The sequence below is a fragment of the Aquimarina rhabdastrellae genome, from assembly GCA_947387485.1.
GTDB lineage: Bacteria > Bacteroidota > Bacteroidia > Flavobacteriales > Flavobacteriaceae > Aquimarina.
The window spans coordinates 173,015-226,675 of sequence record CANDNT010000007.1; the positions used below are offsets into that span (position 1 = coordinate 173,015).

Below are 53,661 nucleotides of genomic sequence, written 5' to 3' on the forward strand. Positions count from 1 at the left end.
GTTAACATCCGGAGCAACAGGAGCTAAACCTACCAATCGGTATTTTAATTCTCCTTGTCTCTTATCAAAATACCAGTAACCTCTGATATGATATTCTGAGATATCAGCTGCTTCAAGATCACGACGGTTGATATACTGTGGATCCACAGGTTCTCCAGCATTATATTGCTCATAACCTAAATCTGTAGTATCGATTCTAGTTAATGTTGATTGTAAATCATCTAGTGTACGTGTCTCAGTAAAATATGAATCTGAGTAAATGCTCTTTATGTTTCCATTTTTTATATTTGATAATAAAACATGATATAAAGAACGACGATTTGATCCAATATTCACAGTATCAATAGGGTAATATAGCGGGAAATTATTACGCTCATCTAAGTCCACTATTTCCCAAGTAGTCTTAGCCCACAATACATCTCGCTCATCAACATATCCATATTCTAATGGATGATCGTTATCATATTTAATTTGCTCTTCAGTTTTCTTACCTATTTCTTCTGGAGTGGTAGCATTTAATAAGTTTGCTTGTCCATAAGAAATGATGCTAAGCATAAAACCAAAAAGGGTTAACACAAAATTTCTCAAATTCATAATACGTTTTTATTAGTTTGTTAACTCTACAATTACAGGAGAAATTTTCTTTAATCTATATCCTGCATTTGAAGCTAACCTTGCTTTTATATCTATAATTTGAACAGAAGAACCTCTCTTAGCTTTCTTCAATGCAGATTTAGCTTTGCTATTTAATCTGTTTCCTTGAACGCTAACTGTAGGTTGACCTTCTACTTTAAATTTAAAGCCTGTAACTTTTAATTTAATATCGAAATCAAAATCTGGTAAAATTGCTCCAATAGAAGAAATTGAAAGTGCATTCTTAGCCATTTTGATCGCTCCGTCTTCTCCACGAACTGTACCTACTGGTCTTGGAATATCTTTAATTCTAAATTTCTTGCTATCTGATACTGAAGTACCGTTAGGTAATTTTCCAGATACTTTAATGTTTACTTCACGTCCTTTAACTGAAGTTACATTCATTACATATTTTCCTGACTTTCCAGCTGGTCTTAATCCAGGTGCTTTAGCACTAACTGAAGGTACTCCAGGAATAGAAATAGTCATTGGGTTGTTAACTCCACGGTAAACCACATTCATTTTATCTGCAGAAATTACAGCTGAATTTGGCTTAGGAATTACAGCATAAGAACTCTTGATAGGAATCTTAACGATAGAATCTCCTTCTTTGAATTCAAATTCTCCTAATACATCTCTTTCTCCTACGTTTCCAGCAGGGAAATCAAGTATAACCTGACCGTTTTCAATTTTAGTTTGCTCTTTTCCATTAACAGTAACTTTAGTTGGCTTAAGTGTACCGTCAAAACGACCTAATACAATCTTACCTTTAAAGCTCTCACCACTAAAGAATGCTGTTTTTTCTGGAACTACGATTGCTTCATAGTTATTGAATGATAATTCTGAAGCTTGTTGTCCAGCTAACATAGTAGATAATACTTCACTCTCTGCAGATTTAATATCTGCTTGTAATTGAGTTAACTTAGTTAAAGATGCTACCATTGGGAATCCCTTGTAATGGTAACTTAACCAATCAACAGAAATACCATCTCTATTTTTAACATCATCAGTATTGAAAGCAACATCAACAGCCTTAGTAACTTCTGGGAAATCACTTCCTAAAGTTTCTTTGATACCGTTTTTGAATCCGTTGATTTTATCTAAGAATTCTTGTCCTTCTTTACTAGGTCCTTTTGGAGAGAAGAATCTTACATCTAAGAAATCTCCTTTATCCATTACTTCATAATCTGATGGATCATCAACTGTAGCTGTCATTTCTGATTTTAAGTTCTCTAAATAAGAGTTTAAATCATTAGCCATAGTACTGATTTTATCAGCTTTTTCTTTTAATGGTCCATATTTCTCAGCTTGTTCGCTTGCTTTCTCAGCTAATCCAGCGATAAACGCTTGGTTTCTTTCAGTTGCACTTGCATTAGACTTAACCAACTTTTCGTTCATTAAACCAAATGCAGATAGTACTTCTTTTGACATATTCAATGCTAACATCGCAATGAAGATCAAATACATCAAGTTAATCATCTTCTGCCTTGCAGATAATTTTCCTCCTGCCATTCTTTACTAGGTTTTGGTAGTTATTATTTAGTTTTTAAAAAATACTAATTACTTAGCATTCATTGCACTTAACATACCACCATAAACTCCGTTAAGAGATGATAAGTTACTAGCTAAGCTTTCCATTTGCTCTTTAAGCTTTCCAGCATTATCAGCTACAGCTTGGTTAATTTCAGCTTGACGGCTAGTTGATTCTAATTGAATTTTGTATAAACTGTTAAGAGATTCCATTTGCTCTGCAGCTAAAGTAAGTTCGTTAGCATATTTCTTTTGTCCAGCAATTGCATCTACAGTTGGAGAAATATTTTTTGCAGCTCCTTCGAAGTTACGGATACTATCTCCTAAGCTAGACATTAAACCTGCATCGATACGAGCATCTTTAAGCATAGCATCTAATTTTTGAGAAAGCATTCCTTCAGCATCTTTTGGTTGCTCTTTTTTCTTGTCTTTTGCTTGACCTCCAGCTAATTCAGGGTATACTAAAGACCAATCTAAATCGTCGTCTACTGGTTCAAATGCTGAGATAGCGAAAATAAGTGCCTCAGTAACAAGACCAATAGTAAGCATTACATTACCATTGATAGGTCCAAACTCAATGTGTGTAATTTTAAATAATGCTCCAATAATAACGACTGCAGCTCCAAGCCCATAGGCCATGTTCATTAATCTTTTTCCTGCTTTTGAATTTGCCATAATAAATGTGTTTTTTAATTAAGTTAAAAAAGGTTAGTTAAATAATTAAGTCTGATAGAATTTAATTTCGGGGATTATCTTGTCGTGTAACATCTGTTCCCATGTAATCTTGAACAGTTCTGAAACCAATGTAACTTCTTGCAGAGTCAGCGTATTCGTAATCTCTAGTACTTACTTGTAGGAAGTAAGCTACGTCTTTCCAAGATCCACCACGCACAACTTTACGTTTGTTACGATCGTCACTTACATTAGGGTTCATTGATGATACATATTCATATGATGCAGGGTCGTAAGAAGACTGTACCCATTCTGATACATTTCCTGCCATATTGTATAAATTATAGTCATTGGGCTCAAATGACTTAGCCTCAACAGTATATAGATAATTATCTGCTGCGTAATTTCCTCTTAAAGGTTTAAAGTTTGCTAAGAAACATCCTCTGTCGTTATGTGCATAAGGACCACCCCAAGGGTAAGTTGCAGATTCTAAACCTCCTCTAGCTGCATATTCCCATTCTGCTTCTGTAGGTAATCTGAAACTACTTACGAAATCTCTGTCTCTTTCTTTTTGTGATGCATTCTTATATAATGTTCTCCATCTACAAAAAGCTTTAGCTTGTTCCCATGAAACACCAACTACTGGATAATCACCATAAGCATTATGCCAAAAGTAGTCATTGTGCATTGGCTCATTATATGAGTAGTTAAAATCTTTAATCCATACTGTAGTATCTGGATATATCTTGATTACCTCTTCTTTTATGAAATCTTTTCTTCTTCCTTTCTTAGATCTAGCTGCTGCCTGAATATCCATCCATGTAGAACGGAACTCATATTTACTTACATCTGTAGAACGAATCCCATTATATGATTCTTCAATAGGAATATACATTGAATCCATTACCTCTGTATAGAATTCATCTGGATAATTATCAACATCCCACTCGATATCAATATCTTTATTCAATTTTCTTCCCTCATATCCAGTAGTTCCTGTACCACTATAGTTATCATAACGATACTTTTCATAGACAGTCATATCTTCTTCATTTGCATCAAGAAAAGCGTATTCTCCGATTCCGTCGTCTCCTGGCTTCTTACCTAAATCATCTGCCATGATCGCTAATCGCATACGTACTATAGAGTCACGTACCCAATACACAAATTGTCTATATTCACTATTGGTAATTTCTGTTTCGTCCATGTAGAAAGAACGTACAGTAACCGTTTTGGTTGGTGCATTGTTTAATGCTGGTCTATCATCGTCTGATTTACCCATTATAAATGAACCTCCGGGGATAAGACTCATTCCATAAGGTTTTTCAGGATGCCATTTTTTACCTTTTACTCCTACAAGTTCTCCGCGGTTACCACCTCCACAACTAGAGAGTAATGCTAAAATAGCAAAGAGTGCTATGATTTTTTTCATAATGTGTTTTAGGTTAAGATCATCTAGATTTAAGGGGATAAACCTATCTATTTATTTTTAGAAAAACAATTTTTTCATAAAAAAAACCCTAAAATCTCTTAATTATAAATGTTAAACTTCGTTTTTCTGTTTTGCTTTATACCATCGTTCAGGCATTTCTTGATTGCATGCTCCTTCATAATCTTTGTAGGTGCAAGGTAATAACGTGTGTCTTTTCAATTTATTATTACCTGATGCAATAAAAGGTATTTCTATCCACCATCTTCCTGTTCTACTACTTTTATAAAATGACAATATTTCATCATCTATAGGCACTTTATAATGTAATGTAGTAGGTTGGTTTTTGATGTTGATCTCATTTGATCGATAATTTACGCCTTCTACAAAATACCAAATCATTTGTGCCATTAACGCGGCTGCAGTTTCTTCTCCTTCATAATTACTAAACTCATAAATTCCAAAGCTACTTACTTTGTCACTTATTCCTGCATACCGTGCAATTGCACATATCTCTCTACCATTGAATCCATTAGGTGAACTAGTATTAGAACTCAATACATTAGAATTTATTGCACTTAGGTCTATAGAAACTATATCTGCATCACGCATTACAGGCTCTACAACACTTATATCTGCAATAATTTCACCCAATCTCACGGCGTCAAAATACAGTTTTTCTATTAAATTTATCTCTTCTTGAGCGTTAAAATATGTCTGATATCCAAGATTACTATAATTAAACAAGTTATATGGCTGATCTACAATGATTTTACTCACAAAGGATTTATTAGTCATTTCTTGTGAAGAATCTCCTAAATCAAATCTAGCATCAACATTTACTAGATTTACCATCTTTTCCATTACATCATACGCTCTATATTGAGCATAAGTAAGGTCTTGACTACCTCCTAATATTATTGGAATAATGTCTTTGCGAAGTAATGTCCCTAAGATTTCTTTTATTACATAATATGTATCTGCAACCTCATCACCTGGTAGAATATCTCCTAAATCAGCAATGGGCGTACTCCAGTTACCTTGATATAATTCATATATAGCTTTTCTTACACTAGTGAACTCGATATCCCCTAATTGAAAATTAGTCCCATTACGGTTTTCTGAGATCCCTATAATAACAATTTTTATTCCTTCTAAATTAGGAATACCTTGTTCTTGTGTATGAATTTTAATTTGACTCCCTATCGTTTGTTCTGGTAATGATGAAGCATGGATTAATACCTCCTCATTTACTGGGGTAAGAAATTCAAAAGACATAGATTATATTACTTCTTTTTGGCTGTTACTTTCTTTTTTGTCGCCCTTTTCTTGGTCGTTGTTTTCTTCTTAGGTGCATTTTTTTCTATTATCCCTTGAACTTCTTCTAGGGTTAACTTTGTTGCATCTACTGTTTTAGGAAGTTCTATCTTTACTTTTCCTTGTATGATGTTACTTCTTCCCCATCTAGCTTTTTCAACACGTATACCTTCTTCCTCCCAATTATGTATAATCTTGTCAATTTCTTTTTGTTTTTTCTCTTCTATTAATGTAACGATGTCTTCGTCGGAAAGATTATCGAAATCATACTTTTTATTTACATTAATAAACATATTATTCCATTTTATATAAGGACCAAATCTTCCTGTACCCTTTTGAACAGGTAAATCCTCATACATATATATAGGAGCATCTGCTTTTTCTTTGGCTATAATCAGCTCTATAGCACGATCCATTGTTACATTCATCGGATCTTCTCCTTTATCCAAAGAAATAAACTTTTTTCCAAACTTTACATATGGACCAAATCTTCCATTATTAACAACAATAGTTTCTTCTTTATATTCGCCTAATTCTTTTGGTAATTGAAATAAATCCATGGCTTCTTCAAACGTAATACTACTTAACGTTTGTCCAGGACCTAAACTAGCAAATCTAGGCTTCTCTTCGTCATCTACTGTACCTATTTGAACCATAGGTCCAAATTTTCCTAAACGTACACTTACTACTTTACCTGTTTCTGGATCTTCTCCTAATATACGTTCTCCTACTTCTCTTTCTGCATTTTTCTCTACATCCTTTACGACTAGATGAAACTCTTTATAGAAATCTTTCATCATTTCTGTCCAATCTTCATTTCCTGCTGCAATAGCATCAAAATCTTCTTCTACCTTGGCTGTAAAGTTATAATCTAATATTGAAGCAAAGTGCGCTACCAAAAAATCGTTAACAACCATCCCTACATCTGTAGGAATAAGTTTCCCTTTATCACTACCAACTTTTTCTGTTAATTTCTTTTCAGAAAAAGCATCTCCTTCTAAGAGCATTTGGATATAATTTCTCTCTTCTCCTTCTTTGGCTCCTTTTTCTATATACTTTCTATTCTGAATTGTAGAGATCGTAGGAGCATATGTTGACGGACGCCCTATACCTAGTTCTTCTAATTTCTTAACCAAAGAAGCTTCACTAAATCTACTTGGCGGTCTAGTAAATCTTTCTGTAGCTGTAATATAATGTTTAAGCAATGTTTCTCCTACACGCATTGCAGGAAGGATTCCACTTTGCTCTTCTTCTTCTTCGTCTTTTCCTTCTAAATAAACTTTTAAGAAACCTTCAAACTTTATTACCTCTCCGTTTGCAGAGAATTGTTCTTTATGCTTATTGGCGGCTATCTTAACATTTGTACGCTCTAATTGCGCGTCGCTCATTTGTGAAGCAATTGCTCTTTTCCAGATCAATTCATATAGACGTTGTTGATCATAATCAACATTTACTGTATGTCTAGAAAAATCTGTTGGTCTTATTGCTTCGTGAGCTTCTTGAGCTCCTTTTGCTTTTCCTTTATATTGTCTAGGTTTACTATATTGTTCTCCATAAGCAGAAACAATTTCGGTTTGAGCTCCCTGTTGTGCTTCATCAGATAGATTCACACTATCGGTACGCATATAGGTTATCAATCCAGCTTCATATAAGCGTTGCGCCATAGTCATGGTTTTACTTACCGAAAAATATAATTTTCTAGATGCTTCCTGTTGTAACGTAGACGTAGTAAATGGTGGAGCCGGAGATTTTTTGGCAGGTTTTGTTGTTAAATCTGCTACTTGAAAATCTGCTCCTATGTTTTGCTTTAAAAAACTTTCTGCTTCTTCTCTAGTTGCAAAACTCTTAGGTAATTTTGCTTTAAACGACTTCCCATTTTCGTTAGCAAACTCTGCATCTATTCTATAAGATGCTTCAGGATTAAAATTGATAATATCTCGTTCGCGCTCTACAATCAATCGTACCGATACAGATTGTACTCTTCCTGCAGATAAACCTCCTTTAACCTTTCTCCATAACACAGGAGATAATTCATATCCTACTAATCGGTCTAATACTCTTCTTGCTTGTTGAGCATTAACCAAATTATAATTGATTTGACGTGGGTTATCTATTGCTTTAAGAATTGCTTTCTTTGTAATCTCATGAAAAACAATTCTTTTTGTTTTATCCTCTTCTAATTTTAACTCTTCGGCTAGATGCCATGCAATTGCCTCTCCTTCTCGATCCTCATCACTTGCTAACCAAACCATCTCGGCTTTATTAGAAAGTGTTTTTAGTTTTTTAACTACTTCTTTTTTATCTGAAGATACTATATATTTAGGTTTAAAATCGCCTTCTACATCTACCCCTAATTCTTTGGCAGGCAAATCTGATATATGCCCAAAACTAGAAGCCACAGTATAGTCTTTTCCTAGAAACTTTTCTATGGTCTTTGCCTTGGCAGGGGACTCCACAATCACTAAATTCTTAGCCATAATATTGCTTTTTTGAAAGCACAAAAGTATATCAATTTTTTTTACTGCTTGTACTTATTCATCAAAACTAATCGTTTTTTCTCCCTAAATAGCTGTATAAAATTAACATATTCTAATGAAAACCTACCAATTATACACTTTTATAGCCCTCTTATATATTTTATACCTATGTATATATGGTGTTTTACACTACGTGCCTCTCTACTGTTCATATTTGCATATATTTCAAACATATTCTTCTCCCGTCTCCATTGCATTCCTAATTTTCCTATAAACATATGATGTAATGCCCTTTTAACTAATGCTGGTTTATCGTAAATTAAGCTTCCTTCTAATAAGGTATTATGCGCTATATATCGATATCCTATTCCTAATGTAAAAAGTGTTTCTCGTGCTTTAGTAATTGTTTTACTTCTAATGGATTCAGAAAAATTAAATGCTCGTTTATTAAGTGTTCCTAAAATCCATTGTTCTCCATAAATATCTTTAGTACCTATAACTGTTGCTGTTTGAGATTGTATTGCAAATCTACTTTTGTGAAATAGTTCTTGAGCATATTCTAATCTTATATTACCTAATATTTCAAAAGGTATCTCATAAGCATAACTAGGTATATCTACACTTAAAAGTTTGTGATACCATTGATGTATATCTTTGGCTAATGATGGATTTCCTGTAACACCTATATCAACTCCTACAGAAAATCGAGAATTGCGTTTTATTTTATCTAAAGACAAACGGGTATATAACCATCCTGCAAATGGACGATCCAGTTCTTCTTTTTCAAATGAATCCAATTCTTCTGGAGCATAAATCTCATGTCCTAATCTCAATCCTAATTTTAATTGCTGTCCTTCTTTCTTCTCTAAGAAGAAAGATTCTGATAGCATTTTTTCATATTCCAGAAAAATACCACTCGTATAATTTCGATCAGAAAATACTAACAAATCATTTTCTACTGTAAGAGATAATTGTTGCGCATATCCTAAAGTACTTATCCATACCAAGCACCAAATACATAGCTTTCTCATCTAGGGGGATTTTCTTGTAAAAATACGTCGCTTCTTCTTCAAAAAAATAACAAAAACCTTTTTTCTTTATAAAATAACCTCTGTCATTTTGACATATATTCTTTTTACACCTATCTTTGCATACTATTTGAGTTAAGCGTTTAAGCTAAATATAATTATGGAGAAGACTATAGACGAAAGCAAACAAGGACAAGCGCTTCAGCTTGAGCAAAAACAAGGTAATACCCGTAAACTTTTTATCGAAAGTTATGGGTGTCAAATGAATTTTAGCGATAGCGAAATTGTTGCTTCCATCTTAACCAAAGAAGGTTTTAATACGACTCAAAACCTAGAAGATGCTGATTTGGTTTTGGTTAATACTTGTTCAATTAGAGAAAAAGCTGAGCAAACAGTTCGTAAACGCCTTGAAAAATATAATGCCGTAAAAAAGATTAATCCAGGAATGAAAGTAGGAGTTCTTGGTTGTATGGCAGAACGTTTAAAGAGTAAATTCTTAGAAGAAGAAAAAATTGTAGATCTAGTTGTAGGACCAGATGCTTATAAAGATCTACCTAACCTTATAGAAGAAGTTGACGCTGGTAGAAATGCTGTAAATGTAATTCTATCTAAAGAAGAAACTTATGGAGATATTTCTCCTGTACGTTTACAAAGCAATGGTGTTTCTGCCTTTGTATCTATTACCAGAGGATGTGATAACATGTGTACATTTTGTGTTGTTCCTTTTACTCGTGGTAGAGAACGTAGTCGTGATCCTCAAAGTATTTTAGAAGAAATCGACGATCTAGTAGCTAAAAACTTTAAAGAAGTTACTTTACTAGGTCAAAATGTGGATAGTTACCTATGGTACGGCGGTGGTCTGAAAAAAGATTTTGAAAAAGCTAGCGATTTCCAAAAAGCAACTGCTACTAATTTTGCTAAGCTTCTGGATATGGTGGCAGAAAAGTACCCTAAACTACGTCTTCGTTTTACAACATCTAATCCTCAAGATATGACAATGGATGTTATCGAGACTATGGCTAAGCACGATAATATCTGTAAGTATATTCACTTACCTATTCAAAGTGGTAGTGATCGTATACTAAAAGAGATGAATAGATTACATACTCGTCAAGAATATTTTGAATTAATCGATAACATTAAGCGTTTGATTCCTGATTGTGCTATATCTCAAGATATTATCACTGGTTTCCCTACAGAAACCGAAGAAGATCATCAAGATACACTTTCTCTAATGAAATATGTAAAATATGATTATGGATTTATGTTTGCTTATTCTGAGAGACCAGGAACTCTTGCCGCTAGAAAAATGGAAGATGATGTTCCTCAAGATGTAAAGAAAAGAAGATTAGCCGAAATTATTGAATTGCAACGTAACCATAGTGAACATAGACATCAAGCTTTTGTAGGACAAACTATAGAGGTTTTAATCGAAAAAGAGTCTAAAAAATCTGATGCACACTGGAGTGGTCGTACAACTCAAAATACTGTTGCTGTTTTTCCTAAAGAAAATTATAAGATTGGAGATTTTGTAATGGTACGTATCGATGAGTGTACTAGTGCTACGCTTATAGGTGAGCCTATCGCATATTCTAAAAACAATTAATAGTTATCATCTTTTTATCAATCAAGAATCAATGCTTCTTATAAAGCATATTATTTATAAATGAATTAATATATGGAATCAGTTCAAGCCACAAAACAACGTTTCGGTATTATAGGAAATGACCCAAAGCTTAATCGAGGAATCGAAAAAGCCATTCAAGTTGCTCCTACCGATATTTCTGTATTAGTTACAGGAGAAAGTGGTGTGGGTAAAGAAAGTATTCCTAAAATCATACACTCATTATCTCATAGAAAACACGGTAAATACATAGCTGTAAACTGTGGAGCAATACCCGAAGGAACTATTGACAGTGAGCTTTTTGGACATGAAAAAGGTGCCTTTACTGGTGCTACTCAAACGCGTAGCGGTTATTTTGAAGTTGCAGATGGCGGTACTATTTTTCTAGATGAAGTAGGTGAACTTCCATTAACAACACAAGTTCGTTTATTGCGTGTATTAGAAAATGGTGAATTTATCAAAGTTGGTTCTTCAAAGGTTCAAAAAACCAATGTTCGTATCGTAGCTGCTACCAATGTGAACATGTTTGAAGCTATCAAAAAAGAAAAATTTAGAGAGGATTTATATTACCGTCTAAGTACTATTGAAATTCTTTTACCTCCATTAAGAGAGCGTAAAGGCGATATTCATTTACTGTTTAGGAAATTTGCTTCAGACTTTGCTCTTAAATACAAAATGCCAACTATTCGCCTTAGTGATGAAGCTGTACTACTATTAGAAAAATATCATTGGAGCGGAAATATTAGACAATTACGCAATATTGCAGAGCAAGTTTCTGTTTTAGAACAAAACAGATTGATTTCGCCACAAGTATTACAAGGTTATCTTCCTAATATAGGTTCTAATCTTCCTGCTGTGGTTTCTTCTAATAAAAGTGATAGTGATTTTAGTAATGAGCGCGAAATCTTATATAAGGTTTTGTTTGATATGAAGAGTGATCTCAATGATCTTAAAAAGCTTACCATGGAATTGATGCAAAGCGGAAATTCTCAACAAGTTCAAAAAGATAATGAGAGTTTGATACAGAAGATATACGGAGATCCTGTAGAAGTTGATAAGGTGACTTATGAAGAACCTGTAAACCACACTCCAGAAATTTTACAAATTCCTTCTTCTCAAGAATATACTATAAAGAAAGAAGACGACAAATATCACTTTGCAGAAGAGATTCAAGAAGAAGAAACACTTTCTTTACAGGATAAAGAACTGGAATTAATCAAAAAGTCACTTGAACGCCATAAAGGTAAACGCAAAGCTGCTGCCGAAGAATTAGGAATTAGTGAACGTACGCTATACAGAAAAATAAAACAGTATAATTTATAAAACCTGAAAACACCGAATGAAAAAAATCCTATATATCACTCTTGTTTTAATCACTAGCATTCTACTACAAGGATGTGGAGCTTATTCTTTTACAGGAACTAATTTTAATCCTGCTATAGAGACTTTTCAGGTAAACAACTTTCAAAACCAAGCAGCTATTGTAGAACCTGGTATTGATCGTACTTTTACTAATGATTTGCAAGATTTGATCCAAAATCAAACAAATCTTAGCCTTGTAACTTCTGGAGGTCATTTAATTTATGAAGGAGAGATTGTACAATATTATATTTCTCCTAATACTGCTACCTCTAGTAATACGGCTGCTCAAAACCGTCTAACTGTTGCTGTTAATGTTCGTTTTTATGATACTTTAGATAGTAATAATGATTTTGAGCAACGCTTCTCTTTCTTTTATGATTATCCTGCAAACTCACAGCTTGTAGGTGCTTTAAGGGATGAAGCTTTGGAGGTGATTTATGAGCGTTTAACACAAGATATTTTTAATGCTTCTTTAGCAAAATGGTAATACTTTTTATGTTTTGAATATAAACGATCTTACATATATATTACAAAACCCTACTTTGGTCAAGAAGGAACACGCAGATGGACTAGAACAGCTTATCCGTGAGTTTCCTTATTTCCAACCCTCAAGAGCATTATTACTTAAGCATTATAAAGATCAAGAAAGTTTTAAATACAATCTAGCATTAAAAACTACTGCTGCTTATACTACAGACCGTAGTATTTTATTTGATTTTATCACTTCGCTTTCTGCTACTCCTGTTACCATAGAAAATACTTCAAAAAAGGACAATCTCCCGAGCATGCCTTTTGATGAAGCTATCAAAATGAAAATGGAAGAAGCTGAATCTGTTTTGAGCCCTTCTCTATTCTATGTAAAAGAAGAAGAAATCACAGAAAAGCCTATTGAAGAAACTCCTCAAGAAAAATTATCTTCTCAAGATGCTATTCTTTCTGTAAATACGACACCTAATTCTGAAGAAACAGCTATAGAAAAAACTAGCTCAGAAGAAGATAGTCTTACTACAACTACAGCTATTGATACTTCAATAATTGACAAAGGTTCTTCTACTACAGTTGATTCATCAGAATTAAAAGAAGAGAATACTATTGCAGAAGAAAAAAGTGTAAAACCTACAACAACTTTTAAGCATAGTACGATACATGATGTTTTAGCAGATAAAGAAAAAGAAGTTAAACGTCTTGAAGAAAAATTAGAGATTCATAAGCCTCTTTCTTTTAATAAAAGTGAGGTACATTCTTTTAAGGAATGGTTACGTCTTACGACTTTAAAACCTATTGAAAGAGAAGATGAGGAAATCAATACTGTAACAACAGTTTCTAAAGTTGATGAACCTACTGTTCAAAATACGACTTCGACTCCTGAAGCTTCAACAGAAGAGGTTTCTGAAACAAAACCTACTAAAGAGATTTCAGATAAAAACACAACTGAAAAGAAGAGTAAGTTTGATATCATCGATCAATTTATAGCATCAAACCCTAAAATTCCACCAGTAGCAAAACGTAGTGGACCCACAAAAAATCTAGCGAGTGAGCATATCATTCCTACTGATAGTTTGATGACAGAGACATTGGCAAAGGTTTACCTTGCTCAAAACAATTATAAGAAGGCAATTCAGGCCTATAAAATATTAATTTTGAAAAATCCCGAAAAAAGTGGTTTCTTTGCAGACCAGATTCGGGCAATCAATAAATTACAAGAAAATAAATAACAATATATATGAGTACTTTTTCGATATTTTTAGCATTAATCGTTTTTGTAGCATTCTTGCTAGTAGTAGTGATTATGGTTCAAAACCCTAAAGGAGGAGGATTATCGTCTTCTTTCGGTGGTGGCGGTGGATCGCAACTAGGTGGGGTTCAAAAAACGACAGACTTTTTAGATAAAAGTACTTGGGCTTTGGCTACCATTTTATTAGTATTAATCTTATTATCTAATGTTACTATCATTGGTAGTGGTGGTGCTCAAGAATCTAAAGCTTATGATGAGAATGCTCCTGTAGAAGTACCTGTTACTCCAGCAGCACAAGAAGACACTACTAAGTAGTGATACTTTTTCTCTAGAAAATATAAATGCCGACTTGTCAGATAGTCGGCATTTTTTATTTCAATTTGTCAGTATCTTCGTGATGGCATAATTTCTGAATAACAAGACACAGAACATTTAAATAAATTAAACAACATAAAATTAATAATAATGGGAGTTAGTATTAAACCTCTTTCAGATCGCGTTTTAATAGAGCCAGTTGCTGCAGAAACTAAAACTGCTTCTGGTATATATATTCCTGAAACTGCAAAAGAAAAGCCTCAAAAAGGTAAAGTAGTTGCAGTAGGTAACGGTAAAAAAGATCATGAAATGACTGTTAAAGTTGGTGACACTGTACTTTACGGAAAATATAGCGGAACTGAACTTAAATTAGACGGTACTGATTATTTAATGATGCGCGAAGATGACATCTTAGCAATCATCTAATATTACTTCCGAGATTTTTTTCGGAGTTCAAAATTTTAATCCAGAAATTAAATTCTAAACTCAAACCAGATTATAACTCTTCTTTTGATATAATCTGGACACTCAAAAAAACAAAACATGGCAAAAGATATAAAATTTGACATCGAAGCACGTGACGGTATTAAGCGCGGTGTTGATGCGTTAGCAAATGCAGTAAAAGTAACTTTAGGACCTAAAGGGCGTAATGTAATCATTAGCAAATCTTTTGGTGGACCTACTGTTACTAAGGATGGTGTTTCTGTAGCTAAAGAAATCGAATTAGAAGATGCTTTAGAAAACATGGGAGCACAAATGGTTAAAGAAGTTGCTTCTAAGACTAACGATCTTGCTGGAGATGGTACTACTACTGCTACTGTTCTTGCTCAAGCTATCGTAAAAGAAGGTTTAAAAAACGTTGCTGCTGGAGCAAATCCTATGGATCTTAAACGTGGTATCGACAAAGCTGTTGAGGCGATCACTGCAGATCTTGCCGAGCAATCTAAAGAAGTAGGTAGTTCTTCTGAAAAAATTAAGCAAGTAGCTTCTATTTCTGCTAATAATGACGAAGTTATTGGTGATCTTATCGCTCAAGCTTTTGGTAAAGTTGGTAAAGAAGGTGTTATCACTGTAGAAGAAGCTAAAGGAACTGATACTTATGTTGATGTTGTAGAAGGAATGCAGTTTGATAGAGGATACCTTTCTCCATATTTCGTTACTGATAGCGAAAAAATGACTGCTGATTTAGAGAACCCTTATATTTTATTATACGATAAGAAGATTTCTTCTATGAAAGATCTTCTTCCTGTTTTAGAGCCTGTTGCTCAAACTGGAAAACCATTATTAATTATTGCTGAAGATGTTGATGGAGAAGCTTTGGCTACATTAGTAGTAAACAAATTACGTGGTGCTTTAAAAATTGCAGCTGTAAAAGCTCCTGGATTTGGTGACAGACGTAAAGCTATGCTTGAAGATATCGCTATCTTAACTGGTGGTACTGTAATTTCTGAAGAAAGAGGATTCACTTTAGAAAATGCTTCTATTGAGCAATTAGGAACTGCAGAAAAAGTTGCTATCGATAAAGATAACACTACTGTTGTTAACGGTGCTGGAGATGAAGAATTAATCAAGAATAGAGTAAACCAAATTAAAGCTCAAATTGAGACTACTACTTCTGATTATGACAAAGAAAAGCTTCAAGAGCGTTTGGCTAAATTAGCTGGTGGTGTAGCTGTATTATATGTAGGTGCTGCTTCTGAAGTAGAAATGAAAGAAAAGAAAGATCGTGTTGACGATGCTTTACATGCAACTAGAGCTGCTGTAGAAGAAGGTATTGTTGCTGGTGGAGGAGTTGCTTTAGTTCGTGCTAAAACTACTCTTGCAGGAATCGAAGCTGCTAACAATGATGAAGCTACAGGAATCCAAATCGTAAACCGCGCTATTGAAGCTCCTCTAAGAACTATCGTAGAGAATGCTGGTGGTGAAGGTTCTGTTGTTATTTCTAAAGTAATTGAAGGAACTGATAAAGATTTTGGTTACAACGCAAAAACTGAAGCTTATGTAAACATGCTTGAAGCTGGAATTATCGATCCTAAAAAAGTAACTCGTGTTGCTTTAGAGAACGCTGCTTCTGTTTCTGGTATGATTCTTACTACAGAGTGCGCTTTAATCGACATTAAAGAAGATGCTCCTGCTGGAGGTGGTATGCCACCAATGGGCGGAGGCATGCCTGGAATGATGTAAGATCTTTTACATTAAAAATAAAACCAAGCTCGTTATGTTGATCATAACGAGCTTTTTTTATGCCATCTTTTTTATTTTCATATAGATAAACTTGATTTAATATTGACTAAAATTGAACACTTCGTCAAATTTTACTTTTGTAACATTCAATAAATCAAATCGTTTCTTTAGAGAATTTAAATCAAACTTTATGGCTACTCAAAAAACTACTACAGAAACAAACACCTCTTGGAGTTTTATAAAAAAATTCGGATTTCGTTTTTTCTTTACATTCTTCCCTTCGTATTTAATTATTGAGCTTGTTATTAGAATCATTAAAAATGCAAATGGACCTGACAGTGCTATCACCCAAGCTTTAAATAGTATTGTTATTTGGGTTGCAGAAAATATATTTTACATTCAGCATGAGCTTACTTTTGGTCCTAATGGTAGCGGTGATACTACTGCAAATTATATTAATCTGTTCTTATATTTAAATATATCCTTCTTAATCGCCATCATATGGTCTATACTTGATCATAAACGTCCTCATTATAATAAGATGAATCTATATCTTAGAACTTTTATACGATATTATCTAGCTTCTCTTATGTTCTCTTATGGGTTTTCCAAAGTCTTTACCCTACAGTTTCATCAATTAAGTCTATTTGATTTGATAAAAACTTATGGTAATTCTTCTCCTATGGGATTGATGTGGAATTTTATGGAATATAGCGATCTTTATACTCGTTTTTCTGGTTATGCCGAAGTTTTTGCTGGTCTTTTATTACTTTTTAGAAGAACTACACTATTTGGAGCTATCGCCATTATAGGTGTTATGGGAAATGTTTTTATGATGAACCTTAGTTATGATATTCCTGTAAAAATACTTAGTGGATTACTTACTTTTATGGGATTCTTCTTACTGTATCCAGATCTTCAACGTCTTCTTAATTTTTTAATTCTGAATAAAGCTACAACTCAAAAAGAATTTCTTGAGTATACTCAAAAACCTATTTTAAAAAAGGTATTCTTAGGTTTTAAAGTTCTTATTATCTTTTTCTTTTTATTTAATAATGCTTATGGTTCTTATACTATGTTACAACATAGACATAATCAGGCAAAAACTGCAGCACATTACGGTATTTATGAGATTATTGATTTTGTAAAGAATCAAGATACCATACCTCCACTAACTACAGATTCAAAACGTTGGAAACGTATCATTATGGATAATACTTATGGTGGTATCCAGAAAATGAATGAAAAAATTGTGTATTGTAAAGTCGAAAAAGATTCTAGCTCTTCTGCTATTACCCTAAAATCGCATCAAGATACCTTTTCGTACACCTTAAAACAACATCAAAAAGATAGTTTATATCATTTTGAAACTATTTTGGATACTGGTGATACTTTAAAAATTTCAGCCAAAAAGAAAACCCCAAAAGATTTTTTAATAATCAATCGAGGTTTTCATTGGATAAACGAATATCCTTTTAACCGTTAGTTATCTGTTTTATAACTCGTCAACAACGCTTCCACAAGTTAACATGGCTTCTCCAAAATAAGGGTTTTGGATGTTTTTTTCTAAACTTATCCAATTAGCTCCTTTATTTTGATTAGCCATGGGACAATGTTGTATATATATTGTTTCGTTCATACTTCCAGCTGCATTAAGTATATGTATCATGTTTTTTGATAACATTCTAAAATGCTCTCGTTGCTCTTCTAGATTAATATCTACATTATTTATAGCTGATATAGTATTAAATAGTATTTGATATTGCTCAACTAACTTTTGATTTTCTTCTAATTGGTTTTTAAATTCTTTGGCAAGCATTGTTGCTGTTTCTGAATCACTTTCAACCAATGCATCTTTAATAGCTATATACGACTTTATAAGTTTAGGCAACACCGTTTTCATTTCTTTAGTCACAACTATTTCACCCATATCAGATTCTATCATTTCTTCTTCTTGATGCATCATTGATTTTTTTCCTTGCAATTGCGCTGCGGCATCAACAGTAAAAGTTCCTTGACTTACTATTTCTTCTCCTTGTTTGAGCCCTTTAATAATTTCGTATTTATCCCCCATTGCTCGTCCTAGAGTCACTTCTCTCATTTCAAAAACAGCCTCTTCACTACTTACTTTCACATATATTACAGATCGTTTACCTGTCCATAATACAGCACTTTTAGGAATTGTAATTTCATCTACTTTATCATTCTTTTTATTCTCTTCTAAATCAGCAGTAATAAACATTCCTGGCTTTAATAATTCTTTTGGATTTTGAAGCACAACTCTTGCTTTTGCTATGCGTGTCTGCGTATTGACCATTGGGTCTATAAAACTTATTGCACTTTCAAACTCCTTATCTGTATATGCATTGGTTTTTATTAAAGCTTTTTGACCTATTTTTATTTCACTAAGTCGTTGCTCATATACATCCAATTCTGCCCATACTGTTTTTAAATCTGTTATTTTAAACAATGGCATTCCGCGTTTAATATGTCCTCCATCTTCAACTGGTATAGCTGTTACTATTCCTGAAATATTTGCATATATAGGTAAACTTTCTATGGTAATTTCTGAAGCTTCAATTTTATCAATTTGACTATCTGAAAGCTTCCAATTTTTCAATTTATTTCTAACGGCCTTATACAATTCTGGTTGGGTTTTCTTAAAAGTTTTGGCACTAAAAAGTTCTTGTTGTGCAGCAACTAACTCTGGGGCATAAACTTTGGCCAGCAATTGTCCTTTACGAACTACCTCTCCCTCAACTTTCACAAACAGTTGTTCTATCCTTCCGTCGTAATGTGCCGTTTGTATTTGATTTGCATTTTCATTGGCAACTATTTTTCCTGATAGTTGTAGTTTATTATTTTCTGATGTATTAGCACCTACAGTAATGGTTTCTATATTTGCCAATGCGATGGCATTCTTGGTCATTTTAAATTGCTCTGGAGCTAATCCATCTGCAGTAGCAGAAGCTGGTATTAAATCCATTCCACAAATAGGACAATCACCTTCTTCTGGTTGCATAATTTGTGGATGCATAGAACATGTCCACATGGTATTGTCTTCATTATTTTCTGCCACTTGATGCTCATGTTCATGAGATGCACCTTCATTTCTTCCGAAAAAGAAATATCCTAAGATCACCCCTATGATCAAAATAATACCGTATTTACTATATGTTTTCACTGTTGTGTTATTTTTTCTTCTTTAATTTTCTAATATTAGGAGAGCTTACAAACCATAATACAAATCCACTACACACAGTTATTAATCCTAAAAATGAAAATACTCTAAGTGTGATTGTATTAAAGTCATCTCTTCCTTCATAATCCATAGTATGCGTCATCCATAAAAAATCAAACCATCTCCATGAACGATGTCGTACACGTTGAAATTTCCCTTCTTTAATAGACACATATGCAGTAACATTATCTGGATGCTCATATGCTATTTGATATGCTGGTAAAGGCCTTCCTCGATATTCGTGATGCTTATCTACTGTTGTTATCTTCTTTACAGCTTTTACCTTAAGCTCTTCTATCATATATTGAGAAGCTATAGCTAGTGCTTCCTCTTGTGATATCTCTTCTTTTACGATTCCAGTTCTTGCATGAATCAATCTCGTGTCATTTACCCAATAATAAGGTTCTCCAGCAATTGCACGTAACTCTAGCCTCTTTATATCTTCTTGAATTGGAACTACATTTAATTGTTTAAAAGCTGTAGGTTTCACCTCTTTTTTAAAATGATCTCCATGTATATCATCAATATTGGTCCAACTAAAATAAAGTCCGCTTATCGTCCAAAATAAAAACTGAACTCCTAAGAATAATCCTAAATATCGATGTGCTTTACGTATTGCTATTGCTGTCTTTCTTTTTACCATGTCATTGTTTTTGTTCCATACAAGTATACATCATTCTTAGGAGTCCATTTTAGTCATTAGTTATTTTTAATCTACTAGATTTCAAACACCTAATTAATTGTTGTTTTTACTGATCCACATTTTAGCATTTGACTTCCGTAATATGGATTACGTACTTCTTTTGAATCTGATAACCAGTAGCCTCCTTTTCCTTCAAATGCCATAGGACAAAACTGTTTATAAACCTCTCCCGAAGTTATATCTGCCGTAGCTATTATTTTTTCTGTTTCAGCAGTAAGCGTTACAAAAAAGTCTCTTTGTTTCTTGATGTCTTTTGTTAATGCTATCAACTTTGCTGTAGCTTTTAACTCATTAAACCCTCCTTCTTTTTCTAGCATATCGTCTAGTTTTTTTGCTTCTTTTTGCACGTCATTACTCGCTGTATTTACTAATGCTGCTTTAACCGATAAATATTGATTATATACATCATTTATCTTATCATCTGTAAAAACCACAGTACTTTTACTTGCTGTTTTGTTTAAATCATCTTTAACTTCTTTTTTTGTTTCCGTATTAGGTACAGCTTTTACTGGTTTCTTTGCTTTTTCTTCTTTTCCACAAGAAATCATTACACTTATCATTCCTAATACGATTGCTGTTCTTTTTATTGTTTTCATATCTTTCTTTTTAATTCAAATAGTTTATAATTGCTGTTTGTATAAAATAGTTTTGTATTATTTCTACTTTCTTTTTTTCAAATTTTAATCGCATTTGCTGCAATTCCAAAATCTCTTCAAATGCTATTTTCTCTGCCTGATATGCTCCTATAGCAATCTTCTCGGCTTCTTCAATTTGTTGTATATTTTTTTGTTGTGTATCATAATTAATACGTGTAGTAATACGATCATTAATTGCTTTTTCTAATATTTGTCTCAATTTATTTTGAGTAGACGTTCTCTCATAATCAACACGTTCTTGAGCAATCGCTAGAGTCTTATTTTTGGTATTATACTTTTTATTAAAGATTGGTATCGACATAGAAATTTTTGGCATCCAGATATCTTTTCCGTTATCATTAAATACTTGATTAGGGCGTTCTTCTACTACCACATAATCCAATCCAACTCCTATACTAGGTAAGCTTTCTTTTTTGTTTACTCTTTGTTGTTGATTTACTACCTCGTGTATCAAATCATACTTTAGTAATTCTGGATGGTATTCAACTTCTCCTATTGTTAATGTAGGTTCTTCTTCTGGAATTATTAAATTATTAGGTATAACTAGTTGTTCAAATCCATCTCTATTTAATAAAGCGTTAAACTGCAATTCTTCATTAAGAATTGCTCCTTTAAGTTTTTCTATTTCATCTTTTATTTCATTCTCTGTGATATTTATCTTTAGCACATCTATAGCTGTTGCTTTATTATTTTCTAAAGCAGCCAAAACAACTTCTCTTGTTTGCTTTAATATCGTTTTTTGCTGTTCGAGTATATTTTCTTTAGCTTTTAATGCATAAAGTTTATAGTAGCTTTTCTTTATAGCCAAAGTAATTTTACGCTTTGTCACTTCTACTTGGTTTTTCTCCACCTCGCTTATAGCTTTTGCTTCAGAAGCTTTTGCTTGTAATGTTCCAAACCAAGGAAGTTTTTGCTCTGCAGATACTCTTGCTTTTTGTGCCCCAGTACGTGTCTCGGGTTCGCTTACAAAGTATCCTATACCCACCGTAGTATTAGGTAGACTATATGCTGCATCGATAGCTTTTTCTTTTTCTTGATACGTACTTTCTATTGCTTTTAATTCTGGATTATTCTCCATTGCTTCGGCAATATATTCATGCAATGTTTGTGCTTTTGCAATAGTCATTACATTAAATATCAGCAACACAGTAAAAGTGAAACTTCTTCTCATTTTTAGTTCTTTCTTTTAATTTGTATTTCTTCTTTCCAACTAAATAACACAGGAACTACAAATAATGTTATCAATGCCACTAACATTCCTCCAAAACTAGGTATCGCCATAGGAATCATGATATCACTACCTCGCCCTGTTGATGTTAAGATAGGAATAAGAGCCAGAATAGTCGTTGCTGTAGTCATTAAACACGGACGGATTCTTCTCTCTCCCGCTTCTAATACTGCTGCTCTTATTTCTTGAATAGTTTGTGGCTTATTTTTATCAAAATTTTGTTTTAAATACGTTCCCATTACAACTCCATCGTCTGTTGCTATACCAAATAACGCTATAAATCCTACCCAAACGGCTACACTCAAATTGAGATTTTGTATCTGGAATAATTCTCTAAGATTTACACTACCTATAGTGACATCCATAAACCATTCTTGATTATATAATCCTATCATAATAAATCCTCCTGCAAAGGCTACAGCTATTCCTACAAAAATTAGTAATGCTGTAAGTACTGATCTAAACTGCATATAGAGTATTAAGAAAATAATTACCAAAACCAATGGAACCACAAATGATAATGTTTTTTCTGCTCTCACTTGGTTTTCATAAGTTCCTGTAAATTGATAATTGATCCCGTTAGGAATTACTAGCTCATCTGCTTCTATTTTTTGTTTTAAAAATGCAACTGCATTTTCTACCACATCCACTTCTGCATATCCTTCTTGTTTATCAAACAAAACATAACCTACGAGAAAAGCATCTTCACTTTTTATCATTTGCGGTCCTTGCTCATATGATATGGTCACGACTTCGCTTAGCGGAATACTAGTTCCATTAGACAACGGCACATAAATTAAAGCTAAATCTTCTGGATGTGCTCTCAATTCTCTAGGATAACGTACTCTAACTCCATATCGTTCTCTTCCTTCTACAGTTTGAGTTAACATTTTCCCTCCTACTGCAATATCTATTACATCTTGTATTTGCTGAATAGATAGCCCATATCGTGCACTTTTTTCTCGATCAATATCAATTAACACATAAGGTTTTCCTATAATACGATCTGCAAAAACCGCTTCTTTCTTAACTCCATCTACTTGTTTAAGGTACGTTTCTAAGGCTAATCCAAAAGTTTCAATTTCTTTAAGCGATCTTCCTTTTATTTTTATTCCCATAGGAGCACGCATACCTGTTTGTAACATGACCAATCGCGTTTGGATTGGTTGTAATTTTGGCGCTGATGTGATTCCTGGTAATTTTGTACGCTTTACAATTTCATTCCAGATATCATTTGGCGTTTTGATATCCGATCGCCACTGTCTAAAATAAGCTCCTTGATCATCTTTTATCAAATCCGTCATTTTTATATCCTTATACGCTTCGTATGAAGTAGCTTGAGCTATAGGCTTCAATGTATTTCCATTTTTTAATATAAAATTACCTTGATCGTCAATTTTAAATCGTTGCTGTTCTCCTTCTTCATTCAGCATATATTCTGATTTATAATTGATGATATTTTCATACATCGATAATGGTGCTGGATCTAATGCCGAGTTAATTCGTCCTGCTTTACCTACTACAGTTTCAATTTCTGGAATAGTAGCTACAGCCATATCTAGTTGTTGTAAAACTCTCTTGTTCTCTGCAATTCCTGCATGTGGTAGCGATGTAGGCATCAATAAAAAAGATCCTTCGTCTAGCGCTGGCATAAACTCTTTTCCTGTTTGTTTCCAAATCATTATCCCTAATACAATTAAAGTTGCTGGTACACTTAAAAACAGTAATTTATATTGTAACGCCCATCTTAAAATACGGCTATAATAATGTTTAAATCCTAAAAAACCTCCTAATAACCCTAAACATAGAACACTCACAAACAGCACATTCCAAATCATATTTACACCTGCTCCTAATGGTTTCCAGTATATTGCTAGTGTAACGATTATTGTTATTACTGTAATCATTACAATGCCTCGATTTGCTTGAACAGCAGTTATTTTCTGAAGGTTTTTTATCAAGTTAATACCACTCAACCCTATCAATACTATCCCTAAGTAATAGCCCTTACTTATTGCAAAAACTCCGATTAACAATATCACAATTTGTATGCTATTATTAAGTCTACCTTTTATACTTCTCTTTTTGAAAATTACTGCTGCAAATGGCGGAATTAAAAATAAGGTCACTATTACAGATGCTATTAGCGCAAATGTCTTAGTGTATGCCAAAGGTGTAAATAACTTACCTTCTGCTCCTGTAAGTACGAATACTGGAATAAAACTTATGATAGTTGTTAACACCGCTGTTATTATAGCTCCTGAAACTTCTGTAGTAGCTTCATATACTATAGTATTAATGGGTACTTCTTCTTTCCTTTCCTGAAGGTGTTTGATAATATTCTCACACAAAATAACCCCTACATCAACCATTGTTCCTATAGCAATTGCAATTCCTGAAAGGGCAACTATATTGGCATCAATATGTAGCAATTTCATTGCGATAAAAACCATTAATATTGCTATAGGTAGCACTCCTGATATTAATATAGACGCTCTTAAATTATATACCATAAAGACAATAACCAATATAGTTATTAAAACTTCTAATGTAAGTGCTTCTTTTAAAGTCCCTAATGTTTCTTTTATTAATTGGGTACGATCATAAAACGGTACTATTGTAACTTGAGATATGCTACCATCTTTTAGCTCTTTACTTGGTAATCCTCCTGCTATTTTTGCTATTTCTTTCTTAACATTATTAATTACTTCTAGAGGATTTGCTCCATATCTTGCTATGATTACTCCTCCTGCAACTTCGGCTCCTTCTTTGTCTAATATTCCTCTTCGTGTTGCTGGTCCCAAAGTAACTTTGGCGATATCTTTTACTTTTATTGGTGTAAACTCTTTTGACTCAATTACTGTATTCTCTATATCTGCAATGGATTGAATATACCCTAATCCTCTAACATAATATTCTGCCTTGTTTATTTCAAGTGTTTGAGCTCCCGTATCTTTATTACTCTCTTTAATTGCTTTCACCAATGTTCCTAGAGCTATACCATATTGTCGCATTTTCTCTGGATCAACATCGATTTGATATTCTTTTACATATCCTCCTATAGAAGCTACTTCTGAGACTCCACTTGCTGTGGCAAGTGCATATTTAACATCATAATCTTGAATACTACGCAATTCTTCCAGATTCCAACCACCAGTAACATTACCTTGTTTGTCTCTTCCTTCTAGTGTATACCAAAAAATTTGTCCTAAGCCTGTTGCATCTGGTCCTATAGCAGGAGATACTCCTTGAGGTAATAAACCTGTGGGTAATGAATTTAATTTCTCGATGATCCTACTTCTACTCCAGTAAAATTCGACATCTTCTTCAAATATGACATAGATACTAGAAAAACCAAACATAGAAGAACTCCTTATGGTTTTTACACCAGAAATTCCCATCAATGCTGTAGTAAGAGGGTATGTAATTTGGTCTTCTATATCTTGTGGAGATCTACCATCCCATTTTGTAAATACAATTTGTTGATTTTCTCCAATATCTGGAATAGCATCAACTGCTACAGGATTATTCGGTAATATTCCTTTATTCCAATCAAAAGGTGCATGAATTATTCCCCACACCAATATCAATATTGCTATAACTATAGCTATAAGTTTATTTTCGATTAAAAATCGTATACTTTTATTTAACATATCTCATTAAAATATCATGAATATATAATCACACGACCCTATGGTATTTGATCATGTATGTTCACAGAATATTAATGGTAAATCAAATTAAATATACCTCGTCAAGCACTTGTATATCTTTGACGAGTAAAGGTGGTAAGTATAAATTGTATTGTGGTTTGTCTTGTACTTGTGTTGTAAAAAGCGAAAAATAACTATATACAAAACTCTCAAGAAATAATTGTTGTTCTAATTCAAGAGAATCAAAAGTTGGTTTTAATTCATCTTGACCTTCAACAATTATAGTCTCATTTTCACAACATGTTTCTTTCTTAAACTCAAAAGAATTAGAAGTACTATCTTTTGAAGCTATATCCATCCCACAACTTTTTGCTTTGGTCAGAATAGATACATCAACTAGACGTTTGCAACAATAATGCTTATCTACAGTAAATGAAACTGTAGAAAATAATACTACAAAAGCGAGTAACATTGCCATTATTTGTTTTACAAACTTCTTCATAAGTACTACAAATTTACTAAAATATTTATTAGTTATCTTTTATTAACGCTTTTTTATCATTAATCCAAGTTTTATGGTCTTTGCATTTTTTACGTTAATCTATTAGTATTTAAACAATCAAAAAGCTTACAAATAACTTCTTTTTATAAAAGTGTTATATATTTTATCTTTTTCTTAATCTCTTTAATCGATAAACAGATGTATTTAACAAAAATATAGTTTTAACTATATTTAAACTCTTATAGAATTTAGATATTTTTGTCAAAAAAATAGAGATGTCGTTCGAAAAATTAAAACCTGAAGTTGTAACTATTCTTCAAAACGAAGCTATTACTGTTACAGATAGACTACACGGAGTATGTCAATTATTAAGTGATACTATTTCTTATTATGACTGGGTTGGTTTTTACTTCAAAAATGGAGATAAAGAGGAATTAAAACTTCGTACGTATGTAGGCGAAGAAACAGATCATACGATCATCCCTTTTGGTAAAGGAATTTGTGGTCAAGTTGCTGTTTCTAATGAGAATTTTGTTGTACCTGATGTTAAAGCTCAAGATAATTATATTGCATGTAGTATAACTGTAAAAGCAGAAATCGTAGTACCTCTATTTAAAGATGGAGAAAACATAGGTCAAATCGATATTGACTCGAATACACCTGATCCTTTTACAGCAGAAGATGAAAGATTTTTGGAATTTGTTAATCTAGAAGTTGCCAAAATCTTATAAATATTGTTTCTTGGCTTTAGTCTATAACCAATAGCTAAAGTTATCTTATGAAATCAAAAATAGTAGTTACAGGAGGATTAGGGTTTATTGGCTCTCATACTGTAGTTGAATTATTGCAAAACAATTACGAAGTTGTTATTATTGATAATTGCTCTAATTCTTCTGAAGCTGTACTTGATGGTATTTACAATATCACTGGAATACAACCTGTTTTTGAAAAATTAGATCTTAGACAGAAAGAAAAAGTTATTGACTTTTTTAATCGTCATAATGACGTTACAGGTGTTATACATTTTGCAGCATCTAAAGCTGTGGGAGAAAGTGTTGAAAACCCTCTTTTATACTACGAAAATAATCTTAATACGCTTGTTTATACCTTACAGGCATTAGAACATACAGCAAAAGCTAATTTTATATTTAGCTCTTCTTGTACTGTTTATGGAGAAGCAGAAGAGCTTCCTATCACTGAGAATGCGCCAGTAAAACCTGCTATTTCACCTTATGGTAATACTAAACAAATAGGAGAAGAAATTATTAGAGATCTCGCTCAAGTGAAGCCAAATTTCAATGCTATTGCATTACGTTATTTTAATCCTATAGGCGCTCATCAAAGTGCCGAAATTGGAGAATTACCTATAGGAGTTCCGCTTAATCTAGTGCCTTTTATTACACAAACAGCAGCGGGGCTTAGAGATCAATTATCTGTTTTTGGCAATGATTATCCTACTCCTGACGGAACTTGTATTAGAGATTATATCCATGTAGTTGATCTAGCCAAAGCTCATGTAGTAGCTTTAGAACGCTTATTACATAAAAAGAATATCCAAGACTTTGAGCTATTCAATCTTGGTACTGGAGTTGGTAATTCTGTTTTAGAAGTTATTCAATCTTTTGAGAAAGTATCTGATCAAAAACTTAATTACAAAATAGCTCCTAGACGTTCTGGAGATGTTATTTCTGCTTATGCAGATACTACCTTAGCAAATGATGTTTTGGGCTGGAAAACCTCTTATAATCTCGATGAAGCTATAGCTTCTGCCTGGAAATGGGAACAAAAGATTCGTAATAAGAATACTGACTAGGTTTCATTGGATCAATCCAAAAAGTTGTGAGAAAATTATATTTATGAATATTGAATCAAAAATCTCGATTGCTGATTTTAGACCTTATTCAAAGGTTCTATAATTAACAATTCTATTACAAATTAACTTTCTGGTAGACCGATAAAAGAACGTCGAGTAACGAATATCCGAACCTTATATAGTTTTAAAAATAGCCTTCTTTAGGCTACAGTTGTATTTATTATACAGTTTACGTTAGAAGATCTAAATTTTAAACTCAATCCAACTTATCAACTTATCCCTTGTAGCTAATCACTCTTTACCTATAAAAAATACTACAATTAGTCTTGATCTATTTCTTTATCTAATCTCACTATCATCGCTAAGAAATTAAACTTCTTGTTTTATTATAAAAACAAAAAAATGCCCAAGAGATCTTGGGCATTTTTAATTTGAATAAATGGTATTTTCTAGTAGAACTTAGCTCTCTTATCTTCGATTTGAGCTGCGTCTTTTAATGCGTTAAATACTTTGCTATTAACTGCTGCTGCTTGAGCTGCACCAGTTTGATTTGCAAATCCTTTATAAGAATCTAAAGCTGTTGCAGGTGTTTTCTTCGTAACCTCTATCACATACACTCCGTTATTACCTTGAATTGGTTTAGAAACTTTTCCTTCTGCCAATGCAAAAGCAGTTCCAACTACTACAGGCTCAGTTCCAGCTCCTGATATTGTAGGAGTTTTCATATTTAATGCCGAAGCAGTTTTTACAGTTGTAGCTCCAGTTTTTGCAATATCATCTAAAGTTGATCCTGAAATTTTAGCTTTTAAAATAGCCGCCTTCTTTTCTTTTTCCAAAATTGGCTTCACAAGAATTTCTGCATCTTTAACACTCGTTAATCCTTTAGGAGCTTTTGCTGTTACTTGAGCAACAATATACCCATTAGGAATCTCAAAACGCTTAATCTCTCCTTTTTTAGTATCTTCATTAAAAGCCCATTGAACAACTCCTCTTTGCGCTCCTACACCTGGAATATTCTCATCCATCTCTTTCATTTTATTCACTGGTAACACGCTGTAATTCTCAGCTTTTGCAGCTTCTTGAAAGTTAGATTTTCCAGCTTCTATTTGGAATTTAGTAGTTGCTGTAAAAATATCATTAATTGTTTTTTCGCTAGGTTCAATTTTCTTAGCTATTGTAGCTACTTTAATTGCTCTTTGCTCATTTTTTAATTCTGCAATATCAATAATATGGTATCCAAAAGCAGTTTTAACCACTTCCATATCTCCTACTTTGTTTTCAAATACAAAATCGTTAAATGGCTTAACCATTCTTCCTGGAGTAAAGTATCCTAAGTCTCCTCCTTTATCTTTGTTTGAATTATCTGCAGAATATTCTTTTGCGAAATCAGCAAATTTAGTTTTATCAGTTTTTACGATAGTTAAAAGGCTATCTGCTAATTTTTTTGCTTCTTCTTCTGTACGTTTAGTTTCTCCAGCAGTGTTCAATCCTTCCCATGAAATTAAAATATGACTAGCTTTTGCAGAATCCGCCATTTGACGCTCTGCTACTACCTTAGTCACTTTGTAATATTTTCCATCTTTAAATGGTCCATAAGTACTTCCTACAGGTAATGCATAGATCGTATCTGCAGCTACTTTTGGTAATCCATTTTTAAATACAAAATTATCATTGAATTTAATATCTGAATTTGCATTTACAAACGCTGTCACATCTGCTGTTTCTTTTAATCCAGCAACTTTTTCAGTTGTTTTACTTGATGAATTATACTCTTCGTATCCATTTAATAATTTAGCTACATCCGCTTCAGTTGCTTTTTCATCAGCCTCACTTGGATCTTCGTTAAATCTTACATAGCTAATACTTCTTGTTGCTTCTGATTTAAATTGATCTGAGTGTTTTTGGATATATGCTTTAATATCTGCATCTGATACAGTTACTTCGTCTGCTGCAACACTAGAATATGGTAATTGCACATATTTAATATCTACTTTATCATTTTCCATTTTATAAGCCAATTCTCCATCTTTAAGGGTAGCTCCAGAAGCAGCCTTAATCATGTTAAAGTAAATTTGCTCACGTGCTTGTTTTTCGATAGAAGCTTCATAATCTAACCACTGTTGATAAGCTTGTGGTGAAGTCTCTTGAATACTAGCTATATATTCTTGCATTTTTGCTTTGTCAAATACTCCTGCGTCATTTTGAAATGTAGGGTTATTTGCTAAAGCTTCTTCTAACATTTCTCTTACTTGGTCTGCACCAACTTGAATACCTAATTCATTAAACTGCTCTTCAAATACTACTCTTCTTACTTCATCATTCCATACGTAGTTTACAGCTTGAATTGTAGATGTTCCTGCAGAATTTCTAGAAATAGATTCAACTTTACGTGCAAAATCGGCTCTATCTACATCTTCTCCATTAATCGTTGCAATAGTATTTTGTTCTTTTTGTGATGAGAACCCACCACTACGGATTACATCTGCTAATACAAAAGAGAATAGCGCTAAGGCTATGATAATGATTAAGAAAACCGAACGTTGTCTAATTTTATTTAAAACTGCCATTTTTAGTGTTATTTATTCAAATATAGTGGGCGAAAATACCATTTTATTATTTCAATAGCAATTAAAGATTGAAATGTATTGCAAAAGTTTTTTATTAATCTTATAGTATTCTCGTTAATTCATTTTATTTTATACGGATTTACCGTAATTGTTTGTTTTGTTTTAAAACTCCTAATACTATTAATACCTGTGCTAGTCCATATGTACTCATTATCCATAATTCGCCTAACGGAATTGATTTGTAAAACATATTAACCGCCAATAAGCTATCTGATACCATAAAAAACAAAGCTCCAAAAAACACATAATTATAGCTCCTTTTTGATATTCCTTTATTTCTGATAAATGCTGTATTGGCCATTGTTAATATTACCATCATGTATAAAAAAACTGGAATCATCAATTCTTTAAGGTTATTTTTGATCATATAAAAGAGTACTCCTCCATATAATAGAGTTGCTATTAGAAATATGCCACTCTTTTTTACATTTCCTTTCTTTTTTAGAAAAACCAATACGTACATTATATGGGCGATCAAAAATGAAGCTAATCCTCCTATAAAGAACAACTCTCCTTCTTTTTCAAATAACAATAATATATCTCCTATAAGAGATAAAATCAATGCCATATTCATTAATGATTGTGTCCCCTTTTCTAAATGTTGTTTATATGCATTAAAAAAGACAAGTAACGAAATGAGTATAGCTGGTTTAGAAAAATAATGTGCTGCTTTTAATGTTGGTACATTGGCACAAATAAGCTCTACTAGCATTATTAGCCCAAAAAGTATTAAAAATTTATTTTCCTTAGTTTTTGAAAGTGTAGCCATCTATATTGAGTTAGGTTTAGATGGTAAGATATCGCAATTTTTATTGATTTAAAAATTACCAGTATATATTATTCTTGATCTACAATTTGTAAAGTTACCAATTCGATTTTGGTATTTGAGGTTTCTAATATTTTAAGTTTATATGTTCCTACCTCTATTTGATCTCCTTCTTCTGGGATTTCTTCTGTATGATGAACTATCATTCCTCCAAGTGTTTCGTAGTATTCACTTTCTGGAAGTTGTAATCTATAGTTTTCATTAATATAATCTACTTCGACTCTAGCCGAAAATTTATATTCTTTTTCAGATACTCGTTCTTCATGTAAGTCGATAGAATCGTGTTCGTCTTCAATTTCGCCAAAAAGCTCTTCTACAATATCTTCTACAGTCATCATACCGCTAGTTCCTCCATACTCATCGATAACTATAGCTATACTTTTTCTTTTTTTGGTCAACATATTAAGTACATCTTTGACTAGCATTGCTTCTGGAACAAATATCACCGATAACAATATAGAGTTTAGTGTTTTCGGTTTTTTAAACAACTCAAAAGAATGTACGTATCCAATAATATCATCAATAGTTCTATTATAAACTAATATTTTTGACAATCCTGTCTCGACAAAAAGCTTATTGATTTCTTCAAGAGATTGTGATTTTTCTACAGCAATCATTTCTGTTCTAGGAATCATCACTTCTCTTGATTTTACATCAGAGAATTCTAATGCATTTTGAAAAATCTGTATTTCGCTATCTATTTCATCTTCTTTTACAGCTTCCATTTGTTCACTTATATAATCCCCTAATTCTGTTTTAGAAAATGTGAGCTGTACTTTATCTCCTTTGGTTTTGAAAAAATACTTCAATACAAAATCTGAAATTCCTATTACAAACCAAGAGATCGGATAAAAAATAAAATAAAAAAAGTATGCTGGTATAGCCAATATCTTAAGCAAAGAGTTTGCATAAATTTGAAAGAAAACCTTAGGTAAAAACTCTGCTGTAAGTAAAATTACTATAGTAGAGATTACAGTTTGTATTAATAATTGTAATCCTTCTGTAATATGCGGAATCCATATGCTTAAATACTGCATTAATAGCTCCCCCATATACAATCCATAAATAACAAGTGCTATGTTATTACCTATTAACATAGCAGCTATGAATTTTGACGGTTTATGTGTTAACCGCTTAAGTATTCTAGATAAAAAATCGCCTCGTTTCTTTTCTATTTCTATATGAATCTTATTAGAAGATACATATGCTATCTCCATACCCGAAAAAAAGGCCGAACATATTAAAGAAACAATAATAATTACGATTTCTATCTGCATTATTATTCGTTACGATTTTGAGTAAATTTCTTTCTAAATTTCCTTTTAAAGAAAAACATAAACAATGCTACTCCTGCAAAGATCAAAAATAAAACACTTTTTCCTCCTTCTTGCCCATACTCTACATATGCTTGATACAGAAAAAATACAACTGCTACTAAATAAGCATATTCAAAAAACTTAAAAATCTTCAACGTTTTATATTTTTATTAATTATGAAATTATTCTTCAAGAATTTGAATTCCTTCATTAATTCTTGAATTTAAGGTAGTGAAATCTTGATTAGCATCAAAACCATCACCATTATTTACAGCTCCATTACTCAACTTCGATTTATAAGGTAAATCGGTAAATACCCAATCACGTCGTTGATCCCAGTATAATTGTTGCGCTTCAAGATGTGTACTATCTGCAGTTTTAATATCTACATTCCCTCTCATGTCTACCAACCCAGATTGCTTATATGAAATTGCATAATCTGCTTTGATTACACTTATGCCTCCTTTTTCATCATAAACTCTAAGTAAAACTCCATCTGGAAATTCATGATATCCGTATGTTTTGTTAGTAAAATCCAACATTTTTTGCGAGGTCAATACGGCTTTTAATTTTCCTGAATCGGTGTATTTCAGATTAACATTTTCTCCCTCTGCCATAGGTTGTTCACTATAATCAACATAAGACAAATTAGCTTGTTTACTTTCTGTACATGAAAAAAACAATGTCACAGCAAATGCTGTGACAAGGTTTAAAAAGATATATGTTCTACTCTTTCGCATCTTATAGATTAGGCACTTTTACTGATTCTCCTATCCAACATCCTATACTGATTGATTTACCAGCAGCTGCTTCATTAAAGATATCTGTTTTTGATGGAGCTTTCGCTCTATAGTTAGCTGCAGTTTTTCTAGCCGTAGTTTTTAATGATGGATCTAACCTTCCAGCTCTATCTGCATAGTTAGCCGCTAGCCAATATACCGCTCTCTTATTAAATACAGTATCTCCACAGTTATTTGCACTACTAGCTACCATACTAGCAATTCTTAAATATGCTGTTCCTAAAGATGGCTTTTCTTTTAAAGCTTTTCTATAATAGCTTCTTGCTTGTCCGTAACTTCCTTTTTTCTTAAAGCTTTCACCTATTCTAAAGTAAACTTTAGCTTTATCACTAGCGTTAGTTTCTAAATCTGCTGCTTGATTAAAATATTTTAATGCTACAGAAGATTTCTTATCTTTTTCTGCTAATATTCCTAAGTAATATGCAGTTTTTGCAGATGGTTCAGCTTTATGTAAAGCTTCTACCATTTTAAAGAATAATGGATCATCTGTACATTCTTTACCAGACATTCTAGCTGCTGCACTCTTTAACCATTTTGTATCAGACTTCTTAGCTTCAAACTGCCCATTATATAATGGTATTAAATTATCACAATCTGCTCTAGCTCCAAGTTTTTGGTTAACTCCTGCTTTTACTTTACTATAAGCAGTTAAGTTTATTCCTGCATTCTTTAACGATCTAGCTTCTTTTCTTGATAAAGCAACTCCAGATTCTTTCTTTGCTTCAAGTTCTGCTATTACTTTAGCCTTTTCACTTTCTTCTTTTTCGATTTTATTGATTACTTCATCATATAAATCAAATACTTCTTGCAAATCTTTCTTTCCTGCATCTTGTAGATCTACAAGTAAAGAGAAATATGTATATATTTTTTTAGCTCCTTTAAAGTTAGCATTGTCTTCTGTATAAGCCTTATGAAACTCTGCATATTGAGCTTCTTTTGTACCCATTTTATTATCGTACATCAATTGTCCCATATCAGAATGGAATGCTCCTACTTTTGTTTTTGCAGGGAAATATTGCATTCTTTCTTTCATCAATGCTATCAAATCATTAACAATTGCTGTCTTTTCTCCTGCTGGAGCTTTTTTAAGCTTTGCCTTTAATAATTTAGCTCCAAATTGGTATGTAGCTACACTATATGTAGGACATTCTTTTCTTACTTTCATTAACGGCTCTTCTGCTGCCGCATAATTTTTAACCTTTGCATGCTCATAGGCTATAGAAGCCAATGTAGCGCAATCTGTAGCCTGAGCCTTCATTGTCGAAGTTCCCAGAACTAATCCTGCTATTGCGAGTAAAACTTTAGTATTCATCTATATAAAATTGTAGTTAATTATATTTTAATTTTCTAAACCATTTATCATTTAACGATAAACCTATTGAAATATTAAAGAAATCTTCTTTTACCAATCCTGCATTTACAGTTCCACGTTGTCCGTATTCAAATCCTATATTCGCATTGGAAAATAAAGTTCCTATTGGCAATCCTACTCCAAAAGATATGCCAAACTCGTTTATTCCCTCTCCATCTATAGTTAATCCTGTTTCTTCGTAACGAGCTCCTGCTCTGTAAACCACTCTTTTAAAATAACTAGTTAAGGAATTATATTTTGGAATATAAAATCCTCCTAAACTCATTCTAGTAGCGTTATCATACACTACATTATTTGTAGAAAATGTTCTATTTTGAAAATCTGTAGCTGCAGTCTGTGCGTATTCTGCTCCTACAAACCACTTTTTTGGTTGTCCTATACCAGCTCCAAAAGAATATCCTGTAGCCAAGTCCACCTTTCCTTCCGGAACTGTAATAGTTTGATTTTCGACTACACTTTCTTGTCCATTTCCATTAACAATCACAGTAGATAACTCTCTTGAATTATCTAAGTTCAACCTTGATGTTGGATCTATTGTTGCCGAAACGTTTAATGTTAGTTTTTCATTCAAACTTCTTGTATACATTGCTCCAAAAGAGTATGAAAATCCAGAAACACTAGATTTATTAACCTCTCTAGTAGCATATTGTACATCGTCTTGTTCTAACACTATTTTATTTTCGATATTACCAAAGTTATAATTAGCTTCTAATCCTAGTTTTAATCCTTTTATAACTTCATATCCAGCAGAAAAATATACTTTATTCACTCCTCCAGATCCCGTGAATCTTGAACTTTGTGTATCTGCTTCTGCTATTAATTCATATCCTACTGTAGAAAAAGGTACTAATCCAAATCCAAATCCAAACTTACCGGCAGGAATTCCTATAGATAAATAATCTATTGTAGCATTATCTGTACTTTCTTTTTGTGTATCACTCTTTATTGTAACTGTATTATATGTAGCACCTAAAGCGTATGTAGTCAATTTAAGTCCTCCATATGCTGCTGGATTTTGTAAATTAAGATGTATACTATCTCCATATACACTCAATCCCCCCATAGCTCTATTTTCTGCTGTTCCTTTGAACTTTTGAATCCCTATTCCATAAAACGAATATGGTGATGAAGTTCCTTCTTGAGCGTAAGCATTACTAGCTACTACAACTAATAATACTATTAAAATCTTTCTTATCATTTATTATTATTAAAAGCTAAAATGTGATTAAGCCCCTCTAATAAAAAATCAGGGGCTGCAAAGATGCTATTTTTTAATCTTTTAGACAAAAAATGTGCATCCCCACCGGTTAAAATAACTGTTAAATCACTATAAGTGTTGCAATAATATGAAATTACACCATCTATTTCATGCAAAACTCCGTTAATTATTCCCGAATGAATGGCCTCTTCTGTCGTTGTTCCTATCATATCGTGGGAATTTTCTCTTGTTAATAACGGTAATTTTGCCGTAAACTTGTGTAATCCATTATATCGCATTTGTATTCCTGGTGCAATCGCTCCTCCTAGATATTCTTCATTTTGATTTTTAAACTCGTATGTTATACACGTTCCTGCATCAACAATCAATACATTCTTTGAAGGGTATTTTTCTACTGCTGCAGCGATTACAGCTAGTCTATCTACTCCAAGTGTTTCTGGTGTTTTATATAAGTTTTTAAAAGGCATTAAAGTCTTTGCATTCAACTCTAAAACATCCCATTTTTCTTTAAGCATAGACAATTCTTTGGATTTTAGATCTGCAACCGAAGATATTATAGCTTTCTTTATTTGAAAATACTGCAAATCTATTTTTTCAATTTCTAAACAAAATTGCTCTAAAACACAGACTCTTTTCTCTATCAATTCATTAGCTAAAAACACTCCTATTTTTACGGCTGTATTCCCTACATCTACAATTAGATTCATCTTTTTTATTTATGATTTCAAAGATACAAAATGAATTTTCTCAAAAAATATTTTGTACAATCCAAAAAGCGTATTATATTTGCACCCGCAATAAAGCAATAGCGACTGGTGCCTTAGCTCAGTTGGTAGAGCAAAGGACTGAAAATCCTTGTGTCCCTGGTTCGATTCCTGGAGGCACCACCAGCAAAATTAAAACCTCGATTTTCATCGAGGTTTTTTTTATATCTTCTATTTTCATTATTTGACTAAAGTTGGAGTCAAGAACAATTGTTGTGTTTTTTTATAAGCGAAGAGTGATTAGCTACGAGAACTAAGTTAGGTTGAGTCTAAAACTTAAAAGGATTCTCTAACATAAACTATATAATAAATATAGCTGTATTTTTAAAACTATCTAAGATTTGGATATTCTTTATTCATAAATATATTTCGCCTTCAACTTTTGATTCAAATCTATTCCTTAATAGACTACCTAATTAATTTACAACACAATAGCAATTCTCTATATTTTTCTTTCATCAATTCGTTACATTTTTACTTCATATATTTTGTATAATCCAAAAAGGCTATTATATTTGCATCCGCAATAAAGCAATAGCGACTGGTGCCTTAGCTCAGTTGGTAGAGCAAAGGACTGAAAATCCTTGTGTCCCTGGTTCGATTCCTGGAGGCACCACCAGCAAAATTAAAACCTCGATTTTCATCGAGGTTTTTCTATTTTATATATTAACCATTACTCTATAATTTTTATCCTATTACACTACTTAACTTAAACATAGGTAAATACATTGCTACTAGGATTACACCTACTAATACTCCCACCAGAATTGTGAGAATAGGATTTAAAACATTAGAAATCACCTGAGATTGATACTTTACTTGCTCATTATATTGCTCGTTTAATCGCTCAAAAATATATTCTGTTTGATTGGTTTCTTCTGCAACTCTAAGCATTGCTACCATCTTTTTGTCAAATATTTTATGTTTTGCAAAGGCTGAGCTTAACTTACCTCCTTCTACTACTTTAATGTTTGCATTTTTTAATCCTTCTTGTAATGGATAAAAAGAAATCATATTACTAACTAAATCTATACTTTCTACCAAAGGTACTTTTGCGGATGTTAACAAAGCTATAGCTTGTGTAAACTGAGCCATATAAATTTTTCGTACATATTCTCCTATGATAGGTAGTTTTAATTGTATTTGCCCCCAAACGCCTTTAACCTTCTTATTTTTGAATACATATTTGATTGTATACCCCAATACAATACTTAATAATAGTATCCAGATTCCCTGTTCTTGAATTAACGAAGAGAACTGAATCACTATCTTGGTTATCCCTGGTAATTCTACTCTATTTTGTTTAAAAATATCCACAAACATCGGTACGACATATTTTAACATAAAAATAATTACCAAGACTGCTGTAATCAATACAATTACTGGATATGTCATTGCCGAAATAACTTCTCTTTTTAAGTCGTTCTTTCGTTTATAAAACAAACTAAGTTCTAAGGTTATCTCTGCCAGTTTACCTGTTTGCTCTCCTATTCTAATAGCATGATATTCATAGTCTGAAAAAGCTTTATGTACTCTAATAATTTCTGAAAATGGCTTCCCGTTAACAAGTTCTTCTAGCATTTCTGAAATCATTTTAGCATCCTGTTCTTTTTTTTGTGTTTCTGCTAATAACTCGAGTCCGCTTTTTAAGTCTATACCTGATCTTAATAAGACGTTTAATTCATTATACCATTGTTCTTTTTTCTTATTATTAAAGTTTTTGCCAAAAAGCGTAATCTCTTTTGTTAATATCTCTGAGATATCCCAATTTTTATCTTTTGCTTTTTTTTCTTCTTTATGTTTTTGAATTTTTATTCCCATTCTTCAAAATATATACTCAAATCATTATGCTTTGAGATAAAAACAAATTGTATATCTAAACTCTCTTCAAAATATATTTTAATCGCATCTATTCTTCCCTTGGTAACTTCTTCTCCTTTAAAGTATAATACCTTTTTTCTAACTTTAAGTGGATACGCTTTTATTGAAGTATAAATACTATCTTCTTTTATTTGATATCTTTCTTCACGTATAGGATTTTTTAAAATGATAGTCTCTGTTTCATTATCCCAATAACTTTCTCTAAATCGATTAAAATCTATTTGTAAACTTTGATGTAGTTGCTGAATTTCGGATTTATGTTTATAGTTTGATGCTATTAATTGTATATTATTTTGCACCATATTAATGACAGAAAAGGCTAACCCCACAACAATAGCAGTAATCACTAACACAACCATAATTTCGGTTAAAGTAAAGGCGTTGACTTTAGCTTTATTCATCAGTCACCTCTCTTTCTAAGATTAGTTCTTGTATACTATTTTCTTTTGTATATAATAAAATCACATCATTTTGTTCTTTTATTATTTCTAATTCCCAACCTCCATAAGTTTCTACATACGGTATTTTAATCTTTTTGTGTTGATATAAATACTGTAATTCATGAATCTTATTTTGTATTGCACTATTTTCTTTTCGTATCGTATTTGCAAATGTGTTATTCAATATGATACTAGCCATTATAAACACAATGACGACCAACACTGATGCTGTTAATGTTTCTACTAGCGTAGCACTGCGTATTTTTTTCAGTATAACCATCTTGCTAGTGATTTCTGAGTATTTTTAAAGGGCAATCCTGCATAATCCTCAACATGATACGGTAATATTTGAGCATCAATGATATGATTCATATAAATGCTTCCTTTTTGTTTAGCTATAAACTGATTTGCATATAATCCGCCTTGGATTTTTCCTCTAAAGTCAATATTTCCTTCGCAATAAATTTCGCCTCTAATATCCACTTCTTTATCTATAAATATATGCGTTTTGGTGCGTTCTTCTGCCTTTTGATTTTTAGTCAAAAAAACCACACTACCATCAATAGATGTTCCTTTGCCTATCTCTATATTCTTATCTTTTTTAGCTTGCAAATTAGTATTTGTGATTTCTTCTGTCTCTTTTGAACTCATTAAAACAGCAGAGGGATACTGTAATGCGACATTAGCTTCTATTTTTATCTTTTTTGAAGCTATTAATTGTGCTGTTCCTTTAAATCCGCTTTTAACTGTTATTTTGGGTGCAATACATATCACGTCTTGCAATACTGCATTAGGGTATATGATAATCTCTTTATTTGACTTAATTATGATATTCCCTATTAATTTTTGATGTGTTATAGATATCGTCTGAATACTTCGTATAAGTTTGGTAGTATTTAAGAACGTATTCTTAACTTCTTTTTCTAAGTCTACCTCTTCTGTATTATTAAGTTCTGTAGATAAAAGTCTATCCAGATATATTTTCCAATCTTGTTCTAATTGAGGCAATGTCTCTTTACTTTCATATGTTCTTCCATAAAAAAGTTGACTTCCTTGATAGTATTCTCCGCCTATATTTCCTGCTCTAAAACCCGCTTTAGAAACATAACTATTCCCTTCTACTCTTGTATTTCCTGCTACTACTACTGGAGACCATTGGTCTACTACATATAAATTAGGGCTATCATCTTTTAATAAACTTCCTTTAAACGCTACATTAACAAAATTAAACTTACGTAATGCTGTTTTCACCGCTACCTTTTCCCAAGCACCATGATATGTTGCCTTCTTTTTTATAACCTTAACGTTATCTTCTATTTTTAAAGTATCATTACTTATTGCTACTTCCTCAAGAATTGTTCTATTATTCTCTGTAGAAGTATGTATCAACTCATTTGATTGTACCTTAAAAAAAGAATGTGTGTGAGTCAACATCAAAAAACTTCCTAAAAGTAACGCCACGATAACTGCTACCATCAGTGCAAAATGTAGTGCTTGTGCTTTAAGTTTTATGCCTAATATCTTCCTCAATTTAGGATTGAAAATTGTTTTTGTTTTCCTTTATATCGTAATGTAATTGTAGTATCATTCCCTCTAAGAACAGTTATTTCATTAACCGTTTCTCTTTTTGAAACCACATGTTCCTGTCCTGCAATGTTTATTAAAAATACTGCTGTTTGTGTACCACTACCTGTTATTTTTCCTTTATATTGGATTTGAGGCCATTGTATTTCTTCTCGCTTTTTGTTTGCCTTAGGTGCAGTTTGTGCTATTTTCTTTTTTACATATGTTTTTCCTAAGAATGGATCTCGAGTAATTTCTGCTAACTCAAACTTCTCTCTTTCTACTGTTTTTATTTCTTTGGTATTTACTTTGACTTCAGAAAAATAAACAGGTTCTTCTTCAGAAAAAGCATCTACAACTTGGTAGATAATAGCCCCCCAAACAAAAACAACTACAGGTAGTAATATATATATTCCTTTTTTTCCTTTAAGCATGCTCTTTAATTTATTTCAAAACTAAATACATCACTTGTTTCACTTTGATTTCCAGCTTCGTCAAACGCTCGAACTACCCAATAATAGGTTGCCGTATCAGCGATCTCTATTTCATGAGGAGAGGTTGCTCCTGCTTTGGTCACTAAATCTGTTAACATCTGATTTCTATACACATAAAGACTATCAAACTCTGTAGTTCCTTCTACGGCTTCTCTGGTCCATTCAAAACGTATCGTATTTGTAGTTAACATCGCATTATTGACTGGCGCCGTTAATTGTGGTTTTCTTGGGTTATTACTATCAATAATTACCGTATGGTCTGTATATAATGTATTTTGTGTTTGATTCTCGGCTCTTACTTGCCATTTTACTTCTCCTTCGGGTAAGGTCAACTGAATATTTGTCGTTGTTACTGTCTCTTCTTGTAATACGACATCATTACTATCCAAAATTTGTATTCTATATAGTACAGCATCTGTAACCGCATTCCATTGCAGATTCACCAATCTATTATTCAGGATTTGGTTATCTACAGGGCTTAATAAGCTCACTATTCTTGATGAAAAATCCTCACTTTCTCTTACTTCAAAATCGGCAGCGGTATATATAGTTACTGAGTTTTCATTTTCTGCTCGTACTCTCCATTCATATCTATTTGCTGGCAGCGTTGTTGTATAACGTGCTGTAGTAAGTATTGTATCTTTGACTATTTGATTTGCTGTTTCAAAATTAGGTCTTGCTATTTGTACTTTATATTTTGTCGCTCCAGTAACTTCTTCCCATCTAAAATCTACTACTGTATTGTTTACAGTACTATTATCTAATGGTGCTACTATGGTCACTACTTCTTCTGTTATATCTTCTTCGAATAGGATTTCTTCACAACTCCAAAAACAACCTAATATCACTAGGTATAACATGGTCTTTTTCATTTTTCGTTTTTTGATTTTGTATTTTAAAATTTATTTTTTTGCTCTTCTATTACTTGTAAAGCATTTTGTTCTTGTCCTTTTGCACATTTTGCTCCTTGTTGTAATAAGGCTGATAACTTTGGTTTCCCTCTTTTATCTTTTTTCCAACAAAAACCTGAGGTTTCTACATCAAATACAGTTCCTTTTGATAATGGGATTGTATAAAACTCTTTACCTTCTTTAACCAAAGAAATCTCGTATTGCTTTGGGTATTTATTTTGTAAAAATAATGCTTCTGCTTGTGCTAACTGTTTTTGATCAGTAAGCGGAATCACCCATTTAACAGCATCTACAATAACCGCATTAGGTTGTTCTATCACATAGGTACTTACTCTTTGATTAACTTCTTGTTCTAATGCTTCTAGTATCCCCACTTGATCTGCTATATAAAGCGTTATATATTGTAGTTTTTTCTTTTGTATCGTATCTTTTAAAGGTAATGCTTTTTTTATCTCTGAAAATTGATTTCTGTATTCTTGATATGTTTTTGAGTCAAAATCCTTGACATGATACTCAAGCTTGATAGGGTTTTGATATTGCGGAATCGCAGTAGTATTATAAGATTTATTAACAATACCTATAGTTCCTAAGCTAGTATTGGACTGTGCCTGTAGGTTTGTAATGGTTATAAATACAATAATTATACTTATATACCATTGGTTTTTTATTAAATGCATATTTCTTTGATGAATGTTTTAATATTAATATACAAAGATACGGTTTCTTGAGAAAAAATGCTTTTCCTTATTTATTAATACATTTTTTGTTCTTCTACTTGTAATTGTACGAAGTCACAGACTATCGCAAAGCTGTCTAACTTTTTTTTAATCACTCTTCGAGAAAATCGTCATTGATACTTTTATACGTGATACAAAAACCCTAAAAGCATACTCTGCATAAAAATCAAAACCACAACCTATATCAAAATAGATTGTGGCTACTGATTATTTTTATTTATTGTTGTTTGCCAAGCTTCAACGACACTCGAAAAGAGTCGAATGCTAGCAATTTAAACTTAGCATAACTGGTAAGTATAATTTAGTTCACCTCTACAGAAATCAATAAATAATCATATTTTAGTTTCAAGAAATTTAAATGAGTCTTCAGTTTCTTTTTTATAGAATCAACTAAAAATCTATTCTCATAATCACTAAAATTATTATTCAAACAAAAGATAGCTAATTCTTTATTTTTATATTTAAAAGTTACTATTTTTCTTTTTTTAACAAGTGATCTTCTTTCAGAATAAAAAGGTAATGTTACTAGTGAATCAAATTCTGTAATAAGAAAATCTTGCAACTCTTCTCTTAAATAATTGTTTTCAATTTTCTTATAATCTTTATAAATATGAATCAAACGAACAAAACTTTCTAAGTTGCATTTATTATTTTTAGGAATGTCATTATCTAAGTCTATTTTATATTCTTTTTTAAAAAAAGAAAACTGCTGATCTTCGATAATTAATAAATTCCCCTTAATATTTAGATTGTGATAATTATTTTTAATATAATCTATATAATTATAATTTTCATTAAGATAGTTTTTGAAAGAACTAATATCAACATCTTTTGTTAATGGAATATTATAAAAATTATTATATTCTTGAATAAATCTTAGATAATCTGTTTTTAGATTGTTTCTTTTATCTATTCTAGAACAACTAATAATCATAAACACCAATAAAAGATTAAATAAAAACTTCATACATAATATTATTTGTGTGTTCCAAACATAAAAAGCAATAGTTGATCATATAATTGTCTATTATCAACATTCAAAATCACAACTCCTTTTGCTTTGCCATCAAAACTTAATGCATTTTCATAATACTCACCATGAGAAGTTGCATATTTTCCTAAATCATTAATTGAACTAACTATATTTACGCCCTTATTTCTTACTAAGTACGTGCCCGTTATAGGAATTGAACTACCATCTATATTTAATGTCGTACTAAAATGATATTCATTTGATCCTAAACCTGTATCATATGTTAAAAAAGTTCCATTATTTCTTTCAAGCCCCGGTATACTAAAATCTTTTGGATAAAATCCAACAGTAGATCTTTTTCCATCTAAAAATTGTGCGTAACCATCTTTTTGACTTAAAATAGCATTTTCTATTTTTGGTCGAATCATAGCTGAAACATAACTTGAAAAATCAATTTTTGTACTAACACCTCCTGATCCAACAAAAGATTTAAATTTATCTAAAAAGCTTGCATTTTTTTCAAAATGTTCTGATACAGAATTAAAACTCGTCCCAACATATTCATACAAATCAGTATTTAAATCACTATCTGAAGCAGAAGTCACGTTTTCATCCCAAATATATCTATCGGTTTCTTTATTATAAACCCAATCAAAACCTCCATCAGGATCTATTCTAATAATAGGATTATTTCCCATTGCCATATAAGGAGAGTCATACTGCCCTGCTGGATCCGTAGTCAACCATCGCCCTATTCTACTATCCCATAATCTAAGTTCAAATGCTTCTTTACCTGTTTCAGGATCTTTTTCTTGGCCTTGATATGCATATCTGTACCCTTCGGCCCCGCTCAGGGTACGCCCAGGCATTGCCATCCCAAATGGATAATAATCTGTAGTTGTTATTGCTATCGGTTGCCCAGTACTTGTTCTACCTACTACTACTCTTACATTTCCTAAATGATCTGTTAACTGGTATAAGCTATTGCCTGTTACTCTTTTATATACTCCTAATCGTCCACTACCATAAATTGTATGCTCTATAGCTTGTCCATCTCTATAAATGGCCATCGCCGTTCCTGCTGCATCTCGTACATAGTGTTCTGTATAGTTAAGATTTCCCTCTGTACTGTATGCTTCTTTACGAACTCGATGTCCTTTATCATTGTAAAAGAACTTGACTAAAGATACATTATTTCTTTTGATCTCAGAAACTAATCCACTTGTGTTATAAAAATAGTCTATCCCTTCTTCGTTATTACGAACTAATTGCCCTATACTATTGTATATATAATTATCCCCGTCTTGATCCTTGATATCTGCTGCATTCGTATCTCTAGTCACGGCATCATCTACGCGCAATAGCTGATTCTTTTTATCATTTTTGTATACATATGATAGTTGATCCATAGTATTAGCCCCATCTTCTGTATGCTTATTACGATTCAGACTTTGTATATTACCATTAGCATCATAAGTAACCCCATATACATTATAATCTCCTGTACTATCTACTTCTTGCTCTTCTACTATTTTAGCTGTAAATATCAAAGAACTGCTTGCTTCTACATGGAATCCTGGTTTTAGGCTAATCGATCTTGAAGCTCTTGCATTTTGACTAGACACTATAGGAGTTGATAATATCTTATCTACTTCAATTCCATTATTACCCACAAGTGCATTATTAAAACTAGCTCCTGTTAACCAATTATTTTTATTATAGCTGTAATAATAGGTATCACTAACTCCATTATTTTCATCCTTAGTATTCCAACTCCATGCTTTGATATTACCATTGTATTGATCTGCTCCTCCTGCCATACTTGGTATAGACGTTGGTGTATTAGTTCTTCGATAATCATTCTGGTAGTAATGTAAATTCATCCCAAACAGATCGCGTACATCTCTTCCTGGATCGGTAGAGCTATTTAATCTTGGGTCATTTACACTCTTTAATGCTCCGTTAAGGTTGTACACATAATCGATTCCTTGTAATCCATTACCTATTATTGTTCTTTTTAGACTTCCTGTTTCATAATATTCATACTGCCCATCTTCTTGAAAATTGATATTATCTAGAGATGTCTCTACTTTGATTAAACTATAGTCTGCTGGATCATATGTATAACGATGTATAAATTGTTCGTTTTGTACTCCTTTTTGAAAATATACTTTAGTTACTTGACTTGTGATTGGATCATATTCATAATCAATTGTTTTTACTCCATTCAATCCATTTATTTTTTGTACAATCCATTTTACTCTCCCATAGATATCATAGCTATACCAAGTTGTTGTAGTTTCTGGATTGGCGGTGTAGGTTTTTGATACATTACCTGACACAAAACTTTGTTTTCCATAATTGATATACCTACTATCTCTCGTAAAAGCTGCTTGTAAACCATTCTGGTCTGCAATATCATAAACCGTAAATACTTGCTCTTTTTTAAACCCTGGAAATTCTTCTTCATCTGGATCTAAATCGTCAAAAATAATAACCTCTGATGGGGTATTATTTGTAGATAAACCACTTTCTACAGGCCTTCCATAAGTATCATAATTGGTATATGAAAACTCTTCTATAAGAATTCCTCCTCCTCCACCATTTCCTGGATCGTCACCATCTCTAATTCCTGTTTCAAAAATATCTCGCTGTAAATGATTTTGCGAAAAACGAATTTGCCCATCTTTTCGGTATTTAAATCGAGATGTTCCCTCATCTCGATTTTGAGTTTTAACCAACTGATTTAATGAATTGTATTCATATATAGTGCTTGGATTAAAAACATGATCTACAGGCTGTGCATTGCTTATCAACCTACCTGACTTATCATATTTGTTAAGATTATAATCATAATAATTGGTACGATAGGTTATTTGTATACCACTAGTCCTTCCTGTATAATCACTTAATGCTACTCTGTAAAAACCATTTGTTAATGCTGTATGTGAGGTTGTAACTAATTGTTCTGTAATTAGATCATAAATTTTTATTCCTACCTGAAAAGGATTTGTAATTTCTATTCCTGTAATCCCTACAGGGATGTGAATGTCTATATATCCTTGTTCATTAATTCTAATCGTAGAAGTGAAAATCTCATATTCTGAAGTTATTCTATCTTCATCACCACTTCGAGCTGTTGCTAATGTATTTCCATCTGTATCTGTAAAAACCACATTCTCTACTCCATGTACATCCCTAACTACAGTTTTATAAGCCTTAATATTTGCATATTTAGATTCCTCAAAGGCAAATATATTTGATAGTTCTTGTCCTACAGGCATTGTAAAACTATATGAGTGTCTCCATTCACCGTTTTGTTTATTCCCTCCTATAGTTTTTAAAGTTGTTCCTGGATTCAATACACTATAAATTGATCTACTATATGGTCGATCTGTAACGTCTTGATATGGTTCTCTTGTATTTGATTCGCTATAATACCATCCTAATGAATTAGCTTGATTTCCTATAAGCGGAGGAGTCTCTATATCTCCAGAATCATAATCATTGACTGTTAACTGTAATCCATTAGGCTTTCTTGTAAAGTTTTGCATATAACTAAAACTAGACTGTCTTCCTATTGGTGAACTTAAGGTTTGTAATGCTGGTCGCCCTTGATTATCATAAAAAACCTCTGACGCCCACATCTCGTCTAATTTTTTATCGTATGATATTGTTTGAATAGTTTTACCTAATCCATTAGAAAAGGAAACATTGGCTCCTACTAAATTCCCTTCTGCATCATAACTATTTACCGATATCCAATTTTTATCTGTGGTTGATACATTAATTTGAGACATAGCCATTTGCCCTATTAACGTAATCATTATAACGAGAACAATTCTCTTATAAAAAAATTGCTTTTCCATATTTATAAAATTGTTTATTGATTGATCTTCTAGATTCGCATTATTTTTGTTAATTCTGTTCATAACAATCCGTTATAATACTTCTAGATAAGCTTATTACTTCTTGAGTTTGTACATCTCTTACTTCACATCTCACAAAAATCTCTTCTCTTTCACAAGTAGGTATATCGACTCTATCATTATTACCCCATGAGCTAAAGTTAGTAGGTGGTCTTCCATACTCTACACCCCATCGATATTGATACTCTCCACTACCTTCAGAAGCTTCTGCTACAACATATTCTACACGTGGATTTGGTCCTGCTTGATATCCAAAATTTGCTTCTAAAGGGTATAGGAGATATGGATCTTCTACATAATTAGCGTAATGATAATTATGCTCTGTACTCAATTTAAAACCTCCTGTAAGTCCTGGTTGGTCAACCACTTCTTCATATACTCGTTTCAATCTTCCTGCATCATCATATTCATATCTTGTTGCTAGGTTATTACTTCCTAAAATATGTGTTAATTCTTCCCATTCATTATAGACATAACTGGTCATTGTTGATGTTATCGGATATACTCTAAAATCATCAAAATAAGATATCCCTGTTCCGTTTATTAAAGCTATTTCTTCATTGGCAACAATAGTATCTGTATAGAAATTTAATTGCACCCAGTTTCCTGCAAAAACTTTTTCGTTTTCTTCATATATTATTGCTGCGTTTCCTACCTTTAATCGAGTTCCTGTATAATTAGCTTTATCCACCCAAACAGAAACCCTATATTTATTCGTTTCTCCTACAGTTACATAAAATGGTTTTTGAGATGTATTTGCCTTAATACTATATTTTCCTGTATGTACTTTTTCTGAAGATATTACGGTACTTGCATCTTTATATACACCACCTCCTAGATTATGTGATCCTATTAATTTAATATCTTCTGCACCGCTATAAAACATAGCACTATATGCTGCATTCGCTACTGCAAAAACTTTTGTTTGATCTATATCATATTTTACAGCTGCCTTATTACCATTGATATCAACAGTTTCTAATGGCTTGGAGAAATGGTTATATTGCAAAGTTTCCGAAATTTTCTCCCAATTACTATTTGTTTGGATATCTAAATTCCAATTAAAATTACCAAAGGAGTTTACATCATAATTTTCAAAACCTCCGTTAGTCGTCAACGCTCCATTCCATCTATACATTGCTTTTTTACGCCATACATTATATCCCCAATCTCTCCATGTATCTACTGATGCATCTAATACTTCGATATTCTGATCTGCATCTATTAAATAGGTCTGAGAAGCTGTAACTTGTGTTAACATATTTTTGTTATTATCATCTATCACCTTACTAGACATTTTTGCATATCTTTCAAAAGCAGGCATAGATTCTACAACTATACTCTCACCAAATGAATTTTCTGTTATTACTTTTCTAGCTTGTCCAGAAATAGGATTTCTATCCTCAAATCTTGTTGTATAAGTATTTCCTCCTTTTATTTCTGTAGTCTGCTTTAATATACTTGGGTATTTAATTCTTTTTGAAGAAGCAATCATTTTTTTATGTCTCTTACTAGTATCATTACTTGATACTTCTTTATATGTTTGAAAAGCTTCTTCTTTTATCCCCAGTTTATTAGGGATTTCGTCTTTTGAATAGTAATCATTAATGGTTTTACTCATCAATTGATTTTCTCCATTGAATGTTTCTACTTCAAGTAATCGTCCTATTGATGCTAAATTATCTTCTACAACACCTTCTTTAATAATTACATCTGTATTATTAGCATATGTAGGGTTTTGTACGAAACTATCTATTTGATTAATTTTTATTTCATACAAATCATCATACTTTATCCTATTCTCATCTTTATTTTTTAATATTTCAAACTTGTAAATGTTTTTAGGCATTTTTTCTGCTTCTGAGGCTCCATTTTGCACAGCAACATACTCATACATTACTCTAGGGAACGGTAATTCTGCACTATATGGTAATTCTTCTTCTAACTCATCTGCAAATGGATAGTAACTTACTGTTCCTATTCCACTACCATTTTCACCATAGGTATAAATCGTTTTGTATGATTCTGTATCTGTTTTTAATTCTACATTTTTAACTCTTATACCAGCTCCTATTGTTACCTGATCTGGATTTGGATATTCTGCTGTAAATTCGTTAACATACTCTTTTTTATCTCCATAACACCTCCTCTGTTCTTCAGTTATTACATTTCCATCATATTTAACACCGTATCTAAAACCATCTAGCCTTCTTGTTATAGTACCTTTTCCTTTATAACTCTTTTCTACTAAAATATCTTCATCTGATGTATATCCTTCATCACAATATTTTTGGTGATAATCTATATCCAGTTTATCACCTATATTAAATTCTATAACCTCTGGAGATTGTATTATAAAATCATATTCTGTACCTCCTGATGTAGTACTCATAATTCTAAAATCGTATTGTCGCCCTTCTCTAAACTTGATTGCATGAGTTATTATACTTTTACTTCTATGCTCTTCATAATCAACTTTAATACTTCCTCCCTGTGGTGTTATAATTTCATTCAAAGACCAATATGATGGATCTATTTTATTATATCCCCACTCATCTACATCTTCCACATTATAGGTATAGTTAGGTTCTATATATTTGAATTGATATCTAGGAATGACACTTTTATTTCCTTTACCTCTAAACCCTACAGATGCTAAAGAAGATCTCTCATTCCCTCTTACCAAAGTACCATATTGAAGATCAATTACTTTTATCGATTTATCATATAAGCTTGATGGAATATCAGTTTTTGTATAAACATTCTTAAACATTCGTCGATGTGCTATCACATTTTCCTTCTCTGAATCATTATATTTTATCGATTCTCTTACCGATGGTGTATCATCAGGAGAATCCGTAGTTAAATTAACTATATCCTCATTTTTAAGTAAAATCACTTTATCTAATCTTAATTGATGTTGTTTAAAAACAAAAAAACGCTGGTGATAATTACCTCCATTTTGTCCTCCTACATGGTCAACTCCCTTATAGCTCCATGTTTTTGAAGTCTCATAAGGACTTTCTTCTTTTACAAAAATTCCGGTGTGGGTTCTTGTTTTTATTTCATTTAAATAAAATACATCTTTTCTACCATGAGTTACTGTTTTTACTCCTACTCGCTTTTTACTTTCTATAAAATCTTTATTACTTGGATTTCTCCATATATACGAGTCTGACCATTTACCATAACTTAAATCAACCCAATATCCTAAATCTCCTTCTCCTGCTATACCATCTCCATTATCTATAAAATCAGGACCTGTTACAGCTGTTAATAACCAGTGTGTCGCATACGGTTCTAGTTGTCTTTTTTCAAAATAAGATTCATTTTCTGGCTTAGGTGTACTACTATTCTCTTTTTTTACCTCTCCTATTGTCCTAGAAACCATTTCATGATTATATACTGGGAGTGAGTAGTGATACGTTTTCCCGTCAGGTGCTGTAATTTTAAACGCTCCGATTCCATCATCTGGAGTAGATGCTCTATTAAATGACTCTGCTCTTAATCTAGGCTTCAAGAATCCTTTTCTATATACATCTGTAGCATTCTCTTTAATTTCTTTATTTGTAAAAAAAGTTACATGATTAGATGTTATTCTATCTGGTAAAGCATCATTAGCTGGTACCCCTCCTTTATAATATGATAGAATATGTTGCGAGCGTTGTGTTAATTCATTTAAGGTATAAAACTCTGCTGTATTAATTCCCAAATATGTTGTTAATTCATTATCAAAATGAAAACTCGGTCTTTTATTAAATTTAAGATGTTCTTCTATATCCCTTGCCAAAGTTCGACCGTTAGGCCTATATTTAATTTTATACCCTTCTGCATTCTCTAAATTATTCTCAAAACCAAAAAGAGCGCCATTATCATATACTCTAGAACTCATAGTTCCTGATAATCCTTGAGCTTGTACCATATAACTATCATATGCTGGAAAAGATATGTTATTATGCTCTACTCTATTTTCTTCTGCAAATTTATTATCATATAACGGAACTTCATATGTATCCATAAAAGCAGTATTTTCATACTCAACTTCTATATCACATAAACAATCTTGCCCATCTAGATACTCTAGTTCTTCTTCTAATTCTTCATACGAATCAAAATACTCTTGATGACACATAATATGCTCATCTGGATATGCTCTATGACATATAATCTTCCATCTCGTTTCATTAAAAGTACCGTCTTTGAAATACATCGGAGCGTTTATATAATTTGTCTTCTTCCTACTTATATAATATCTAAGCCTCTGATTTCCATACGTAAAACTAAATATCCCAACAGGAGTTGGAACTGTAATTGGTAGTAAAAAACCACTTTGTGAAGTTGTATAGTCCCCCATACTTACTGAATTTGAAAAAGCGACTCTCAATCCAATTCCTACTCCACTTACCGCATTAAAAGATCTAGATGCTCCTCCTCCTTTTGAAGAACGATTAAAACTTACATTAGCACTAATTCCTGATGAAGAAAAACTAACTCCTAGAGAACCTTGTCCTTTACTATTAAAACCAACTGAATATGTTCCCGCACTCGTAGCTCCTATCGAAAAACCTCCGCTATTACTTGAAAATCCTAAATTTCCTCCTACTTCTCCTGTAGAATCAATACTTGCTCCTAAAGATAATCCTGAAGCAAAAGTTGCTGATACTCCTACACTTGATCTCTCTGTTCCTATTGTTGCATTAGCGCCTACATTAACCGTACCTACCTGCAAACCAACACCTGCACTAACATATCCTCCAACACTTTGATGACTTCCCCAAGTAACCCCTGTCGAAACTGAAAAAGCACCCGCCGAATATCCTAAAGAAGCATGATGAGATGTAATTAATCCTCCTTCATCATAAAAATACTCTGTAATCTTTGCTGACTTATAATCGTCTGGATATCCATTCACAGTTCTATTAATAGCTCCTGGATTTAATGTCCATCCTAAACCAACCCAAGAAGCTTGTTGTTCCATCCCTATTCCTCCATGATATGATAACGCAACTGGATATCCTCCTTCTGGAGATGGTACATTTAACATTGGTAATACATATGTAAATGCTCCTGTGTTAAGATTCACCATATCTGTAGCATCTACTGGCTCAAAACTTGTTGCTTCTGGTGCTGTTGGTCCATTATTATTTGCCCATAATTGATTATACGGAATCAAGGTCTGGAGAAAATTAAGTGTAAAAAACACCGCTATTACTCGGTGCGAAAATTTTGTCTTGGTCTTCATAATTTTGGCTTATAAAGGATTATTCGTCTTTTGATTGTTTATACTTTGTACTAGATTGTCACAGTCATTCTAAAATTGTAATTGTGGTTCGTTTGTTATTACCTTAATTGGTATTTTAAATTTCACCTCTCCCGTATACAATCCTAAATCTTCTATGGTGAGATTGATATAGGTATCTTCTTCTATTTTTTCCTCTCGAGGATATACCAATAACATCGTAGTTGCTCCACTCATTCCATACATCCTAGGATAAATATAATCTGCCATGGCTATGGTATCTTTATGAAAGGTGTACATATGTACTTTTTCTTCCATTCCAAAAGCTAGTTGATTTACCATTGACCCAAATTGCTGCCTGTTTCCTGCCATTCCTGTCAATAACTCCTGGTTACCTCTTGACATGGATAAGTTGAAATACAGATATTCTCCATATTTCTTCCTTAAACTATCTATTTGTTGTTGATT

41 protein-coding genes, 2 tRNA genes and 1 pseudogene (1 of these 44 running past the window's edge) are annotated in these 53,661 nt (G+C 32.4%); 12 read left to right on the forward strand and 32 right to left on the reverse strand.

Features of this window, described 5'->3' with window-relative positions; translation table 11 throughout:
- The 7 genes from porN to ACYEKI_RS12605 form a co-directional block, all read right to left on the reverse strand.
- A protein-coding gene (gene porN, locus ACYEKI_RS12575; RefSeq protein ID WP_459211544.1) for a type IX secretion system ring subunit PorN/GldN crosses the window boundary here: on the reverse strand, window positions 1–594 show its 5' portion. It extends 297 nt beyond the left edge of the window; only the first 594 of its 891 coding nucleotides appear in the window; the start codon lies at window positions 592–594; its stop codon lies off the left edge, out of view.
- 12 nt (window positions 595–606) lie between these two features.
- Complete coding sequence (gene porM / locus ACYEKI_RS12580; protein ID WP_459211545.1) at window positions 607–2,145, reverse strand: type IX secretion system motor protein PorM/GldM; 1,539 nt, start codon at window positions 2,143–2,145, stop codon at window positions 607–609.
- Between the two features lie 48 nt (window positions 2,146–2,193).
- Window positions 2,194–2,838 carry a type IX secretion system motor protein PorL/GldL gene (gene porL / locus ACYEKI_RS12585; RefSeq protein WP_459211546.1) on the reverse strand — a complete coding sequence of 215 codons (645 nt, stop codon included), beginning with the start codon at window positions 2,836–2,838 and terminating at the stop codon, window positions 2,194–2,196.
- Between the two features lie 61 nt (window positions 2,839–2,899).
- The gene (porK, locus tag ACYEKI_RS12590) at window positions 2,900–4,267 is read right to left on the reverse strand and encodes a T9SS ring complex lipoprotein PorK/GldK (protein ID WP_459211547.1); all 1,368 of its coding nucleotides are present in this window, start codon (window positions 4,265–4,267) and stop codon (window positions 2,900–2,902) included.
- A gap of 111 nt (window positions 4,268–4,378) precedes the next feature.
- Window positions 4,379–5,542 carry a formimidoylglutamase gene (locus ACYEKI_RS12595; RefSeq protein WP_459211548.1) on the reverse strand — a complete coding sequence of 388 codons (1,164 nt, stop codon included), beginning with the start codon at window positions 5,540–5,542 and terminating at the stop codon, window positions 4,379–4,381.
- A gap of 8 nt (window positions 5,543–5,550) precedes the next feature.
- Window positions 5,551–8,058, reverse strand: coding sequence for a type I DNA topoisomerase (gene topA / locus ACYEKI_RS12600; protein WP_459211549.1), 2,508 nt, complete (start codon window positions 8,056–8,058; stop codon window positions 5,551–5,553).
- A gap of 140 nt (window positions 8,059–8,198) precedes the next feature.
- A complete protein-coding gene (locus ACYEKI_RS12605) occupies window positions 8,199–9,089 on the reverse strand; it encodes a lipid A-modifier LpxR family protein (protein ID WP_459211550.1) in 891 nt (296 codons plus the stop codon).
- Window positions 9,090–9,246: 157 nt separating this feature from the next.
- On the opposite strand from ACYEKI_RS12605, the gene miaB reads away from it, so the two are divergent.
- From miaB to ACYEKI_RS12645, 8 genes are all read left to right on the forward strand, one after another.
- Window positions 9,247–10,692, forward strand: a complete 1,446-nt coding sequence (gene miaB / locus ACYEKI_RS12610; RefSeq protein WP_459211551.1) for a tRNA (N6-isopentenyl adenosine(37)-C2)-methylthiotransferase MiaB — start codon at window positions 9,247–9,249, stop codon at window positions 10,690–10,692.
- Between the two features lie 72 nt (window positions 10,693–10,764).
- Window positions 10,765–12,033, forward strand: coding sequence for a sigma-54 interaction domain-containing protein (locus ACYEKI_RS12615; RefSeq protein WP_459211552.1), 1,269 nt, complete (start codon window positions 10,765–10,767; stop codon window positions 12,031–12,033).
- Between the two features lie 16 nt (window positions 12,034–12,049).
- A complete protein-coding gene (locus tag ACYEKI_RS12620) occupies window positions 12,050–12,559 on the forward strand; it encodes an LptE family protein (protein WP_459211553.1) in 510 nt (169 codons plus the stop codon).
- Between the two features lie 13 nt (window positions 12,560–12,572).
- Entirely contained in the window at window positions 12,573–13,787 is a 1,215-nt protein-coding gene (locus ACYEKI_RS12625) for a hypothetical protein (protein WP_459211554.1), read from the forward strand.
- A gap of 8 nt (window positions 13,788–13,795) precedes the next feature.
- On the forward strand, window positions 13,796–14,122 hold the full coding sequence (secG, locus tag ACYEKI_RS12630; protein ID WP_459211555.1) for a preprotein translocase subunit SecG: 327 nt from the start codon (window positions 13,796–13,798) through the stop codon (window positions 14,120–14,122).
- A 150-nt stretch (window positions 14,123–14,272) separates the two neighbouring features.
- Entirely contained in the window at window positions 14,273–14,548 is a 276-nt protein-coding gene (locus tag ACYEKI_RS12635) for a co-chaperone GroES (RefSeq protein WP_459211556.1), read from the forward strand.
- A gap of 117 nt (window positions 14,549–14,665) precedes the next feature.
- Window positions 14,666–16,306 (forward strand): chaperonin GroEL, encoded by a 1,641-nt coding sequence (groL, locus tag ACYEKI_RS12640; protein WP_459211557.1) that lies wholly within the window; start codon window positions 14,666–14,668, stop codon window positions 16,304–16,306.
- Window positions 16,307–16,496: 190 nt separating this feature from the next.
- Window positions 16,497–17,792, forward strand: a complete 1,296-nt coding sequence (locus tag ACYEKI_RS12645; RefSeq protein ID WP_459211558.1) for a DoxX family membrane protein — start codon at window positions 16,497–16,499, stop codon at window positions 17,790–17,792.
- A gap of 9 nt (window positions 17,793–17,801) precedes the next feature.
- On the opposite strand, the gene ACYEKI_RS12650 is transcribed toward ACYEKI_RS12645, so the two are convergent.
- The 6 genes from ACYEKI_RS12650 to ACYEKI_RS12675 form a co-directional block, all read right to left on the reverse strand.
- Entirely contained in the window at window positions 17,802–19,490 is a 1,689-nt protein-coding gene (locus ACYEKI_RS12650; protein WP_459211559.1) for an efflux RND transporter periplasmic adaptor subunit, read from the reverse strand.
- Between the two features lie 7 nt (window positions 19,491–19,497).
- A complete protein-coding gene (locus ACYEKI_RS12655) occupies window positions 19,498–20,217 on the reverse strand; it encodes a PepSY domain-containing protein (RefSeq protein WP_459211587.1) in 720 nt (239 codons plus the stop codon).
- 62 nt (window positions 20,218–20,279) lie between these two features.
- Window positions 20,280–20,846 carry a DUF3347 domain-containing protein gene (locus tag ACYEKI_RS12660; RefSeq protein WP_459211560.1) on the reverse strand — a complete coding sequence of 189 codons (567 nt, stop codon included), beginning with the start codon at window positions 20,844–20,846 and terminating at the stop codon, window positions 20,280–20,282.
- A 10-nt stretch (window positions 20,847–20,856) separates the two neighbouring features.
- Window positions 20,857–22,077: a TolC family protein gene (locus ACYEKI_RS12665; protein ID WP_459211561.1), complete on the reverse strand. Its 1,221-nt coding sequence runs from the start codon at window positions 22,075–22,077 to the stop codon at window positions 20,857–20,859.
- Between the two features lie 2 nt (window positions 22,078–22,079).
- Window positions 22,080–25,787, reverse strand: coding sequence for an efflux RND transporter permease subunit (locus ACYEKI_RS12670; protein ID WP_459211562.1), 3,708 nt, complete (start codon window positions 25,785–25,787; stop codon window positions 22,080–22,082).
- 82 nt (window positions 25,788–25,869) lie between these two features.
- Entirely contained in the window at window positions 25,870–26,289 is a 420-nt protein-coding gene (locus tag ACYEKI_RS12675) for an HYC_CC_PP family protein (protein WP_459211563.1), read from the reverse strand.
- Between the two features lie 275 nt (window positions 26,290–26,564).
- Between ACYEKI_RS12675 and ACYEKI_RS12680 the strand changes: the two genes are divergently transcribed.
- Both ACYEKI_RS12680 and galE read left to right on the forward strand, forming a co-directional pair.
- Window positions 26,565–27,020 (forward strand): GAF domain-containing protein, encoded by a 456-nt coding sequence (locus ACYEKI_RS12680; RefSeq protein ID WP_459211564.1) that lies wholly within the window; start codon window positions 26,565–26,567, stop codon window positions 27,018–27,020.
- 47 nt (window positions 27,021–27,067) lie between these two features.
- Window positions 27,068–28,102 carry a UDP-glucose 4-epimerase GalE gene (gene galE / locus ACYEKI_RS12685; RefSeq protein WP_459211565.1) on the forward strand — a complete coding sequence of 345 codons (1,035 nt, stop codon included), beginning with the start codon at window positions 27,068–27,070 and terminating at the stop codon, window positions 28,100–28,102.
- 449 nt (window positions 28,103–28,551) lie between these two features.
- Here galE and ACYEKI_RS12690 read toward each other — a convergent pair whose 3' ends face one another.
- From ACYEKI_RS12690 to ACYEKI_RS12725, 8 genes are all read right to left on the reverse strand, one after another.
- Window positions 28,552–30,669 (reverse strand): peptidylprolyl isomerase, encoded by a 2,118-nt coding sequence (locus ACYEKI_RS12690; protein ID WP_459211566.1) that lies wholly within the window; start codon window positions 30,667–30,669, stop codon window positions 28,552–28,554.
- Window positions 30,670–30,808: 139 nt separating this feature from the next.
- The gene (locus ACYEKI_RS12695) at window positions 30,809–31,498 is read right to left on the reverse strand and encodes a lysoplasmalogenase (RefSeq protein WP_459211567.1); all 690 of its coding nucleotides are present in this window, start codon (window positions 31,496–31,498) and stop codon (window positions 30,809–30,811) included.
- Between the two features lie 68 nt (window positions 31,499–31,566).
- Complete coding sequence (locus ACYEKI_RS12700) at window positions 31,567–32,832, reverse strand: hemolysin family protein (protein ID WP_459211568.1); 1,266 nt, start codon at window positions 32,830–32,832, stop codon at window positions 31,567–31,569.
- A gap of 2 nt (window positions 32,833–32,834) precedes the next feature.
- Entirely contained in the window at window positions 32,835–33,026 is a 192-nt protein-coding gene (locus ACYEKI_RS12705; RefSeq protein ID WP_459211569.1) for a hypothetical protein, read from the reverse strand.
- Between the two features lie 27 nt (window positions 33,027–33,053).
- Window positions 33,054–33,611, reverse strand: coding sequence for an LPS export ABC transporter periplasmic protein LptC (lptC, locus tag ACYEKI_RS12710; RefSeq protein ID WP_459211570.1), 558 nt, complete (start codon window positions 33,609–33,611; stop codon window positions 33,054–33,056).
- Window position 33,612: 1 nt separating this feature from the next.
- Window positions 33,613–34,983 (reverse strand): hypothetical protein, encoded by a 1,371-nt coding sequence (locus tag ACYEKI_RS12715; RefSeq protein ID WP_459211571.1) that lies wholly within the window; start codon window positions 34,981–34,983, stop codon window positions 33,613–33,615.
- A 16-nt stretch (window positions 34,984–34,999) separates the two neighbouring features.
- Complete coding sequence (locus tag ACYEKI_RS12720; RefSeq protein WP_459211572.1) at window positions 35,000–36,241, reverse strand: hypothetical protein; 1,242 nt, start codon at window positions 36,239–36,241, stop codon at window positions 35,000–35,002.
- A complete protein-coding gene (locus ACYEKI_RS12725) occupies window positions 36,238–36,969 on the reverse strand; it encodes a type III pantothenate kinase (RefSeq protein WP_459211573.1) in 732 nt (243 codons plus the stop codon). Before ACYEKI_RS12725 ends, ACYEKI_RS12720 begins: the two co-directional genes overlap by 4 nt.
- A gap of 107 nt (window positions 36,970–37,076) precedes the next feature.
- Here ACYEKI_RS12725 and ACYEKI_RS12730 point away from each other — a divergent pair.
- Both ACYEKI_RS12730 and ACYEKI_RS12735 read left to right on the forward strand, forming a co-directional pair.
- Window positions 37,077–37,152: transfer RNA gene (locus ACYEKI_RS12730), tRNA-Phe, on the forward strand.
- A 417-nt stretch (window positions 37,153–37,569) separates the two neighbouring features.
- A tRNA-Phe gene (locus tag ACYEKI_RS12735) sits at window positions 37,570–37,645 on the forward strand.
- A gap of 68 nt (window positions 37,646–37,713) precedes the next feature.
- On the opposite strand, the gene ACYEKI_RS12740 is transcribed toward ACYEKI_RS12735, so the two are convergent.
- From ACYEKI_RS12740 to ACYEKI_RS12790, 11 genes and pseudogenes are all read right to left on the reverse strand, one after another.
- Window positions 37,714–38,847, reverse strand: a complete 1,134-nt coding sequence (locus ACYEKI_RS12740) for a type II secretion system F family protein (protein WP_459211574.1) — start codon at window positions 38,845–38,847, stop codon at window positions 37,714–37,716.
- Window positions 38,838–39,308, reverse strand: a complete 471-nt coding sequence (locus tag ACYEKI_RS12745) for a PulJ/GspJ family protein (RefSeq protein ID WP_459211575.1) — start codon at window positions 39,306–39,308, stop codon at window positions 38,838–38,840. Before ACYEKI_RS12745 ends, ACYEKI_RS12740 begins: the two co-directional genes overlap by 10 nt.
- Window positions 39,301–39,627 (reverse strand): hypothetical protein, encoded by a 327-nt coding sequence (locus ACYEKI_RS12750; protein WP_459211576.1) that lies wholly within the window; start codon window positions 39,625–39,627, stop codon window positions 39,301–39,303. Before ACYEKI_RS12750 ends, ACYEKI_RS12745 begins: the two co-directional genes overlap by 8 nt.
- Entirely contained in the window at window positions 39,615–40,877 is a 1,263-nt protein-coding gene (locus ACYEKI_RS12755) for a hypothetical protein (RefSeq protein ID WP_459211577.1), read from the reverse strand. The genes ACYEKI_RS12750 and ACYEKI_RS12755 overlap by 13 nt, the downstream gene beginning before the upstream one ends.
- On the reverse strand, window positions 40,874–41,344 hold the full coding sequence (locus tag ACYEKI_RS12760) for a hypothetical protein (protein ID WP_459211578.1): 471 nt from the start codon (window positions 41,342–41,344) through the stop codon (window positions 40,874–40,876). The genes ACYEKI_RS12755 and ACYEKI_RS12760 overlap by 4 nt, the downstream gene beginning before the upstream one ends.
- Before the next feature lie 5 nt (window positions 41,345–41,349).
- Complete coding sequence (locus tag ACYEKI_RS12765; protein WP_459211579.1) at window positions 41,350–42,276, reverse strand: hypothetical protein; 927 nt, start codon at window positions 42,274–42,276, stop codon at window positions 41,350–41,352.
- Between the two features lie 23 nt (window positions 42,277–42,299).
- Window positions 42,300–42,992 (reverse strand): hypothetical protein, encoded by a 693-nt coding sequence (locus ACYEKI_RS12770; protein WP_459211580.1) that lies wholly within the window; start codon window positions 42,990–42,992, stop codon window positions 42,300–42,302.
- A 361-nt stretch (window positions 42,993–43,353) separates the two neighbouring features.
- On the reverse strand, window positions 43,354–44,019 hold the full coding sequence (locus ACYEKI_RS12775; protein WP_459211581.1) for a hypothetical protein: 666 nt from the start codon (window positions 44,017–44,019) through the stop codon (window positions 43,354–43,356).
- An 8-nt stretch (window positions 44,020–44,027) separates the two neighbouring features.
- Window positions 44,028–47,957 (reverse strand): RHS repeat domain-containing protein, encoded by a 3,930-nt coding sequence (locus tag ACYEKI_RS12780; protein WP_459211582.1) that lies wholly within the window; start codon window positions 47,955–47,957, stop codon window positions 44,028–44,030.
- On the reverse strand, window positions 47,944–53,196 hold the full coding sequence (locus ACYEKI_RS12785) for a hypothetical protein (protein ID WP_459211583.1): 5,253 nt from the start codon (window positions 53,194–53,196) through the stop codon (window positions 47,944–47,946). The genes ACYEKI_RS12780 and ACYEKI_RS12785 overlap by 14 nt, the downstream gene beginning before the upstream one ends.
- 69 nt (window positions 53,197–53,265) lie before the next feature.
- Window positions 53,266–53,661, reverse strand: a pseudogene (locus ACYEKI_RS12790) (hypothetical protein); the annotation flags it as partial.

Bases quoted from the DNA above. Each gene is read 5' to 3' on its own strand.
- porM (WP_459211545.1), bottom strand. From the start codon at position 2,145: ATGGCAGGAGGAAAATTATCTGCAAGGCAGAAGATGATTAACTTGATG.
- porL (WP_459211546.1), bottom strand. From the start codon at position 2,838: ATGGCAAATTCAAAAGCAGGAAAAAGATTAATGAACATGGCCTATGGG.
- porK (WP_459211547.1), bottom strand. From the start codon at position 4,267: ATGAAAAAAATCATAGCACTCTTTGCTATTTTAGCATTACTCTCTAGT.
- ACYEKI_RS12595 (WP_459211548.1), bottom strand. From the start codon at position 5,542: ATGTCTTTTGAATTTCTTACCCCAGTAAATGAGGAGGTATTAATCCAT.
- topA (WP_459211549.1), bottom strand. From the start codon at position 8,058: ATGGCTAAGAATTTAGTGATTGTGGAGTCCCCTGCCAAGGCAAAGACC.
- ACYEKI_RS12605 (WP_459211550.1), bottom strand. From the start codon at position 9,089: ATGAGAAAGCTATGTATTTGGTGCTTGGTATGGATAAGTACTTTAGGA.
- miaB (WP_459211551.1), top strand. From the start codon at position 9,247: ATGGAGAAGACTATAGACGAAAGCAAACAAGGACAAGCGCTTCAGCTT.
- ACYEKI_RS12615 (WP_459211552.1), top strand. From the start codon at position 10,765: ATGGAATCAGTTCAAGCCACAAAACAACGTTTCGGTATTATAGGAAAT.
- ACYEKI_RS12620 (WP_459211553.1), top strand. From the start codon at position 12,050: ATGAAAAAAATCCTATATATCACTCTTGTTTTAATCACTAGCATTCTA.
- secG (WP_459211555.1), top strand. From the start codon at position 13,796: ATGAGTACTTTTTCGATATTTTTAGCATTAATCGTTTTTGTAGCATTC.
- ACYEKI_RS12635 (WP_459211556.1), top strand. From the start codon at position 14,273: ATGGGAGTTAGTATTAAACCTCTTTCAGATCGCGTTTTAATAGAGCCA.
- groL (WP_459211557.1), top strand. From the start codon at position 14,666: ATGGCAAAAGATATAAAATTTGACATCGAAGCACGTGACGGTATTAAG.
- ACYEKI_RS12645 (WP_459211558.1), top strand. From the start codon at position 16,497: ATGGCTACTCAAAAAACTACTACAGAAACAAACACCTCTTGGAGTTTT.
- ACYEKI_RS12660 (WP_459211560.1), bottom strand. From the start codon at position 20,846: ATGAAAACAATAAAAAGAACAGCAATCGTATTAGGAATGATAAGTGTA.
- ACYEKI_RS12665 (WP_459211561.1), bottom strand. From the start codon at position 22,077: ATGAGAAGAAGTTTCACTTTTACTGTGTTGCTGATATTTAATGTAATG.
- ACYEKI_RS12670 (WP_459211562.1), bottom strand. From the start codon at position 25,787: ATGTTAAATAAAAGTATACGATTTTTAATCGAAAATAAACTTATAGCT.
- ACYEKI_RS12675 (WP_459211563.1), bottom strand. From the start codon at position 26,289: ATGAAGAAGTTTGTAAAACAAATAATGGCAATGTTACTCGCTTTTGTA.
- ACYEKI_RS12680 (WP_459211564.1), top strand. From the start codon at position 26,565: ATGTCGTTCGAAAAATTAAAACCTGAAGTTGTAACTATTCTTCAAAAC.
- galE (WP_459211565.1), top strand. From the start codon at position 27,068: ATGAAATCAAAAATAGTAGTTACAGGAGGATTAGGGTTTATTGGCTCT.
- ACYEKI_RS12690 (WP_459211566.1), bottom strand. From the start codon at position 30,669: ATGGCAGTTTTAAATAAAATTAGACAACGTTCGGTTTTCTTAATCATT.
- ACYEKI_RS12695 (WP_459211567.1), bottom strand. From the start codon at position 31,498: ATGGCTACACTTTCAAAAACTAAGGAAAATAAATTTTTAATACTTTTT.
- ACYEKI_RS12700 (WP_459211568.1), bottom strand. From the start codon at position 32,832: ATGCAGATAGAAATCGTAATTATTATTGTTTCTTTAATATGTTCGGCC.
- lptC (WP_459211570.1), bottom strand. From the start codon at position 33,611: ATGCGAAAGAGTAGAACATATATCTTTTTAAACCTTGTCACAGCATTT.
- ACYEKI_RS12715 (WP_459211571.1), bottom strand. From the start codon at position 34,983: ATGAATACTAAAGTTTTACTCGCAATAGCAGGATTAGTTCTGGGAACT.
- ACYEKI_RS12720 (WP_459211572.1), bottom strand. From the start codon at position 36,241: ATGATAAGAAAGATTTTAATAGTATTATTAGTTGTAGTAGCTAGTAAT.
- ACYEKI_RS12725 (WP_459211573.1), bottom strand. From the start codon at position 36,969: ATGAATCTAATTGTAGATGTAGGGAATACAGCCGTAAAAATAGGAGTG.
- ACYEKI_RS12740 (WP_459211574.1), bottom strand. From the start codon at position 38,847: ATGGGAATAAAAATTCAAAAACATAAAGAAGAAAAAAAAGCAAAAGAT.
- ACYEKI_RS12745 (WP_459211575.1), bottom strand. From the start codon at position 39,308: ATGAATAAAGCTAAAGTCAACGCCTTTACTTTAACCGAAATTATGGTT.
- ACYEKI_RS12750 (WP_459211576.1), bottom strand. From the start codon at position 39,627: ATGGTTATACTGAAAAAAATACGCAGTGCTACGCTAGTAGAAACATTA.
- ACYEKI_RS12760 (WP_459211578.1), bottom strand. From the start codon at position 41,344: ATGCTTAAAGGAAAAAAAGGAATATATATATTACTACCTGTAGTTGTT.
- ACYEKI_RS12765 (WP_459211579.1), bottom strand. From the start codon at position 42,276: ATGAAAAAGACCATGTTATACCTAGTGATATTAGGTTGTTTTTGGAGT.
- ACYEKI_RS12770 (WP_459211580.1), bottom strand. From the start codon at position 42,992: ATGCATTTAATAAAAAACCAATGGTATATAAGTATAATTATTGTATTT.
- ACYEKI_RS12775 (WP_459211581.1), bottom strand. From the start codon at position 44,019: ATGAAGTTTTTATTTAATCTTTTATTGGTGTTTATGATTATTAGTTGT.
- ACYEKI_RS12780 (WP_459211582.1), bottom strand. From the start codon at position 47,957: ATGAACAGAATTAACAAAAATAATGCGAATCTAGAAGATCAATCAATA.
- ACYEKI_RS12785 (WP_459211583.1), bottom strand. From the start codon at position 53,196: ATGAAGACCAAGACAAAATTTTCGCACCGAGTAATAGCGGTGTTTTTT.